This is a genomic window from Aromatoleum tolulyticum, assembly GCF_900156155.1.
Lineage (GTDB): Bacteria > Pseudomonadota > Gammaproteobacteria > Burkholderiales > Rhodocyclaceae > Aromatoleum > Aromatoleum tolulyticum.
Genome location: NZ_FTMD01000007.1, coordinates 1 through 57,671, shown reverse-complemented (window position 1 = coordinate 57,671; position 57,671 = coordinate 1). Strand labels below are relative to the sequence as shown.

Below are 57,671 nucleotides of genomic sequence, written 5' to 3'. Positions count from 1 at the left end.
CAACGCCGGCAATCCCTTCAAGCGCACCGGCACGCTGCTCGCGCAGGGGCGCAGCGAAGGGCGGCTGGAGTACGTCGTCGTCGATCCGGTGCTGACCAACGCCGACAACCGCGCGGCGGGCGAGCGCGGGCGCTGGGTGCCGATTCGCCCCGGCACCGACGGCGCGCTGGTGATGGGCATGATGCGCTGGATGTTCGAGCACGGCCGCGTGAACACCGCCTATCTCGCGTATCCGAACCTGCAGGCGGCGGAAGCCGCGGGCGAGCCGTCCTTCACCAACGCGAGCTGGCTGGTGGTCGCCGAGAAGGGGCATCCGCGCGAAGGGCGCTTCCTGCGCGGCTCGGACATCGGCATGACGGTGGCCGAGGAGGACAAGTACAAGGAAGCCGACCCCTACCTGGTGCTGGGTCCGGCCGGCCGGCCGGTGCCGGCCGAGACGGCGAGCGGTGCCGCGCCGCTCGAAGCGGGCGGGGCGGTGATGGTCGGAGACAAGGCGCTGGCGCTGAAGACTTCGTACGAACTGCTGCGCGAATCGGCGCTGAAGCAGAGTCTGGCAGAGTACGCGGCGATCTGCGGCGTGCCCGAGGCGGTGATCACGGGCCTCGCCGACGAATTCAGCCGCCACGGCCGCAAGGCCTGCGCGATCGCGCACGGCGGCATGATGGCGGGCAATGGCTTCTACAACGCCTACGCGGTCGTCACGCTCAATGCGTTGATCGGCAACCTCAACTGGAAGGGCGGCTTCGTCGTCAATGGCGGCGGCTTCAAGGACGCCGGCGCCGGCCCGCGCTACGACCTCGAGACCTTCCCCGGGATGGTCAAGCCCCGGGGCACGCCTCTCGGGCGCAACGTGCCGTACGAGAAATCCGCCGAGTTCGCGCGCCGCAAGGCCGAAGGCAAGCCCTACCCGGCGCGCGACGCGTGGTTCCCGAACGCGCCGGGCCTCGTCACCGAGTGGTTCCCGGCGATGCTGCGCGGCTACCCCTACGGGATCAAGGCGCTGGTGCTGTGGAGCGCGAACCCGGTGTACGGCCTGCCCGGCGTACGCCCGCTGATCGAGAAGGATCTCGCCGATCCGAAGAAGATCCCGCTGATCGTGTCGGTCGACCCGCTGATCAACGAGAGCAACGCCTTCGCCGACTACATCGTGCCGGATTCGCTGATGTACGAGAGCTGGGGCTGGAGTGCGCCGTGGAACGGGGTGCCGACGAAGGCGACGACCGCGCGCTGGCCGGTGGTCGAGCCGAAGGCGACCCATACCCCCGAGGGCGACGCGATCGGCATGGAGACCTTCTTCATCGCGCTGGCAAAGGCGATGGCGCTGCCGGGCTTCGGGCCGGAGGGGCTCGCCGACATGGACGGCCAGCGCCTGCCGCTGGAGCGCCCCGAGCACTGGTACCTGCGCGGCGGCGCGAACGTCGCCTTCCTCGGCAAGGCGCCGGTCGGGGATGCGAGCGACGAGGATCTCGAGTTCTCGGGCGTGGCGCGCCTGCGCCCGCTGCTGGAGGCGACGCTGAAGGAGGATGAGTGGCGCAAGGTCGCCTTCCTGTACACCCGTGGCGGCCGCTACCAGTCGGCCGGCGAGGCGCAGGACGCGGCGAATCCCGAGTGGCAGGCCAACCGCTTCAGCAATGCGCTGTGGTTGTGGAACGACAATGTCGGCGGGGCGAAGAACAGCCTCACCGGCCGGCGCTTCGCCGGCTGTGCGACGTGGCAGCCGCCGGCGTTTGCCGACGGCACGCCGATGCGTGCGCTGCACACGGAGGCCGACTGGCCGCTGCTCGCGGTGAGCTACAAGTCTGCGCTGCAGAACTCCTACAGCATCGCGACGCGCATCACGTCGCTGCACCCGGACAACCCGGTGATCGTGCATCCCGAGGACGCCGCGCGCCTGGGCCTCGCGACCGGAGACCTCGCGCGCATGCAGACGCCCGGCGGCGAGGCGACCTGCCGCGTGATCGTGCATGCGGGCGTGATGCGCGGCGTGCTGGCGGTCGAGCATGGCTACGGCCACCGCGAACTCGGCGCGCGCGCGCACAAGTTCGGCGACGCGCGTCAGCCGCAGCGGCCGGACCTCGGCGCGGGCATCAACCTCAACGATCTGGGCCTGGTCGATCCGACCCGCGGCGGCGAGGCGCTCTGGGTCGATGCGGTGTCCGGCACCTCGGTGCGCAACGGGCTGCCGGCGAGATTGCTGAAGATCTGAGCCTTCAGTCGAGCGCCGCGGGGTCGGCGCGCAGCATCAGGCGCGCGAGTTCCGCGGCGCTGCCGACCTCGGCCTTGTCCATCACGTGCTGGCGGTGCACGTGCACCGTCTTCTCGCTGATGTCGAGCTCGCGCGCGACGAGCTTGTTGGGCAGGCCCTGCGCGACCAGGCGCGCGACTTCCAGCTCGCGCGGCGACAGGCGGGCGAGGCGTGCCTTCGCCTCGTCGCGCTGCGCGTGGCGCGAGCGGTCTTCGGCGCCGCGCCGCACGGCCGTGGCGACCGCGTCGAGCAGCGCCTGATCCTTGAACGGCTTCTGCAGGAAGTCGAACGCGCCGTGCTTCATCGCCTGCACCGCGAGTTCGACGTCGCCGTGGCCGGTGATGAAGACGATCGGCGGCAGCGCGCCGCCCGCCCGCAGGCGCTCCTGCAGCTCCAGCCCGCTCATCGTCGGCATGCGGATGTCGAGCACGAGGCAGCCGGGCGCGTCCGGCGAGTTCGCCTGCGTCGCGAGGAAGTCCTCGGCCGAGGCGTGACTCGCGACGCGCCAGCCGACCGATTCGAGCAGGAAGACCAGCGAGCGGCGGAAGGCCGCATCGTCGTCCACGACATGGATCACGGCTTCATCGGTCGGCAGCATGGTCGCTTCGGCACTCCGGTGGTTCGCTGGCGGACGGCGCCAGCGGCAGGCTCAGGATGAATTCGCAGCCCGGCTCGCCGCCGGCGTCCTCGTCGACGGTCAGGCGGCCGCGGTGGGCCTCGGCGATCGTGCGGCAGATCGACAGGCCGAGGCCGAGGCCGTCCGCCTTGGTCGTGAAGAATGGCTCGAACAGGCGCTCGCGCGCCGTGGCGTCGAGGCCGCTGCCGTGGTCGCGCACGGCGATGCGCGCGTGGCCGGCGCTGTCGCCCTTGCCCTCGTCGATTCGCACCGTCAGGCGCTGGCGCTCGGGCGGCAGGCCGCGCGCCGCATCGTACCCGTTCTTGAGCAGGTTCAGCAGCACCTGCTGGATCTGCAGCGGATCGACCTCGACGATCGCGTCGGCGGGCAAGGTGTCGTCGACGGACACTTCCGGCGCGTTCGCGAGCATGCCGCGGAACAGCGCGACCGCTTCGACGACGAGTGCTCCGGGGGCGACGCGCTCGCGCACCGCCGCGCGTTTCTTGGCGAAGCCGCGGATGCGGCCGAGGATGCCGGCGGCGCGGTCGGCCTGGCCGGCGATCTCGCCCGAGGCCTCGCGCACGGCGTCGTCGGTGAGGCGGCCGTTGTCGCTGCGGCGGATGAGGCTGTGGGCGTAATTGGCGATCGTCGCGAGCGGCTGGTTGAGTTCGTGTGCGAGCGTGCCGGACAGCTCGCCCAGCACCGACAGGCGGGCGAGGTGATCGGCCTGTTCCTGGTTGGCGCGGATGCGCAGCTCGAGGGCCTCGCGCGCCGCGAGCGCCGCGCGCAATTCGGCGGTGCGCGCATGCACGAGGTGCTCGACGCGCACCGTGTACAGGATCCACGCGGCCAGCAGCAGCGCGAACGCGGCGATCCAGCGCCAGTAGCGCTCGGCCAGCACCATCAGCGTCGGTTCGCGCAGGTAGGCGTAGGGGCCGATCTGCAGCTCGCGGAACATCTCGTGCACGGCCTGGTAGTCGGCGGGGACGGCCCATTCCATGCCGTCGCGCGCGGCGGACATCGCCAGCAGCGCGAGCGTGACTTCCTTGGCGAGTGCGGGCGGGGTGTGGCGCAGGGTCGCGAGCGGCCAGTCGGGATAGAGCCGTGTCGAGGTCGCGCAGGGGAAATCCGGCTCGCTGCGCGCACCCAGCACCGTGAAGGCGGTGCGCCATTCGGCGCGGCTCTCGAGCAGGCAGCTGCGCACGATGCCGGCATCCGCCTCGCCGCGTGCGACGGCCTCGAACACGCCCGTCATCGGCAGGCCGACGACCTTCAGTTCGGCGAAGTCGCGCTGCGGGTCGATGCCCTGTGCGGCGAGTTCGCGCCAGATCGTCTGGAAGCCGCCGAATCCCTCGGTCGATACGACCGCGACGCGCCGCCCGCGCAGGTCCGCGAGCGTGCGCAGGGCACCGTTGCCGGCCTTCACGATCACCGCGGAGCCGATCGAGCGTTCGGGCGCGCGCGGCGGGCCGGGGTCCAGCGTCAGGATGCGGCTCGCGCCGAGTTCGGCTTCGAGTTCGACGTAGTGGCCGGGGTTGGTGATGAGGAAATCGATCTCGCCCGCGGCGGCGGCGTCGCGCAGGCCGCGGTGGTCGAGCTGCACGAGGCTGACCGTGTGCCCGGGCAGCGCGGCCTGCAGTCGGCGCAGCACCGGCGACCATTCCCCGATGGCGGCTTCCGTGCCGAGGAAGGCGAGCACGCCGATGCGCACCGCCGCGGCGTCGTCGGCCGGGGTCGCGCGGGCCGGCGCGAGGGCGGCGAGGAGGAACAGCACGGCGCCGAGCAGGCGCCGTACGCCGGGGTATGCAGGCATCGGGCAAGCATCCCGCGTTCGCTGCGGTCGGTCAAGCGGCCGTCATGGAGGCCGGTGCCGGCGGGTAGCGATGCACGGCTCGCGACGGGCGCGGTGTGACGCTTTTCACAGCTGGCTGTGCATAACCTGCGCGATTTCACCCACCCGCAACGCGTCTCCGTAGAATGCTCCGCGGGATTTCCCTGTCCGACCGCCATCGTCCGGATGGCAGCTGCGGGCCTTCGAAACGACATTTCCGGTGGAACTGAACTGATGAACAATAAGCATCCGGTGTTGGTGAATTCCATGGTCCGCGGCGCAGCGGCGGCCGCAGTTGCGGTACTGGCCCTGACGTCCGGTGCCGCGAGCGCCGAAGAACGTGCCTGCCAGGGGCGGCTCGCGCCCATCAGCGCGAAGATCACGACGAATGCCATCGGGCCGGGGGACACGCTGGGCGTCCTCGCCGGCAAGATCGATGGTCAGCTCAAGCTCAACTGCGGCATCCAGGGCAAGGCCTTCTTCAACCCGGACGGCACTTTCGGGGGCTTCACGCACACGCTGGTGTGCGGAGACACGATGTCGGAGTTCGGGCAGGCCGTGCACTCGCAGGTCGTCGCGCTCAGCCGCTACGACGGCATGCCGCAATTCACGAGCTGCGGCATTCCGGGCATGGACCTGCAGTACGGCAGCTTCCGCGAGATCACCGAGCCGCAGAGCGGACGCGGCATCTTCTCGCCGACCGGCGGGGGCCGCCTCGAAGTCGAGGGCACGGTCAATTGCGCCGGCGCCGTCGACATGAAGATCTCGGGCGAGGTCTGCGTCGTCTACTGAGGAGCCGGCGCTCGCCGTCTTATTTCGCGACCGGCGGCTCCGCGAATTTCGCGCCGCCGCTGTTCGCCAGGTAGGCCACCGCACGCTGCACCTCGGTATCGGTGAGATCGGCGCCGCCGCCGCGCGGCGGCATCTGGCGGATGCCGCCGATCGCGTTTTTCGTCAGCGTATCGAAGCCCTGTGCGATGCGCGGCGCCCACGCGGCGGCATCGCCCGTCTTCGGTGCGCCGAGTGCGCCCGCGGCGTGGCAGCCGGCGCAGGTGCCTTGGTAGATCTGTTCGCCGGTGCGGCTGCCCGGCGCGACCTTCTGCACTTTCAGCGAGATCTTTGCGACCGGTTCGATGCGGCTGGCGCGGGCTTCCGGGTCGCCCTGCTGCGGCTGGCTGCAGGCACCCAGCAGCGCGGCGATCAGCGCGAGGGCGGGCAGTGCGGCGCGGCGCGGGAGACTGTCGGGGGACCGGGTGGGCCGGTGGCGCAGGGCGGACATGCGGGCTCCTTGCTGATGTTGTTCGAGGAAGCCGGAAGTATAGCCGCCACGCCGGCCGCGGGCCGGGTGGCGGATGCGAGCCGGCGGCCCGGCCTACCCGCGGCGGGCAGTCCTGCCCGCAGGCTCGCACGCGGCGCCGCGCAAACAAAAAAGCCGGGACGTCGCCGGCTGATTCGTGTGCTGCGGAACAGTGCCCGCTTACTGCACGCGCGCCTCGACGCGACGCGCCTCGGCGGCGTCGCCGCCCCCCAGCGTCACCGCCGGACGGCGCAGCAGCACGCGCTCGGCCGGCACGCCCGCCTCGAGCAATGCGTCGCGCACGGCCAGCGCGCGGTTCTTCGACACCTCGGCATTCACCGCGGCGCCGCCGGTCTCGTCATGGAAACCCGACAGCAGCACCTTCTTCCCGGGCGCCGCATCCAACGCGACGACGATCGTCGCGATGTCCGGCGACGCATCGGCCGGCAGCGTTGCTTCGCCGACCGCGAAATAGAATTTCACCAGCGCCTCGCCCACCTCCGTGACGTCGGCGAACTCGCCCGCCGCCGCCGCAACCGGCGCCGGCACGTCGGCCGCACGCAGTTTCCAGGTCCCGAGGCCGATCACCAGCGCGATCACCAGCGCGATGACGCCGAAGAGCACACCGATGACAACGTTGAGTTCGCCGTCTTCCTGATCGAACATGTTCTACGCTCCAATCACAGGGTTATCCCGCGTATGCAGGGTCGGCGGGCAGTTTAGCCGAAACGTCGGCGACTCGTATCCAATCATTTCACGGACGATCGCTGCCACGGCGCGGAATTCGCCGCATCGGACGGCCGACCAGGCGGCAAGCCTGTTGCCTCGGGCGCGCCGTGGCGTTTGAATATGCAAAGTTCAAGTGGGTACGCACCGACCGCAGCGGTATCGGTGCCCGTGAACGGGTGCAGCAGCGAGGAGAGAAATGGACATACCGACGATCATCGAGAAGCCCACGGTCCTGGTGGTCGACGACACCCCGGACAACCTGTCGCTGATGTCCGGCCTGCTCAAGGACCGCTACAAGGTCAAGGTCGCCAACAATGGCGACAAGGCCCTGCGCGTCGCCCGCGGCGAACCGTCGCCCGACCTGATCCTGCTCGACATCATGATGCCCGGTCTCTCCGGCTACGACGTGTGCGAGGCGCTCAAGGCCGATGCGGTCACGCGCGACATTCCCATCATCTTCCTCACCGCGATGACCGCGACCGAGGACGAGACGAAAGGCCTCGCGATGGGCGCGGCCGACTTCATCACCAAGCCGGTCAATCCGCCGGTGGTGCTGGCGCGCGTCGCGACCCACCTGCACATCAAGGCCGCCGCCGACTTCCTGCGCGACAAGAACGCCTACCTCGAAGCCGAGGTCGCGCGGCGTACGCGCGAGCTCGCCGCGATCCAGGACGTCGCGATCCTCGCGATGGCCTCGCTCGCGGAGACGCGCGACAACGACACCGGCAACCACATCCGCCGCACCCAGTTCTACGTCAGGGTGCTGGCCGAGCACCTGCAGCCCCACCCGCGGTTCCGCGATTTTCTCAGCGACGGCACGATCGACATGCTGTTCAAGTCGGCCCCGCTGCACGACATCGGCAAGGTGGGCATCCCCGACCGCATCCTGCTCAAGCCCGGGCGCTTCGACGCCGCCGAATTCGAGACGATGAAGGCCCACACCACGCTCGGCCGCGACGCGATCATCCACGCCGAGCGCAAACTCGGCATGGACGTCGACTTCCTCCGCCTCGCCAAGGAGATCGCCTATTACCATCAGGAAAAGTGGGACGGCTCGGGCTACCCGGAAGGCATCGCCGGCGACGCGATCCCGATTTCGGCGCGCCTGATGGCGCTGGCCGACGTGTATGACGCGCTGATCAGCCGGCGCGTGTACAAGGACGGCATGTCGCACGAGGAGGCGGCCGCGATCATCCGCGCCGGCCGCGGCTCGCACTTCGACCCCGACATTGTCGATGCCTTCATCGAACTGCAGGACGAATTCCGCGTCATCGCCGCGCGCTTTGCCGATTAGATCGACACCGCCGCGCCCCACAGGAGCCGCTAGGATGAACCTCTCGATGACCGCGCTGGAGCGCCGCTCGCTCGCGGCCAAACTGATGCTGGGCTTCGCCGGCCTGCTGCTGGTCGTCGGCGGCATCAGCCTGAATTCGCTGTACAGCCAGCAGCGGCTGAACGACGAACTGCAGGCGCTGTACGAAAAGGAGCTGATGGGCGTCTCGCACGTCAAGGAGGCGCGCATCCAGTTCGCGCAGATGGGCCATGCCCTGCGTCAGGCCATCCTGCCGCAGACGCCCGGCGAACGCGACCAGGCCTTCCGCCAGCTCGCCGAATCGGAGAGCCGCCTGCTCCGCGAACTGGAAGCCGCCGCGAAGCTGTTCCACCGCCAGGACAACCGTGAACGGCTGGCGCGCTTCGAAGAGCGCTTCGCACAGTACAAGGCCAGCATCGCGCGGATCGTCGATCAGCAGAAAAGAGGCGATCTCATGGATGCGCTGGGCGCGGTCGCCTCGCCCGAATTCCAGCTCTCCGGCCAGGCCGCCGGCGACACGCTGGTCGACATCGCGCGGGCCATGGAGGAGGAGGCCTACGACGCCGCGCGGCGGGCCGATGGGCGCATGGTAGAGATCAAACGCACCACCTACGCCCTGATCGGCGGCGGCGGCGTCCTCGCGCTGCTGCTGGGTGCGCTCGTCGCGCTGTCCATCCGCCGGCCGACCGAACGCCTGCGCTCCGTCGTCGAGCAGATCGCTGCCGGCCGCTTCGACCAGCCCGTCCCGCACACCGAATTCCCCAACGAGATCGGCGATCTCGCGCGCGCGATCGAAGTGCTGCGCGTCGAAGCGCGCAAGGTCGAGACGCAGCGCTGGCTCAAGACCCACCTCGCGGCGATCTCGGGCGACCTGCAGACATCCGCCGACCTTGCCGAACTCGCGCAAAAATTCCTCTCCAACCTCGCGCCGGTCCTCAAGCTCGGCCATGCAGCGTTCTACTACCACGACGAAGCCGCATCCCGGCTCGTCCTGCTGGCGGGCTACGCCCTGCGCGGGCCGGCGCAACCCGTCCCGCAGTTCGCCCCCGGCGAAGGCCTGGTCGGGCAATGTGCGCTCGAGCGCGCGCCGATCATCTTCACCAACCCCCCCACCGACTACATCCACATCGGCTCCGGGCTGGGCGAAGCCGCCCCGCGCGCGATCGCCGTCTTCCCCGTGCAGCGCACCGAGCGCCTGCTGGCGGTGGTGGAGCTCGCCACTTTCGACGGGTTCGACGCCCCCCAGCTGGCCCTGCTCGACGGCGTGATGCCCATCCTCGCGATGAGCCTCGAGATCCTCGAGCGCAACGCGCGCACGCAGACGTTGCTCGAGGAGACGCAGCGCCAGGCCGAGAACATGGAACAACAGGCGCGCCAGCTCGAGGAGCAGACCGTCGAACTCGAAGCCCAGCAGGCCTCGCTGCGCGAAACCTCCGCCAACCTCGCGATCCTCGAAGAGCGCAGCCGGCTGATCCTCGGCTCGGTCAAGGACGGCATCATCGGCCTCGATCAGGACGGCGTGATGACCTTCGCCAATCCCGCCGCGTCCGCGATGCTCGGATACACCGAGGAGGAATTCGTCGGCCAGCCCGTGCATGCCCTCATCCACCACAGCTACCCGGATGGCCACCTTTTCCCGCGCGACGAATGCTCGATGTACCTCACCGGCCAGGACGGCCAGGCGCGCACCGTCGACAGCGAAGTCCTGTGGCGCAAGGACGGCACCCCGCTGCCGGTCGAATACTCCACCACCCCCATCCACAAGGACGGCGCGCTCGTCGGCACCGTCGTCGTGTACCGCGACATCACCGAACGCAGGGCGGCCGAAAAGGCCCTCGCCGACCAGCGCGCCTCGCTGCAGTACATCCTCGACCACAGCCCGGTCGGCACCGCCTTCACCACCGACGGCGTGTTCCGCTACACCAACCCCGAATTCACGCGCATGTTCGACAGCCGCCCGGGCGATCCCGCGCTGCACATCTACGCATCGCCCGAAGACCGCCTGCGCATGATCGAGGACCTGCGCCGCGACGGCTACATCCGCGACCGCGAAATGCGCCTGGTGGCTGCCGGCGGCGAGCTGCGCGACTTCTTCGTCACCTTCATGCCCTTCGCCCACGAGGGCGAGAAAGGCGTCATGGGCTGGCTGCTCGACATCACCGACCGCAAGCGCGCCGAGGCCGAAATCCTGCGCGCCAAGGAACTCGCCGAAGAGGCCACGCGCGCCAAGAGCGACTTCCTCGCCAACATGAGCCACGAAATCCGCACGCCGATGAACGCCATCATCGGCATGTCGCATCTTGCCCTGCAGGGGCCGCTCGACCGCAAGCAGCGCAACTACATCGAGAAAGTGCACCGCGCCGGCGAGAACCTCCTCGGCATCATCAACGACATCCTCGACTTCTCGAAGATCGAAGCCGGCAAGATGTCGATGGAAACGGTCGAATTCCGACTCGAAGACGTCATGGACCACCTCGCCAACCTCGTCGGCCTCAAGACCGAGGACAAGGGGCTGGAGCTGCTGTTCAACGCCGCCCCCGACGTCCCCACCGCCCTCATCGGCGATCCGCTGCGCCTCGGCCAGGTCCTGGTCAACCTCGGCAACAATGCGGTCAAGTTCACCGAATCGGGCGAGATCGTCGTCGGCATCGACACCGTCGCGCAGACCGCCGACGAGGTCGAACTGCACTTCTGGGTGCGCGACACCGGCATCGGCATGAGCCCCGAACAGTGCGAATCGCTGTTCCGCAGCTTCAGCCAGGCCGACGCCTCGACTACGCGCAAGTACGGCGGCACCGGCCTCGGTCTCGCGATCTCGAAAAACCTCGTCGAAATGATGAAGGGTCGCATCTGGGTCGAAAGCGCCGTCGGCCACGGCTCCACCTTCCACTTCACCGCCCGCTTCGGCCTGCAGGCCGAACCCATGAGCCGGCGCATGTTCCGCGCCGACGAACTGCAGGGCGTGCGCGTCCTCGTCGTCGACGACAACGCCTCCGCGCGCGAAATCCTCTCCGCGATCGTGCGGCACTTCGGCCTCACGGTCGATGTCGCATGGGACGGCAGCCAGGCGCTCGACATGATCGCCGCCGCCGACGGCCGCCGCACCCCCTACGACCTCGTGCTGATGGACTGGAAGATGCCCGTCATCGACGGCGTCGAAGCCGTGCGCCGCCTGCAGGCCAGCCACCCGGCGCGGCTGCCGGCCGTCATCATGGTCACCGCCTACGGCCGCGAAGAGGCGCTCGGCTCGGCCGAACTGCGCGGCGTCGCCGTCAAGTCCGCCCTCACCAAGCCGGTCACCGCATCCCGCCTGCTCGAAGCCATCGGCGAGGCCCTCGACAAGCGCGGCCTGGTCGATACCCGCGCGCATGAGAGCATCGACGGCTCCAGCGCCGCGATGGCGGCCCTCGCCGGTGCCCGCGTGCTGCTCGTCGAAGACAACGAAATGAACCAGGAACTCGCCACCGACCTGCTGCGCCAAGCCGGCATGGAGGTCGTCGTCGCCGGCAACGGCCAGGAAGCGCTCGACATCCTCGCCCGCGACGCGCGCTTCGACGGCATCCTCATGGACTGCCAGATGCCCGTCATGGACGGCTACACCGCCACGCGCGAAATCCGCCGCAACCCCGCGTGGGCGGGGCTCCCCGTGCTCGCGATGACCGCCAACACCATGGCCGGCGACCGCGACAAGGCCATCGCCGCGGGCATGGACGACCACATCGCCAAGCCGCTCGACGTCGCCGGCATGTTCGTCACCCTCGCCAAATGGATCCACCCAGCGGCCGCCGGCGGCGCCACCGCAACCGCCACGGCCGCACCGGCAGTGCCGGCCGCGACGGAACAAAGCGCAGCCGCCCTGCCCCCACTGCCCGGCATCGACGTCGCCGCCGGCCTCGCCACGACGATGGACAACTACAAGCTCTACCGGCGCATGCTCACGCGCTTCCGCGACACCCAGAGCCGCTTCGCCGAACAGTTCACCGCCGCCCAGTCCGACCCCGACCCGGATGCCCCCCTGCGCGCCGCCCACACCCTCAAGGGCAACGCCGGCAACATTGGCGCCCGCGGCGTCCAGGTCGCCGCCGAAGCCCTCGAGCACGCCTGCCGCGACAAGCTGCCGATGGCTCAGCTCACCCCGCTGCTCGATTGGACGCTCGCCGAACTCGCCCCCGTCATCGAAGGCCTGCAACAGCTCGGTTCGGCGGAAGCCACGCAACCGCCGGCGCAGGCAATCGTCGCGACCATCGACGCCGCGAGCCTGCAACAGGATCTGGAGCATCTCAAGGCCCTGCTGGAAGACAGCGACCCCGCCGCCGCCGAGGCCGCCGACGCCCTCACCGAACGCGCCGCCGGCACCGCGCTCGCGCCCGCCCTGAAACACGTCGCCGCCAGCGTCGCCGCCTACGACTTCGACAAGGCGCTGGAGGGCCTCGCCGGCCTGAGTGCGAGGGCGGAGTGAGAGGGCTCCCGGAGGCGACTGCCGCCGCGCCTACCGCCCTCCGAAGGCCGGATTCGTCATGCGCCGCAGATCAGGTATAATGCCGCGTTCCGTTGCCACGCCAGTGGCACAAGGCGCCCGTAGCTCAGCTGGATAGAGTACTGCCCTCCGAAGGCAGGGGTCGGACGTTCGAATCGTCTCGGGCGCGCCATACAATCAAGGAGTTAGGGCTTAGGCCTAGAGGCTGTACGGAATCCATACGGAAACCCGCTTCCAGATTTGACCCCTACAACCCTGCAGAAAAACCGGCCTCGTGCCGGTTTTTTTGTGCCTGCGCTGCCTGGGTCCCGGTGTCCCCTCGCCTGTTATCTTCCGTGTTCTCGGTCAACGAGGAGTCGCCCGCTGATGGAAGCAACGGTTGATAACCTGATCGCGCTCACACGCGATTTTTTTGCGAAGCACTGGAATACTGAGGCGGTCGGGTGTGAACCGCCAGAGTGGTCTGGGGAGTACCAGTTTGTCGGTTCGTTGCCGAACCACAACAAGCAGGGCGTCTACGCTTTCGTGAAGGCTGGCCGGGTTACCTATGTCGGTGTTGCCACTTCGAAAGGCGGCGGGCGGTACCGTGGGCACGGCCTTGGGAAGCGCTTCCAAGCCTACGCTAAGGTGATCGACGGTGCCCATACGCCTGTCGACCCGCGTCTCGTAGACGCAGGGGCGATGATGACGATTGGCTTCGGCGTCGATAATGCCTACCTCGCGAACGCGCTTGAGCTCTACCTGATCGGGCGCCTCCCTACTGAGCACAACGCGAATCGCCCTGGAAGCTGAGGGGGTGGTTCGGCAGCAAGGACAGCCTCTTTGCAAGGCCGCGCCTGACAGGTCACGTTCGCTCGATCACGATCACGCTATCCCGGTCAGTGTTTTCGCCGACATCCAGACCCCAGGCCTTGCGTTCCAGTTCGTGGACGATTTTCAGTGACTCCGCGACCGTTTTCGCCAGCTTCGCCTTCTCGATATCGCTCGTTTGGATTGCCTGATAGACCATCCTGCGTGGGCCGTCAGCCTCCTTCCGGTGGCGCGCCAGCACGGCTGCCCGTTGCTCGGTGGCCGAGTCAACGCCAGCTTCGCGACTTGAGGCAAGGCTTTTAGCGTCAAGACGTCCGTCAACTAGGTGGTCGGCGCGTGTCCGGGCGCGGGCATTTAACTCTGCCAAGGAGATGACACGCTGCCAGCTCTCTGCCTTGGCGCGTGCGTGGATTGCTTGCTTGGAAACCCCGAACTGCGAGGCCAGGTCGGCAAACGAGAGCCGCGGGTCGGTTTCGTATCCCTTGCGAACGATTGTCCATTGCTCGGCGGTGAGTCGCTGTGCCATGCCAGTGCTGCTCCATGAATTGAACAGGAACATTCTGGCGTCACGTTCTGATAACCGGCGTGGGGCGCGACGACCGATCGCACCAGACAGTCAGCGCAGCACCTCGACCAGGCAGTGCGCCTAGCTAGCGCGATCGGTGACCGACTGACATCCGTCTGAATCCTGGGGAGCGTGACAACAATAGTCCCGAGCGCTCGTAGGATCGATCGCGCAACACGTACCAGCTGCGGTCGTTGCGTCGACAAACGTCGGTAAAGCGACAATGCGTTGGCTCCTACGCATCCAAGGCGTCGCGGGGTAAGCTGGAACAACCGTTGGCCGCATACATGGACAAGACTGGATGGAGCTGAGTGCGATGCCCACCTCATCGAGACTGCAGGACCTGATCGAAGAGATCGACCGAACCGAGCTGACGATTCTCAGCCGTGCCGTAGAACGTCTTTCGGAGATAAAAGGCGACCCAGCCTCACAGGAGGAACAGCGAAGACTGGAAAAGGTCGTCCTACATGCAATTCGGGTGCTACTGCCGACTGATTCGTCTGTCTAATCGTCAGCGAAAAAACTGAGATTCTGCCAGGCGCCGCGGGCCAAACGAGAGCTCCCTACGTGGGTGGTGACAACCAGCGGCCATCTCAGCGTCGCCGCTTGACCAGCATACGGGCAAAGTCGAGCACCAGCCTACGCTCGTATTCGGTGAGATCGCGAAAGGTGCGGCGCAACTGTACGGCCTCGGGGGAGTAGTCCACGGTGGCATCCCCTTCCTCGAGACACGAATCTGTAGGAGGTTCGCGCCCTTCCGCCATGGCATACAACGCTGCAGGAGTGGTCCCCAGCGCTTTGGCTATGGCTTCGAGCTTGGTGGTGGGCAAGCGCCGCTGACCCCGCTCGAAGCGCGAAACTTCGCTCGTGTCCAGATCGGCCTCATGAGCGAGCCGCTCCTGAGACCACTCCATTTCTTGTCGTAGCGCGCGGATGATCTGCCCGATGTGCATGGGGCAGATTGTCGGGACGGGTTTGCCACCGGAGCAAAGCGCGTATGCCAAATTGCTTGCTCAAATTTGACACATAAGCAAATATTGGCGGCTTTCTGGCCTGACTGGCAAAGCCGAGAGTCCCCCCCATGTCCAAAGCCCCCGCCGCAGGAAGCGCCGCCACCAGCGCCGCCGAGTCTTATCTGCACGACACCACCGCTACGCTGCGCCCTGAAGTCGGACTGCAGCAGGAGTTCATGAAGTCGCGCCGCCCGGCCAGAGAGTACTGCTACGACTCCAGCCTGGATCCCGCCCTATCCTGGGACGAGAACCCGGGCCGGGAGCAGGCCGAATGGCTGCTGGGGCTGATCGAACGCTGCGCCATCGAAGGCGAGGCGGCGGTATTCGCCAGCGAACAGGCGAGTGCCGACGGACGCATCTGCGTCGGCAACCTGGCCGCCTGCGTGGCGCGACTGAAGGATCTGTCGAAGCCCTTCCTGAACTGGACGGGCAAGGCCGAGCGTGCCGAGATCAAGGTGCCGACGCTGCCGCTGTTCATCCACGAGCGCCATTCCACCAAGGCGATCATCGACGGACTTTCCAGCTACAAGTCCAAGGGCCGCACGCTGGAGCTCTTTGGCGACCCGCAACTGGACCTCACCGACAAGCTGCAGGCCTACGAGCACAAGGGGCCGTGGACCAATCGGATGATTCTCGGCGACAGCCTGGTGGTGATGAACTCGCTGCTGGAATACGAAGGGCTGGGAGGACAGGTGCAGATGATCTACATCGACCCGCCCTACGGCGTGAAATTCGGCAGCAACTTCCAGCCCTTCGTGCGCAAGCGCGACGTCAAGCACGGTGCTGACGAGCAGATGACCCGCGAGCCCGAGATGGTCAGGGCCTACCGGGACACGTGGGAGCTCGGGCTGCACTCCTACCTGACCTACCTGCGCGATCGCTTGCTGCTTGCGCGCGAACTGCTGACTGAGTCGGGTAGCGTGTTCGTGCAGATTTCCGACGACAACCTGCATCACGTTCGGGAACTGATGGATGAAGTTTACGGCGCATCCAACTTCGTGGCAGTAATCACGTTCTCGAAGACAAGCAGTGCAACTTCCCAGCTGATCGCCTCCACGGTCGATTACCTACTTTGGTTTGCGAAGGACAAGGAGAAGGTCAAGTACAGACCCCTGTACCTCAAGAAGGAACTCGGTGGTGACGGGGCGACCGCCTACACGAGGGTGCATTTATCCGATGGAACAAAGCGGGCGATGACCCTGGACGAGAAGTCGGAGCCGTCGCGACTACCTGAGGGCGCGCGAGTGTACTCGCTCGGCGACATGACCAGCCAACGCCCCCCAGGTACTTTCCCGGTCGAGTTGGCAGGCAGAACATTCGTACCCAAGCGAGGTTATTGGAAGACAGGTGAGGATGGGATGGCTTCGTTGAAGAAAGCGGGACGGCTTGAAATTGCCGGAGACACCTTACGGTACGTTCGCTATTTCAACGATTTTCCCTACTACCCATTTGCCAATTTGTGGGAAGACACGGGCATTGCCGGGTTTACGTCCGACAAGCTCTATGTTGTTCAGACCTCGCCAAAGGTAATTCAGCGTTGCGTTCTGATGACTACCGACCCGGGCGACCTGGTCCTCGACCCCACCTGCGGCAGCGGCACCACCGCCTACGTCGCCGAGCAGTGGGGCCGTCGCTGGATCACCGCAGACACCTCGCGCGTACCGCTGGCCCTGGCCCGGCAACGCCTGCTGACCGCTACCTTTCCCTATTACGATTTGCTGGACGTGAAGATCGGCCCGCGCGGCGGTTTCGTCTACAAGCGCAAGCGGAACAAGAAGGAGGAGGAAGTAGGCGGTCTGGTGCCTCATATCACACTGAAATCCATCGCCAACAATGAGGAGCCGGCGATGGAGGTGCTGGTGGATCGGCCCGAGGTGGCGAAGAACATCACCCGGGTCACGGGCCCCTTCACGGTGGAGGCGCTGATGCCGGCGGCGGTGGAGATCGCCACCCAGGGCGAGGCGACACCGGAAAACGCAGCAACCGAACCGGGCGCCGCCTACGGCGAAGGGAACGACAGCGGTAGCCACATCGACCGCATGCTGCGCGTGCTTAAACTCTCGCGCACGCTGCGCCTGCCGGAAAACCGTGTGCTGGTGTTCGATCAGGTTCGCGCCATCGACGGCTTCGAGACCCTGCATGCCGAGGCCGAGGAGCAGAACGGCAGCGACAAGCGGGTGGCGGTGGTGTTCGGCCCGGAAGATGGCGCCATCGGTTCGGAAACCGTCTATCTGGCCGCCGAGGAGGCGAAGGACGCGGGCTACGCCAAGCTCTACTTCTTCGGCTTCGCCATTCAGGCCAAGGCGCGAGAGATGCTGGAAGATCGCAGCAGGAAAAAGCTCCCGTGCAGCTTCATCACGGTCACGCCGGACGTGCTGATGTCCGACCTGCTGAAAACCACCCGCGCCTCGGAAATCTTCTCGGTCACCGGTCTGCCGGATGTGGACGTGATTGAACTGGCACAGCCGTCCCCCTCGGGAGCGAAGCTGTTCCGGGTGCGGCTGAAGGGGCTGGACATCTTCAACCCGGCCACGCTGGAAACTGAAGCGGTGGAGGGCGAAAACCTGCCCTGCTGGATGCTGGACACCGATTACGACGGCTTCAGCTTCTTCGCCACCCAGGTGTTCTTCCCCAAGACCAGCGCCTGGGACAACCTGCAGAAGTCGCTGAAGGCGCAGTTCGAGGCGGAGGTTTGGGCGCACCTGTCCGGTACCGAGAGCGAGCCCTTCGAACTGGGCAGCAAGCGGCGCATCGCGGTCAAGGTCATCGACGAGCGTGGCAATGAGTTGATGGTGGTGCGGGATCTGACACCGAGCAGGGCGGCCGGAGGCAAGGCATGACAGCGGCACTGCCCACGGTCGAAAACCCGATCATCAACTCTCCCTACGAGGAACCACGCTTTCACTGGCTGATCCGCAAGGGGGAACTGCCCCAAAAGAGCGAAGGGCGCCGACCAGCGGGTTACTTCTTCCGGGTGCCGGAAGGGGCCGGGCGTGGGCGGGGCAAGAAGGCGGCCCAAGTGGAGCTGTTCGAGAGCGACACTCCGGGCACGGAGGTGGAACTGCAGGTCCCCAACCAGATTCGCGAGCGGCTCAGACTCTGGCGCGAACGGGGTTATGAAGGCGCCACCTCCACCACCAAAGAATTGCTGAAGTGGTGGCGGCGGGACGACCGGGGGCAGCGTCTGTTCTTCGCCCAACTGGAAGCGGTAGAGGCGGTCATTCTGCTCACCGAGGGGCCGCAGGATCTGCTGCAGGGCCTGTCGGAGCAGATTCCCCTGGACGAACCGGGGCCGGCTGCGAAGGCCAAGGGCTACCGGGCCTTTCAGCGGTACGGCCTGAAGATGGCAACCGGCACCGGCAAGACCACAGTGATGGCGATGCTGGCCGCTTGGTCCATCCTCAACCGGCTGGAGCGGCCGGACGACGAGCGCTTTGCTGACACCGTGGTGGTGATCTGCCCCAACGTCACCATCCGCGACCGACTGCGGGAGTTGGACCCGTTGCTAGGAGATCTCTCCCTGTATGCCACCCGCGATCTGGTGCCAGCCCATCGTCGGGCCGATCTTCGGCGTGGGGATGTAATCGTCACCAACTGGCACGGGTTGGCGCTGCAGGAGCTGCGGGAGGTCAATGGCGTTTCGGCCAAAGTGGTGAAGCGTGGCGTACCGGTTACGCGGCGGGTCAGCAAGACCATCGACGGCGAAAAGGTGGAGGTCGAGGAAACCCAGTACTACGAGTCAGACAAGGCCTTCGCCGATCGCATTCTGAAGAACCGCCGCGGGCGCAGCCCTAGCGTGCTGGTGCTGAACGACGAGGCTCATCATGCGTATCGTCGTGGCGACAGCGGCGAGGATGGCGACGAGGTTGTTCTCGACCGGGAACTGGCGGCTCAGTTCGACCGGGAGGCCACCATCTGGATCGAAGGCCTGGACCGCATCAATAAGGTATTGGGGGCGCGCAGCCGCAATGGCATCCGTCTGTGCGTCGACCTGTCGGCCACCCCCTTCTACATCCAAGGCAGCGGTAACGAGGTGGGCAAGCCCTTCCCTTGGTTGGTGTCGGACTTCAGCCTGCTGGACGCCATCGAGGCCGGCATGGTGAAAATTCCCATGCTTACTTCGGCGGACATCAGCGGGGACGAGCGCCCGGCCTACTTCAACATTTGGCGGTGGGTGCAGGCGCAACTGGAAGCCGAAGGCGTGAGCGGCGAGCCCGCTCCCGCGGATCTCATGCGTTACGCAGTGGCCCCCATGAGCCTGCTGGCCAAGGACTGGGAAAACACCGCCGCCGAATGGCAGAGCGAATTCTCCGCCGGACGGCGGAAGTCGCCAGCGCCGCCGGTCTTCATCGTGGTGTGCCGCAATACCGCGCTGGCCAAAGAGGTGTATGCCTGGCTGGCGGAAGGCAAGGCGGACCACGGTACGGCCCCCGAGTGCTTCCGCAACCAGCCCGGCAGGCCGGTGACAGTACGCATCGACTCCAAGGTGGCGGAAGAGATTGAATCCGGTGCCGGTAGTGACGAGGCGCGGCGCCTGCGCTTCGTCATGGAAACCGTGGGCAAGAGCGTCTGGCCCGGCGGCAAGGTGCCGGAGGAATACGCGGCCCTGGTTGCAAAACACAACTCCAAGGCGGCAGATGATGACAGTGATCTAGTGTTCATCGACCCCACCATTCCGCCGGGGCGGGACGTGCGCTGCATCATCTCGGTGGCGATGCTCTCGGAAGGTTGGGACGCCACCACGGTGACGCACGTGGTGGGGCTTCGCCCCTTTGGCTCCCAACTTCTGTGCGAGCAGGTGGTGGGCCGTGCGCTGCGTCGCACTCGCTATGACATCGACGAAGACACGGGCCTGCTGATCGGCGAGAGTGCCAGCGTGCTGGGTGTGCCGTTCGAGTTGATCCCGCTGAAGTTGGGCAAGACTCAAGGCAACATGGTGGAGCGCAAGATCCATCACGTGTTTGCGGTGGATCCCAAGGCGCAATTCGAGATCCGTTTCCCGGTGGTGGAGGGGTACGATGATCCGGGGCTGGTGGATGTGACGATCGACTGGGAGAGCGTGCCTTCGCTGGTGCTCGATCCGCTGGAAGTACCCGATTCGGTGCTGATGCGTCCGATGGTGAGCCCCGAGGGAGAGCTGATGCCGTACGGGCCGGGACAATCCGAAGTGCTGGACTTGGCCGGTTGGCGAAGCGGCATCCGCGAGCAGAAGGTGGCCTTCGAACTCGCTGCAGTGGCAGTGCGGCGCTTCGTGGACGACCACGGCAACGCGGTGCCTGCACATCGGCTGTTTCCCAAGCTGCTGGGTTACACGCGGCGCTATCTGCAGGACAAGGTGAAGCTGCACGGTGACCGTCAGAGGGTCGATGTCGCCCTGAACCCCTATTTCGCCAAGGCGGTTGATGCGATCTGCCATTCCCTGCAGCCTGTGGGGCATGAACGCTCCGAAGGCGAGCGAGCACGCATCGCCCGCGACGCTGCCGGGGTCCGCTCAACCTCTCGGGTGGATTTCGACACCACACGCAGCGTCTGGAGTACCGTCAGCAAATGCCATCTGAACCTGTGCGTGGCCGACACTGGCCAGTGGGAACAGAGCGCCGCCTATTGCCTGGACGTACACCCCGCGGTGGAAGCATGGGTAAAGAACGACCACCTCGGCCTGCTGATTCCCTACCGCAAAGGCGGCCAGCCTCACCTCTACGTGCCCGACTTCATCGTCCGCCTCGCGGACCAGCGGATGCTGATCGTCGAAGTAAAGGGGAAGCTGGGGGATGCGGAGATCAAGCTGGCTGCCGCACTGCGTTGGGTAAACGCGGTGAATCGCGAACGGACATTTGGCCTGTGGCAGTATCACCTCGTCAAACACCCTGCCGATCTCATGAAGCTACTCACCGAACTGACCGGCCAGAACGCGGGACTCGGCATGCCGAACAATGCTTATGAAGCGACGTGCAATGACCCGTCTCCGCGTGCAGCGACGGCAAGCGACTGGAACGATCTCCAGCTCATGTCTCGATCCCACGAGCGCGTGGCGCTGGACCTCGCCTTCGACGAACACCAGATGCGCAACCTTCGGCTGGGCTTCATCCCGATCGACCAGGGCCAGAAATGGTTCATCTACTTCGACAACGATGTTCTGCACATCCACCGTAGCTGGACTGGCTTCAAGATGTTCGAGGTGGTGTTCGAGCCGGATGGCGATGGCGCGGTAGCTCGTTTCGCACGGGTGAATCTAGACCCGGAGTTCTGCTCCGGTACGGTGGCCGAGGCGCGGAAGATCTTGCTCGATGTGCTGCAGTATTACGCCACCGACGAGGCGCACGAACCCAATGAACCGGGCTTCGTGACCGCCCTGAAGGATGCGGCCCGGCCCAACTACTTGGGAGCGCCCGAGGTGGTCACGGAGCTGCTGACACCGTTTGTTTGGCGCTCCCTTTGCCGGGATCTCCCTCGATATGTCTCGGGGCTGGAGGCGATTCCCGAGTTCGAGGAGACCAGTTCCAACGACGTGATTGCCATCAATCAGCGCGTCTCTTCGGTCCTGTGCGGTGGGGACGCGGAATTTCACGGACTGGAAAACTGGCGTACCGAGCAGGGGCTGGGGCAGGCGATCGTCCGAAATCTGGAGCTCGATGCCGGCTGGTATGCCGACGAGAACCTGTCCTGCATCGTCAGCGAGGGCCTCGCGGGTCTGTCGCTGCAGATTTCCCGGATCGTCGCTGACTGGGCGAAGGAAGAACCGCCGCTGGATTTTGATGGCCTGATGAACTTCATCGGGATGCTGCAGCAGTTCATCGCCAGCATCGTGATGGGTACCCACTCGGTGCTCTTTCCCAACATCACACTGAGCAGCTTCACTTGGGAAAACCACTCGCGTTTCGCGAAGCTCGACGAGGAGGAAACGGAAGGGGACGCAGAAGAGGAAGAGATCCTTCTCCCCGGCCCACCCGTGCATCCCAGGCTGAACGATCAGGGCAAGCAGGTAAAACTGGCGAACCCAAGCACCCCCACTGCGTCCTGGACCTGGCTGGATGCCGGCAGTACGGCCGTCGTTATCCCGGACGGCACCATGCCGCCGGAACTGGCGGGGATTGGCTTCGATTCCTGGAGAAACGCCCCGGAAGACAATGCGGGCTGGGAACGGTTGACTGACCAGAGCGTGATTGAAGAACCTGCCTTCAATCCACCCAAGGGTAAGAAAGCGGCGGCTGGAGTGGTGGTGCTGGAAGACGACGGACGGGTATGGTCTGTGGCGCCCAGCAACGCTTTTGGCAACTACCCTGCCACTTTCCCCAAGGGGACCTGCGATGCCGGCGTGAGCCTGCAGGCCACTGCACTGCGCGAGGCGTTCGAAGAAGCTGGGCTGCGAGTTCAGCTGACTGAGTTCCTGGTGGACGTCCCCCGCTCCACAAGTTACACGCGCTACTACATGGCCCGGCGGGTCGGCGGCAACCCGGCCGACATGGGTTGGGAAAGCCAGGCAGTGATGCTGACGCCGATCTCACAGTTGCCCGTGCTGCTGACCAACAAGAACGACGAGCCCATCATCCAGGCCCTGCAGGCACTGGGGCTGTGACGACCACGGTAGTGAGGACACGCCCATGTGGATCTTTCTGGACGGAAGCTGTCTTAGCATCGTCGACAAGGCGACCCCAGCGGCAAAACCCTTGTCGTGCGTGCCAGACACCGCGGTGATATCGGGGTCGTGTTTCCCGACGCCCAAGTCATCGAAGGCGCCGGCACGGACTACCGGTACAGAGCCCGCATCGACCGCGAGCGAGTCGCGCTGGCGATGGCCGATCAGGTGCGCGCAGCGGCATATCCATGCCGACAGCGCAAGAGGGGCGCGGTCCGCAGTTGGCGGTCTCGATGAACCGGCTTCGGAGATTGGGAAGGGTTGGGAACCGAGTTCAGTTACTCCCTTACAAAGATCGTTGTTTCTTTTCGATAAACCGGAAAGGGTTCCCAACTCTTCCCAACATCGATTTTCGGCAACTATTCCAGTTAGCGAGGTTTCAGGACCGCGCCGACGTACCGGATTCCGTTTGCTGTGCATTTCTTGAACAGCTTCGCCATCGTCTCTCCCCACCGCGTTTGCGAGATAGGCTGTTCACCTCTGTCCTGCTTCCAGCTCTGGTAATCGTGAAAAAGGTCGCCTGCGCGCGGCCACTGTCTTGCCGCACGGCCATCCTCAGGAGTGGTGATAATGCGCTCCGAGACCCAGGCCTCGACGGTTGATTGCGAGGCGAAGTAGTCCTCGCTCTCCTCCTCTACCACCGCACAGTGAGGCAACTTTCGCCCGGACGCGATCCATGCTGCGTGTCCCTGCAGCAACCAATAGAGAACGAATCCGGCTTCGTCGCGCAGCCTTGCAGGTAGGGTCGGATCTTCGCGACCTTTGAACGACTGCCGGAACGGCACGATTTTGATGCGCGACTTCAGCGCGTCGGTGGTGGTGCGCAGTTGCGGCCGGTGGTTGCCGAAGATCAGGTGCTTGTGCGTGCGACGGAAGTCGAAAAAGTCGCCGCGCATGAATCTGGCACTCAGGGTCTCGTCGCCGGTGAGCTCGTTGATGCGGGCTTCATCCCAGTGGTCGCCATCCGCCACCTCGGAGCTCACGGCCAAGCGCGCGCCTTGAAGGTTGGCGATCTCGGTCGGGTGCGCCTCGTAGGACTTGGCCATCAATGTGCTTGATGGGATTTTCTTCGCATAGTCGCCCATGATGTACATCACCAGATCGCCGAGTGAGTTCTTCCCGTTGCGGCCCGTCCCCGTCCAGAAGAGCATCCAATGTGACTCGACGGCGCCGGAGAGGCACGCGCCGAGCGAGACCTGCAGGAATTTCGCAAGCGACGCGTCGCCGCCAGTGATTTCATGGAGAAAGCGCAGGAACCGCTCGCCGCCGGTCTCTATGGGCGACACCTCCGTTGACTTGGTGATGCGGTCGCGCTGATCGTGCGGGCGCATAGTGTTGGTCCGAAGATCGAAGATGCCAGCCGGTGTGTTGAGCAGGTAGTTGTCGGTATCAAATTCGGTGCCGGCAACAGCGAACGCGCGGTCGGCACGCGCAAACTGCTCCACGCCCTTGCAGAAAGATGCCGATCCAAGGGAGCTCTTGCCCTCTGTGTTCATGCGGCGCGCGATCTCGCGCGCGTAGTTGAATGCCTTGTCGGTTTCTTCGCGCGCCCACCGGGTGCCGTCCCATTCGAACCATTTACCGTGGGAGTGGGCATATAGCAACTGCCCCTCGAACTGCCGGCGGAACACGAGCGCGACGTTATCCTGCGTCGGATGCTGCAGCAGTGCATCGACAATCCCATCAGAATGCTGGGACAGTTCTTTGTCGTAGGTGACAACGGATGAGCGGAGTGACCGCTCGCCCTCATCCCGCACCGGCAAAGCGTCAGCGCGCTCAGCCTGTAGACGCTCGAACTCAGCGATCAGGGCATGGCTGTCAATCAGGACACCGCCGGATTCTGACTCGGCCGACTCGTTGTCCCGCACGAGCGTTGCCGGATCCACAGAAGACGCTTTGATGTGCGCGAGCAGCGAGAACCCGGCCGGCAGCGGATCCGCCAGATCCCATCCGTCCTCGACGCCTTCGGGCGGCAGGATCAGCTTCACTGACGCAACGTCGCGGATCGCCCGCCACACGTCGAGCATCGCGACCGTCCCGGGCTGCTCCAAGAACGGCATCACCAGCCCCGCGCGCTCGTGGCGATCGGGATACACCTGCTGGTCGGCGTCCGGCCACAACCCAACCGAGCGCCCCGCCAGCGGCGAGAAGTCGACGTGCTTCACCGCCTTGCCACCCCCCGGCCACGACACCACCACGAGCTTGTCGAGCGAGATGCCGAGATCCACGAAACGCTGCTGCGCCGCGTCGGCGGCTTTCTCGCCCTCTTTCGCGAGCACCTGCGCGTTCGGGTGCTTGGCGAGCTTGTCGAGCCCGTACATCGGTCGCGGTTTCGAGAACGACTGCCAGCGCCAGCGGCACTCACCGGTGTCCGACGAGGCGGCCCACACCTGCGGCATCACCTCCTTGCCGCCCCCGGGTAGATCGAAGCGACACACGTAGCCGATCACCTCGCCGGCCTGATTGCGGTAGGCCCAGCGGCGCGACACCACGAGCGCGTGCCACTCGCCCTTGATTTTGCGGTTGAGGATGTCCGGCCGGTTCGGCGCCGACGCCGGGACCGGGTAGATCGGCGTCCACACCTCCTCGGGCTCGGGAGGCGGCGCCTTCTGGTTCGAGGCCGGCGTCGGCGTGGCGCCCGAGGCCGGCAGTTCGCCGAGGATGCGCTTCACGGCATTACGGAACCCGACCCCCTCGTACTCCTGCACGAACTGGATCGGGTCGCCGTCTGCGCCGCAGCCCATGCAGTGGTAGCGCTGGCGGCCGGCGGACTTGCTGTAGACGGTGAAGGACGGTGACGACTCTGAGTGGAACGGGCACAGGCCGAAGAAGTCCTTACCTTGCCTGTGCATCTTGACGCCATAGGACTCCGCCAGCCAAACGAGGTCAGTGGCTCGCGCTTGATCGATGACGTCAGCGGTCGTCCGTTTGAACTGAGCGCCCATCACGTGGCCCTCACGCGAGTACCGGCGACTGCAACGAGTTCGTCGAGGTCGGCGACACTGACGACAAAAAGACCGCCCCAAGAGGTCCGCCAACGGACCGGAGGAATCGGATTCCACCTTCGGATCTTCTGAAGTGCGGCAGTCTTCGGAGCACGACCGCAAATTTCGAGTGCTGAACCATCGAACGATGTAACGAGGCAAACGCGGAGGTCCGGCGCCACCATGCGTAGGGCATTTCGGACGAGCCCGTAGTCGGCGAGGGCTGGTCTATGTTGCTCCGAAGCCGAGGAGACGTTACGCTTCGCCTGTTTGCTATTGAATCGGCTGCCAGCAGTCCCAAGAGAGCCCGCCATGGCCCGGCGGGCTTCTTCATTTTGGGCGGTCATCGTTCGCCCTCCTCAGCGTTTGCCACGGCGAGAGGGCATGACGGTGGCGCCTTCTTCCATCTGGCGGCGCCAGTCGGCGGCCGCCTCGACGCTGATGAGCGTGCGGGTGCCGACTTTCATGATCCGCGGACCATGCCCAGACTTCATGAGCTTGTAGAACAAGACTCGCGTGAAGTTGTGGGCCTCGCAGAATTGTTGGACAGTGTACGCGCTGCGGGGGGTAGAGGTGCTAGGTGTTTCCATCTGGGCTGGCTCCGTAAATTGAAGTCAGCCCGAATACTGTGCGCCGTCGCGGGGCCATTCCACCTAATTAAGTCGGCGCAGCACACCGGCTCGTCGAAGGCGATCAAGGTCTGCTGCCGGGAATATATCCTCTGGCATGTCCGGCACCGCTTCGGCGGTGACGCCCTTTGCGATCAGCTCCACAGACTTTACGCTGAGGCGAACACGGTCTGCTACTGTGGCGCAGGCCGCGCGCCAGCTTGGGCGCGCGTCCGATCGCATTTCCTCATGCACTTCCGTCTGGATTATCCAATTGCGCAGCGTCAAGTTGCCTCCGGGACGGTGCTTCTTGCCTGTCCATCCAAAGGCATCATTCGCTGGCGCGCCCTCCGCCAGAGCGCTAAGTACGTCCCGCAACCAATCGAGCGCGTCATCGTGCCCACGTGCGGTGGCGGCGATGCCCGCGAGAGCGTCGGCTGCGGTACCGGTCGACATGCCCCTGAAGGCCTTGCCCGGCTCGGCCTCGTTGCAGATTGCCTCAAGGCCGTCGGCGATCTGAGACAGGGCGGCGTGCTGGGCGTCGTCTGTCGGGAGCAGCACGCGCAGGCTCTCCAGCGCGATCGCCGCAATCTGGCGAACTGCGAGTTTGTTGCCCGCCTCCAGCAGCCCACCATCAACGAAGCCTTCATGGCTCATATCGCCTTCACCTTCGCGAGCTGGGCGACGACGCGCTCGCGGATCAGGTGGCCGTAGTGACGCGAGATCATCTCGATCGAGGTGCCGGCGATCTTGGCAACCGTCATCGGGTCCATGCCCGACACCAGCATTTCGCTGATCGCGACGTGGCGCAGCGAGTACATGACCACAGTCTCGGGTAGGCCTGCAGCCTTGCGCGCCTCTTGGAAGGCGTCACGCCACTCGAAGCGCGTCCAGGCCACGCCAGAGCGGGTCAGCAGCGGCTCGTCGACGTCGCCTTGCCCTGCGGCCAACTTCAGCAGCGCCAGCGCCTTCGGAGATAGCGGGATGGTGCGGCGCCCGGTCTTGCCGGTGACGGTCAGCATGCCGGCCGGATCGAGGTCGCCGACGGTGCAGCTCGCAAGCTCGCCCGGGCGGCAGCCGGTCAGAAGCATCGCCTGCATGAAGATCGTCAGATCCGGCGTGGCTGCGGCGATGAGCTTCTTGCGATCGGTCATCGTTAGCGACACGTCGCGGCGCTTGCTCACGCCCTTGTAGGCTTCCACCCGATCCCATTGCGCAGTGCTGGCGACCAGTCCCATGCGATAAGCGAGGTTGAGCGCCGCCTTCAGGGTGGCGAGGTTGCGGTTCGCACTGTCCTTCGCGCGGCGATCCGCATCGGGGTCGTCGTCCTCGTCGTCATCGTCCTCGCACTCGACCTGGGCGTTGCGCCAGTCGGTGATATGCGCGGTGCGCAGGGCCGACAGCTTGATGCGGCCGAACTTGATCCCATAAACCAGCCGCTTGAAGCGCCCTTCAGCGTCCTTGGCGGTGGACTCGCCCTTCTCGGTGCGCCGGTCGGTGACGTAGCGCTTGCAGGCTTCCTCGACGTCGACCACTTCGGTGCTGCCACCGCGGCACTGGTCGAACCAGTCTCGCGCCGCCTTGGCTGCGTCGTCGTAGCTGCCGAGACTGCCGAGCGCGTGATACTTCTGCGCGCCCTCCTCGTTGCGCCAGCGGGCGATCCATGTCCCGGTGCCATCCTCGAGCTTGCGGTAGCCGAGGAAGCAGCCGGCTTCGATGCGATCCCAGTAGGGCTCTCTGCGTGCCTGGAGTTTCTTGCGGTCGCCGACGGTCTTGATCGCGTTGCCCATGTTTTCTCCGCATACGGAATTTATACGGAAAATTAGCACGAACTTGGGTGAACTTCAACTTACAATACATGCAATAAAACAATGACTTAAATACGCGTGCTGATGCGTATTAACCAGTTACCCCGGCCCTCCGAAGGCAGGGGTCGGACGTTCGAATCGTCTCGGGCGCGCCAGAATTTGGAAAGGCGCTGATTTCTAAACGGAATCAGCGCCTTTTTTCATTTCGGCCGCCCGACGAGGCTGGGCACTCAAAGAGGGTTCGGTTCCAGGGTCTTCCTGGGAGTGGTGAGCGCAAAGCCTGCCAGCGATGAGAACTGAGAGGAGCAGCCGCTAATGCTCTAATCTCCTCAATCCCATTCATTTTCTTGTCAAAAATGAGTAGATTTACGTGATCTCCTCACTGTTGAGGAGATCACGAGGGTCTTCTCGATGACACAGAAAATACAGCCGGACGCCATTCTGGAAGCGGTCAAGGCGCTTGCCGCGGAGGACGCGCGTGGTGTTTCGTCCTCCGAAATCCATGCACGCGTCGGGGGCAGCTATGCCACCGTCGGGAGGCTTCTGGATAAACTCGTTCAAGCCCAAGCTCTCGTCCGGACCGGAAAAGCACGGGCCACCCGGTATTTCCTGCCATCGGGCGAAGCCGACGTACGGGAAACGGTGAACGTGACGGACGTTGTGACGGCGACAGTGTCGCCCGCTTGGTCCGGCAAGGCGCAGTCGTTGCTGAAGGTCCTCAACCGCCCCTTGGGCGCACGGAGCCTCGTGACCTATCAGCGCCGATTTCTGGATGAGTACGTTCCCAACCAATCCGCCTTGCTGCCCCCTGAGCTGGCGGACGCCCTCGCACAGGAAGGCCGGATGCAGGGGCAGCAGCCCGCGGGGACGTATGCCCGGAAGGTCCTTGAACAGCTCTTGATCGATCTGTCCTGGTCGTCGTCGCGGCTGGAGGGCAATACCTACAGCCTGCTGGCGACGGAAGAACTGTTCAAGAGCGGCGATCCGCCGGTGGATTGGGATGGCGTCATGCTGCTCAATCACAAGCGCGCCATTGAATTTCTGGTCGACGCGGTGCCGACCTACGGCCTCAGCGACCTCGTCATCCGTAACCTGCACGCGCTGCTGATGCAGGATTTGCTGGCCGACGTCGCCGGGTTGGGGGCCATCCGAAGCAAGGTGGTCAATATCTCGGGCACGACGTATGTCCCCTCCCAAGTGCCGCAGCTTCTGGAGGAAATGCTCGCGCAGGTCGTGGCCAAAGCCCAGCTCGTCAAGAATCCTGCGGAGGCGGCGTTCTTCCTGTGGGTGAACCTCGCCTACTTGCAGCCCTTCGAGGACGGCAACAAGCGTACGAGCAGGCTCGCTGCGAACATCCCGTTGATGCTCTATAACTGCGCCCCGCTCGCCTTTCTCGATGTCGATCCGCATGACTACGCGAAGGCCATGATGGGCGTCTACGAGTTGCTCGATGTTTCGCTGGCAGTCGAACTCTTCGCGTGGACGTACCGACGGTCGATCCGCAAATACAAGGTCATCCTGGAGGCGATGGGATCGCCCGATCCTTTCAGGGTGCGCCACCGCGAACACCTGAGCGAAGCGGTGCAGCACGTTGTGAGAAGCGGCCGGCGTCTCGATCAGGCGGTGGAGGAACTGGGCCTACCCGTCGAGGACGTGGGACAGTTCGGTGAGACGCTGAAAGCGGAGCTCGAAATGCTGACGGCGCACAACTGTGCGCGATACAGGTTGACCATCGGGGAGGTGCAGGCCTGGATCGAACGCGGCAAGCCGATCTGATTCTCTTGGCATCGCCAGGCAAACGTGAGCAGTGAAAGATGCCCGGGGGCCGCATGCATACACGCATACTCGGGCCCATCGATCAGACGCTCGGGCGGTATTTCGCCAGCCAGTGCGCGTAGGGGGCCGGCAGCACCCAGGACGGCTTCTCTTCCTTCAGCTGCAAGGCGGCGTGGTAGCTCCAGTGCGGATTGGCGAGATGTGCGCGGCCGATCATCACGAGATCCATCTGCTGGTCGGCGACGACGCGGTTGGCCGTGGCCGGCGCGTCGATGCCCCAGGACGAGGCGACGGGTAGTTCGGCCTCGCGGCGGACCCGCTCGGCAATCGGTGCGAGAAAGGCCGGGCCCCACGGGATCTGCGCGTCGGGTGTGGAAAAGCCGACGCTGACGTTGATCAGGTCGACGCCGCTGCGGCGGAAGGCGCGGGTCAGTTCGATGGATTCTGTCAGCGTCTCTTCGTCCCGGCCATCGTATTCGATGACACCGAAGCGGACCGTCAGGGGTAGGCGTTCCGGCCACACTTCGCGGACGGCGGCGAGGGTTTCGAGCAGGAAGCGGCTGCGTCCGGCATAGTCGCCGCCGTATTGATCGGTCCGCTGATTGGCATGGACGGAGAAAAAGCTTTGCGCCAGGTAGCCGTGGGCAAAGTGCAGTTCGAGCCATTCGAAGCCGGCGTCCCGCGCGCGGCGCGCGGCTGCGACGAAATCGTTTCTGACGCGGGCGATGTCGTCCACGGTCATCGCGCGCGGCACTTTCGGCAGGTGGGCGCCGAATGCCACCGCGGACGGGGCCAGGGGCGTCCACGCCCGGGCGTCGCCATCGGGGATGTGGTCGTCACCTTCCCACGGGCGATTCGCGCTCGCCTTGCGCCCCGCGTGTCCGATCTGGATGCCGGGAACGGCGCCGCCGGCCTTGATCGCGGCCGCGATGCGGGCGAGGCCCTGCGCCTGCTCGTCGTTCCACAGACCGAGGCAGGCCGGGGTGATGCGCCCTTCCGGCGCCACCGCGGTCGCCTCGACGATGACGAGGCCGGCGCCGCCGCGTCCCAGGCTCGCGTAATGGCCCCAGTGCCAGTCGTTGCTGACGCCGTCCACGGCGCTGTATTGGCACATGGGGGGGATGGCGATGCGATTGCGCAGGGTGATGTCTTTCAGTTTGAAGCTGCTGAACAGTGCGGACAAGGTGCTGACCTCCGGAAATGGCGAACCGCATGCACGGCAATGCATGTCGGCGGTGGAATCGAACTGGATGGAAGCGTAAATCATTGGCCGACGAGGGTGACGGCTTCCCGGTTCGCTGCCGTCCGCTCCGTGCGCTCGGCGGCGTACTCCTGCTTCGGGATGCGTTGCACGTCATTCGTCCTGCCGTTGCGTCGATCGTACGACGATTACGGCGGAGGACGAAATTCTTGGGGCAGTTCAGCAAGCGGTGCCGTCTGGCGCCGGCCCTTCACCGGCGCCGTGAATAGTCATTTATTTCTGTCTTGACAGAAATAAATGTAATAATATACTTGGTGCATAGGCGGGCTTGGCCCGCCGCGAGCTCGTCCTGCATTGCACCGCAAAAGGGGCAGCAGAGACGGTGCGAGGGGTGTGAGGTGAAGCCCTGCGGTCGGCAGTTTTTTTACGCGATAATTTCTGTATTTACGGAAATAACAGTCAATAAAGGAGATGAAAATGGATGACGCATGCTATCCGCTCGAGTTCCTGTACGACGGTCACTGCCGGATCTGCCTGTTCGATGTCGCCTGGCTGCGCAAGGGCGATACCCGCGGGCGTCTCGTTTTCATCGACATCACCGCGCCGACCTTCGACCCGGCGTCCTATGGCCGCACTGTCGATGCGTTGCTGGAGCGCATCCATGCGCGCCGCGCCGACGGCACCGTGGTCGAGGGGCCGGAGGCGTTTCGCCTCGCCTTGACCGCGAATGGCTGGGGCTGGGCCGTGGCGCCGACGCGCTGGCCGGTGGCGGCCTGGATTACCGAGCGTGCCTACCGGTGGTTCGCACGCCATCGGGTCGAACTGTCGCAACGCTACGGCAACGTGTTCGCGCGGATGACGCCGAGCTGCGACGCGGACGGCAGCTGCCGCGTGTACCGCCGCTAGGCCGGAGGGACTCGACATGCGCATCCTCCTCATCAACCCGCCTTACCGCGCTGCCGTGCTCCGCCGACTTTGTCGGCATATGCCGTCGATCTCGTTACATCCGGATAGAATCGATGGGATCGATTCCTGCCAAATCATTTGCTCATGGCCGTTCCGCCCGCTGCGCCCCGTGCGCGGTGCCTGTGCCTCGACATTGAAACCGCCCGCCAGGACCGCTTGGTCCTGCGCGAGCTTGGCGTTTTTCGCCCCGATCTCGATGCGCGGCTGAGGCTCGCGGGCAAGGCGCCGGATCTGGTGCCGCGGCTGAATGCGTTGACTGAAGGGGCCGCCTTCGTCCTCGGCCACAACGTCGTCGCCTTCGATCAGCCGGCGCTGGCGGCGCTGCATCCCGAGCTCGCGCTGCACCACCTGCCGCTGATCGACACGCTCGAACTCTCGCCCGTCGCCTTCCCCCAGAACCCGTATCACCGGCTGGTGAAGGACTACAAGCTGTGCACGACGACGCGCAACGATCCGGTGCGCGATGCGGAGCTCGCCTACGAGCTGTTCGTCGATCAGAGCGAAGCCTTGCAGTTGCGCGTCGCCGAGCATCCCGACGAGGCGCTGTGCCTGCATTACCTGCTCGCACCGGAGAACGGCAAGGGCGTCGCGAACTTCTTCGCCACTTTACGCCGATCCCTGAAACCCTCGCTCGCGGAGGCCGCTGCCGCGTGGCAGCGCGCGACTGCCAGCAAAGGCTGCATCACCGGGCAGCGCTGGGTGCTCGATCACTGCCTGCCCGATCCCGCGTGGCACAAACCGTTGGCGTATGCGCTGGCGTGGCTGCGCGTCGCGGGCGGCAATTCGGTGTTGCCGCCGTGGGTCAGCCTGAGCTTCCCCAAGACGCGCGAGGTGATTGCGGCCTTGCGCGACGTGCCCTGCCCGGACCGAGCCTGCGCGTGGTGCCGCAACCAGCACGACCTCGACACCCTGCTGCCGCGTTACTTCCCCGGCATCACGCGCTTCCGCAGCACGCCGACCACCGCGGACGGCCGCTCGCTGCAGCAGGCCATCGTCGAGAACGGTTTCGCGGGCCGCCCGACGCTCGCGATCCTGCCGACCGGCGGCGGCAAGTCGCTGTGCTTCCAGCTTCCCGCGCTGGCGCGCTACTACCGCAACGGCAGCCTGACGGTGGTGATCTCGCCGCTGCAGTCGCTGATGAAGGACCAGGTCGATAACCTGGAGGCGCGCGGCATCACCTGCGCGGGCTACCTCAACAGCCTGCTCAACCCGATGGAGCGGCGCGTGATGCTCGACAAGCTGCGCCTGGGCGACCTCGGGCTGATCTTCGTCGCGCCCGAGCAGTTCCGCAGCACCGCCTTCGCCAATGCGCTGATGCACCGCGAGATCGGCGCCTGGGTGTTCGACGAGGCGCACTGCCTGTCGAAGTGGGGGCACGACTTCCGGCCGGACTATCTCTACGTGTCGCGCTTCATCAAGGCGCGCCAGAAGGACAAGCCCTCGCCGGTGTTCGGTTTCACCGCGACCGCCAAGCCGGACGTCGTCGACGACATCTGCGCGCACTTCGAGAAGCGCCTCGGCGTCGTGCTCGAACGGCTCGAAGGCGGAGTGAGCCGCGAGAATCTCAGCTACGAGGTCAGGACGGTGCCGGCGCAGGCGAAGTACGCCGAGACCTTGCACCTGCTGCAGGACGCCCTGCGCGAGGAAGGCGGCGCGATCGTGTTCTGCGCGCGGCAGAAGACGGTCGAGGAGGTCGCGGAATTCCTGAAGAATGCCGGCCTCGATTGCGGCTATTTCCACGGCGGCATGCTCCCCGCGAACAAGCGCGCAGTGCAGGAAGCCTTCCTCGCCGGCACGCTGCGCGTTATCGCTGCGACCAACGCCTTCGGCATGGGCGTCGACAAGCCCGACGTGCGCCTCGTGATCCACCTCGATACGCCCGGTTCGCTGGAGAACTATCTTCAGGAGGCCGGCCGCGCCGGGCGCGACCAGGCGCCGGCGCGCTGCATCCTGCTCTACGACGACGCCGATCTCGACGTCCAGTTCCGCCTGCTGAAGAACTCCCGCCTCACGCAGCACGACATCGGCGCCATCCTCAAGGCGCTGCGCGCGATCGAGCGCAAGGACCGCAGCGAGGGCCAGGTCGTCGTCACCAGCGGCGAAATCCTACTCGAAATCCCCGACGCGCACCGCATCGACCCGGATGCGAGCGACGCCGACACCAAGGTGCGCATCGCCGTCGCCTGGCTCGAGGAAGCGCGTCTGCTCGAACGTCATGAGAACCACACGCGCGTCTTCCCCGGCAGCCTGCTGGTCGCGACCGAGGAAGAGGCGCGCGCGATCCTGCAGAAGAAGCTCGGCGCGGATGCCGACATCGAGCCCTACGTGCGCATCCTCTCCATCCTGATCCAGGCCGAGGACGACGAGGGCCTGTCGACCGACGAGCTGATGCTCGCCACCGGCAAGGATTCGCGCACGCTGCAGCATATGCTGCGCGAGCTCGACCGCTGGAAGCTGCTGTCGAACGACACCGAGATCGGCGTCACCTTCTACCGCGAGCCCGACACCGCGCAACGCCTGGAAGAGCTCGCGCGCATCGAGGACGCGCTGCTGAAGAACCTGCGCGAGGAAGCCCCCGATGCCGACCAGGAAGGCTGGCAGACCCTCAACATGCGCCGCCTGTGCGACACGCTGCGGCGCGACGCGGAGGTCGACTTCGACCCGGACAAGCTCACGCGGCTCCTGAAATCCTTCGCCGAGCCCTTCGGCACGGGCGCGACGAATCGCGGCTTCTTCGCGCTGCGCCCGCAGACCGCGGACAGCCGCTACCTGAAGCTGCTGCGCAACTGGCAGGACATCGAGACCATCCGCGAACGCCGCATGCGCCTTGCCCGCGCGCTGGTGCAGGAGTTCCAGCGCCGTCGGCAGGGCAACACGCTGCTCGTCACCTGCAAGCAGGGCGAACTCGAAGCCGCGCTGCAGGCCGACACCACGCTTGCCGACCTCGACATCGACAAGTGGGACGTCGCCCTCTCCGCGGCGCTGCTCTACCTCGACGCCAACGAGGTACTGCATCTGGCGCGCGGCAAGGCGGTGTTCCGTTCGGCGATGAGCATCGAGCTCAACGCCGAGGCGCGCCGCCGCCAGTTCAAGAAGTCCGACTACGCCGAGCTCGCGCTGCACTACAAGGACAAGATCGTCCAGGTGCACGTGATGGCCGAGTACGCCAAGCTCGCGGTGCGCAAGATCCAGGCGGCGATGGCCTTCATCGTCGATTACTTCAGCCTCGACCGCGCCGAGTTCGTGCGCCGCTACTTCGCCGGGCGCAAGGACGTGCTCGAAATGGCGACCACCGAGGCCGCGCACCGCCGCATCCTCACCGATCTCGCCAACCCGGAACAGCAGGCTATCGTCGCCGCCCCCCTCGAAGGCAACCACCTCGTGCTCGCCGGCCCCGGCGCGGGCAAGACCAAGGTCATCGTGCATCGCGTCGCGTGGCTGCTGCGCGAATGCATGGTGCTGCCCGAAGCGATCATGGTCCTCGCCTACAACCGCTCCGCCGCCAACGAGATCCGCCGCCGCCTGTGGGCGCTGGTCGGCGCGGACGCGGCCGGCGTCGCGGTGCAGACGCTGCACGGGTTGGCGATGCGCCTCACCGGCACCAGCTACGCCGTCGCCATCGAACGCGGCGAGGCGGTCGACTTCGGCGACGTCATCCGCCAGGCCACCAGCCGCCTGCGCGCCGCCGAGCAGGACACTAGCGCAAGCGACGGGGTGGGCCCCTCCATCCTGCGCGACCGCCTGCTCTCCGGCCTGCGCTTCCTGCTCGTCGATGAATACCAGGATATCAACGGCGACCACTACGAACTGATCAGCGCAGTTGCCGGCCGTACGCTGCAAACCGAGGAAGACCGCGTCTCGCTGATGGTGGTCGGCGACGACGACCAGAACATCTACGCCTTCGACGGCGCGAGCGTGCGCTACATCCGCCAGTTCGAAACCGACTACGCCGCGCGCCGCTATGCGTTGATCGAGAACTACCGCTCGACGAAGCACATCATCCACTGCGCCAACCGCGTCATCGAACGCGCCCGCGAGCGCATGAAGGCGGGACAGGCGATCCGCGTGAACCACGCCCGCCGCGACCGGCCCGACGGCGGCGAGCACGCGGCGCTCGACCCGCTCACCGAAGGCCGTGTGCATTTCCTCGAAGTGCCGCGCAACCCGCATCAGGAAGTCCAGGTCGCGCTCGACGAACTGCAGCGCCTCCACGAGCTGCTGACGCATGGTGCAGAAGGCGCGCCAGGCCAATGGGGACGCTTTGCCGTTATCGCCCGCCGCTGGGAAGACCTCGAACCAATGGCCGCGCTGTGCCGCCTGCGTGGCATCCCGGTGCGTATGCAACGCGACGTGGGCCAAATCAGCCTGCATCAGACGCGCGAAGGCAACGCCCTCATCACCTTGCTGCGCGGCCCACGCAGCAACGCCCGGCGCCGCCGCGTGCTGGTCCGCGCCGGCGTCCTGTCACGCTGGTTCCGTCGCCGCTTCCACACCCCGCCCGACGGCCTCATCGAACACCCTTACCGCGCCGCGCTCGCTCAATTCATCGTCGATGCCGAATCCGCCGCCCCCGGCCGCGAGCTCGTCGTCGATGACCTCATCGAATCGCTATACGACTTCGGTGCCGTCGGCAAACCGACCGCCGACGCCCGCCCCAACGCCCCCCTGGTCCTGATGACCGCCCACCGCGCCAAGGGGCTCGAATTCGACCACGTGCTGATCCTCGACGGCGGCGGCTGGCAGGGGCGCAGCGACGACGAGCGGCGGCTGTTCTACGTCGCGATGACGCGAGCGCGGAAGTCGCTGACGCTGTGTGAGGCGGTGGGTGGGTCGCACCCATTCGTGCGTGATCTGGAGGAATTGGTGTTGCGTTCGCGGCCGGAGGCCTTGCCGCCGGAGCCGGGCGTTGCGCATCGGATCTGGTGCGCCGATCCGGAGAAGGTCGTGCTGTCGTGGCCGGGGCGGTTCGTGCCCTCGGCGCCGATTCACTGTGCGCTGGCGGCGCTCGACGTGGGTAGTCCGCTGGTGTTGCGGCCGCGGAGCAATGGCGGTGCGGGGTGGGAGATCACGGATGCCTCCGGGGTGGTGGTTGGCCGGATGTCGTCGAAGTTCCAGCCGCCGGAGGGCGAGGTCGTTGCGGTACGGGTCGCGGCGATGCTCGTGCGTCATGCACGGGAGGACGAGCAGGGGTTGAAGTGTCGATCGTGGGAGCTGGCGCTGCCGGAGATCGAATACATGCCGGTCAAACTCGCGTAACTAAGAGGGCCAGGGGCGAGCGGGCAGAGCTGCCCCTGTTCTCGACTGTTTACAGCATGTTCTTGAAGCGCGGGTCGGATACGACCTGTTTCAGCGTTTCCTGAACTGCCGCGGGGAATGCGTCGGTGACGTTCTTGCACGCCGAAATGGCGTCGAAGCTGGTGCTGAAGGAATAGTGCGATTTCGTTTGGTAGGAATATCCATTGCTTGATGTCAATGTGAGCGTGATTTCCCAAGCTGCGGGAGTGATGGAACTGAATTTCGCCTCATCCAGATGCCCCGAAAGTGCCACGGGCGCTCCCGACGAGTAGATGCCCGCCATGAAGAGTTCTTCCTGCAGCGCATCACCCACGAACTGAGCCAGCGTCCTGCCTGAGCCGATCGACACTGGACCGACTGCGCGGCACCATGATCCATCGATACCGTCGGCAGACGTAAAGTCGGCCAGCTTCACCTTCTTGTCTGAGTTACCGAGCTGATCTTTGATCGTGATGACATTTCGCGTGGACGCCTTGTACTGCGCAACCGAACTCACCGTTGAGCATCCCGACGCGAGCAGCGTGAGCCCGGCAAGGACGGACAAGGTAACGAATTTGTTCATTTTTTACTCCCTTGGATGACAGCTTCGACCAGCCGATTTACTTGAGCACGCTTCGCTCGCGATGTCAGCCGGATATGGGGTTCCGGGCAAGGGGACGAATGCGTCGCACGAGGCGGCCACAAGAGCGTCCGGTCGCGCGGCTCCGTTGCCAGGTTCGCGGACGATAGCAATGTGTTACAAAACGTAAATTGATCTGGCGCAATATTAATTTGGAATCAGGACGCAGGGGGCGCCGGCGGCATCGGCTCGAAGTCGACGTAACCGACTGCCACGCCGGCCGCTCTCGGGGCGGGACTCAGATCGTTGCGCAGCAAGCTTGTCTTGCCGGTGCGGAGCGGTGCGGCGAGGTACAGAGCGTTGTGCGCATCGCTGACGTGGGCCTTGCCCTGCAGGGCGGTGACCAGTTCACTGGCTAGCTCGGCTCGGGAGAAGGAGATCACGACCTTTATCGTCGATTATCCGCTCGTAGATAAATTATCAACGGATGGATAAAAGACGATAAATATATTTCAAACCGTAAAAGTGCGGCGTCCATCTAAAGCGGTCCGGCATGAGGCAGAAACAGCGGCCGGCTTCGGATTCACGCCCGCAAGACGCTGTAGCGCCTGAACAACGCCACCGGCAACGCCCGCTCCAGCCGCCACGTGATCGACAGCGGCCGATCTCCCTCCCAGCGTTCCAGCGTCACCGGCCCCAAGGCCCGGTACGCCTGCCCGCGCGCTTCCCGCACGAAGAGCTGGAACTGCCAGCCATTGCCCGGCGATTCGCAGTAGCGGCGTCCGGCGGGCGTGTCCGGCCCGGCCGAGTTCTGCGACTGCCAGTGGAAGAACTCCGGGCTGATCGCGTAGTCGTGGTAGGCGATGCGCTCGTTGAAGCCGTCGCGCTTGTCGAGGGTGACGAACAGGAGTTCGGTTTGGTGTTCAGGTAGCGCCAGCACGCCGGCCTGGAAGGGGGCGCGGCGTTCCGGGGTGAGCCAGCCGACGGCGGTGAGGATTTCGCGGATCTCGTAGGCGGCGTGCAGGCTCAGCGGCCAGTCGGCGGGGGCACCGGGGAGAGGTTGCGGGTCGAGGTCGGCGCGCTCGTCGAGGCAGGCGGCGAGTTGGGCGAGTTCGCGGCACATCGCGGGATTGGCGGCCATGCGGGCGAGGAAGGCGGGGACGTCCATCAGGGCGTTGCGGTCGCTGAAGACCTGGTAGGCGAGCATCTGGATGCGGCGCTGCACGGTGGGCGTGAGTTGCGCGCACTGCGCGAGGAGCGCCGCGGGGTCTTCGGCGACGCGGCGCAGGATCTGCAGGTGCTCGGGGTCGTCGACGTGCAGCAGTGCGCCGAGGTGTTTGCCGAGGTAGGTTTCGTCGGGGGCGGGCGCGGCGTTTTCGAGGCCGGCGGCGCGGCAGAGTGCGGTCCAGCCGGGTTTGCCGTCGTAGAGGTCTTCGAGGTCCAGGCACTGGTCGCGCACGAAGTCGGCGAGCGTCAGCGGCGCGCCGCGACGGGTCGTCGCGTAGTAGCGCAGTTCCGCGGTGAGGCGGCGCCAGTTCTGGTTGCTGATCTGGCGCAGGCCGCTCAGCACGCGCTCGCGAGCGACCCGGTCGAACTGGATGTGGCAGCCGGGCGGCAATGTCGTGAAGCCCTGTTCGACGGCCTCGATGAGCTGCTGGCGGTTGAGGCCGGTGATCGCGCGGTAGAGGAGGTCGAAGCGGAAGTCGTTCTGCAGCCGCCCGACGAAGTCGAGGACGAGGCAGCTGTCCTTGCCGTCCGCAAGGCGCAGGCCGCGGCCGAGCTGCTGCTGGAACACGACCGGGCTCTGCGTCGGGCGCAGGAGCAGCAGGGTGTTGGCTTCCGGGATGTCGACGCCTTCGTTGTAGAGATCGACGGTGCACAGCACTTTCAGCGAGCCGGCGGCGAGCTCCTGCGGGGCGCGTTCGCGCACGTCACGCGGCGTCGCGCTGGTGATCGCGAGCGCGGGGAGGCCGGCCTTGGTGAATCGCTCGGCCATGAAGTTCGCGTGGGCGATGTCGACGCAGAACGCGATCGCGCGCATCGCGCCATGGTCGGCGACGTATTGCTCGATCGCGTGGATCACCAGACGGGCGCGCGCGTCGTTGCCGCTGATGACGTTGGCGAGCTGGGCGAGTTCGCCGGGCTGGTTCCAGCGGATGCCGCTGAGGTCCGTGCTGTCGGTGCTCGCGTAGTATTCGAAGGGGGCGAGGAGTTGCTGGTCGAGCGCGTCCCACAGGCGCAGTTCGACGGCCGGGCTGCCGTCGGGGCGCGCGTCGAAGTATTGCAGCACCGAGCGCCCGTCCGCGCGCTCGGGCGTCGCGGTGAGGCCCAGCAGGAAGCGCGGGCGGATCGCCGTGGCGAAGGCGTCGAACTGGCTCGCCGGCAGGTGGTGGCATTCGTCGATGACGACGGTGTTCCAGTAGTCGGCGCCGTGGATCGCGAGTAGATCACGCGCGGCGACCGACATGATGGTCGCGAAGAGGTGTTCGCTGCTGTCGGGCTGGCTGCCGTCGGCCAGCAGTTCGCCGAAGGCCGGTGCACGCAGCACTTGGCGGTAGGTTTCGATCGCCTGCCGCAGCAGCTCGATGCGATGCGCGACGAACAAGAGGCGCGGCTTGCCGCCCTGCTGCTCGCACAGGCGCTTGTAGTCGAACGCGGCGACGACCGTTTTGCCGGTGCCGGTGGCCGCGACGACGAGGTTGCGCGTGCGGCCGTGGCGGCGTTCGGCTCCGAGGCGGTCGAGCATCGCCTGCTGGTAGCTCTTGGGCTGCAGGTCGAACCAGGTCGGCGTCGCGATTGGTTCGAGGCTTGTGCCCCGGGCCTGCTGCAGTGCGCGGCGCAGTTCCAGGCGGTGCTGGTCGTTATGCGGGTCGAAGCGCTGGAATTCGGGGTCGTTCCACAGCGTCTCGAAATGCGCCTCCGCGGCGGCGAAGAGGTCGGTCTGTCCGGCCTGCGTGAATTTCACCGTCCATTCCACACCGCCCAGCAGTGCCGCGGCAGACAGGTTGGCGCTGCCGACGAAGGCGGTGCCGAAGCCGGTCGCGCGGTGGAAAAGCCACGCCTTTGCGTGCAGGCGACTGCGACGCCCGTCTAGCGAGACGCGCAGTTCGACGCCGGGGAGTGCCGCGAGCGTTTCGACGGCGCGCGCTTCGGTCGCGCCGGTGTAGGTTGTCGTGATAACGCGTAGCAGCGTACGAGGTTGGCCGTTGGCGCCGATCGCGGTGACCGATTCGAGCATGTCGAGGAGTTTCCGCAGCCCACTCCAGGTGATGAAGCTGACGACGATGTCGACGCGGTCGGCCGAGCCGAGCTCGGCGCGCAGTTCCGCGAACAGCGAGGGGTCGGCGCGGCCGGCGGTGAACAGCCAGGGCGCGAGCAGGCCGGTGGGTGGCTGAGTCGGGCGCGGCTGGCCGCGATGGATCGCGCGCAGCGCGAGCACCGGCGCGGTCCACTGGGCGGTGGCCGCGTCGCCCTGCCGCAGTTGGGTCAGCAGGCCGTTGATGAGCGCGAGTTCGAGCTGCTCACGCGCGGCGTCATCCTCGGCATCGGCGGCCTCGTCGAGCAGTTCCGGCAGCAGTCGCGCGAGCACTTCGGCGAGGCGCCGCCGCCGGGCGGCACCGGTGAGGGGCTCGACCTCGGCCTGGCCGGCATCGCGCAGCTGCAGGGCGAGCTCGCGTAGGCGGGCGTCGAGAAGCAGGTCGTAGAGGCCGTCGGGCAGGCTGGTCATGGGCGCGGGCCTGCTGCAGGGGCGTGCAGCTCACAGTTGGTATCGCCGAAGCATACTCCAGCGGCCTGGTGCGACGCGGCGGAATCCGCCCGTCGGACGCGAATTCCGCAAGGCTGGGAGGAACGCGGTGCTCCGGGTACCAGAACTCGTCCGGGCGCCGCGTGGCGGGGCGTGCCGCGCGCCTCCCGCCCTCCGTGCGGAGAAAGGGGTGCCTCAGCCCTTACGCAGCAGCCAGACGCTCTCCGTGGCCGGGCACTTGCCCTTGAGGCCGCCGGCGACGTCGACCTGGGTAAGCCGTGTCAGGTCAAAGCGGTCGGCATAGTGCTGCCGTACCTCGTCTGCGTCGATCGAGAACGGGGGCCCGGCGTGCTGGCTCTGGTCGTATTCGAAGCAGACGAGCAGTTGCGGCGCTTCGTGCGTGATCGCGGTGAGATGGACCGTGTAGCGCGGGCGCATGGTGGGCGGCAGCGCGACGAGTGCGGCGCGGTCGTAGACCGCGTCGACCGGGCCGAGGGTTTCCGCGGTGAGATCGAAGATGTCGCCCACATAGACATCGAGGTCCTCGACGGCATAGTGGTCGAGCGCGCCGACGCGAGACACCGTCGGTTCGACGCCGAGCTCGGCGAAGAGCTGCTGCACGGCGAGCGGGCTCAGTTCCGCGCCGACGACGCGATAGCCCTGGGCGAGCAGCCAGTGGATGTCCAGTGTCTTGCCGCACAGCGGCAGGAAGATGCGGCTGCCCGGTGCGAGCGCGAGCGCGTCGAGGTGTTCGCGCAGCAGCGGATGGGCTTCACTGCCGTGGAAGCCGATCTCGTTGCGTTCCCATTTTGCGTGCCAGAAGTTGGCGTCCATGAGCAGAGCTCCTGCGGTGATGGTGCGGCGGAGCGGATAGTCTAACGGAGGCGCGGACGGGACTGAATTCCCGGACGAGTCAGCGGAGCAGTTCCGTTGCCAGCGTGCGGATCATGCGTTCGGCCTGGCCGAGGTAGGCGCGGCCGAAGAGGTTGAGGTGGTTGAGGATGTGGTACAGGTTGTAGAGCGTCTTGCGCAGTTCGTAGCCTTCGGCGGGCGGCCAGGCGCTGCGGTAGGTGGCGTAGAAGGACGCGGGGAAGCCGCCGAAGAGTTCGCTCATCGCGAGATCGGCATCGCGGTCGCCGCGGTAGACGGCGGGGTCGAAGATGACGGGTTTGCCGTCCGCGGCGATGGCGGCGTTGCCGTTCCACAGGTCGCCGTGCAGCAGGCTGGGGCGGGGCCGGTAGTCGAGGAACAGGGCCGGGATGCGTTCGAGGAGCTTGTCGGCGTCGCGGCCGAGGGCGCCGCCGTGGCCCTTCGCCCGCGCCATCTGCAGCTGCGGCAGGAGGCGGCATTCGACGAGGAACTTGGCCCAGCCGTCGTGGGGCGTGTTGTGCTGGGGTGTGGCGCCGATGTAGTTGTCGCGCGTCCAGCCGAACCGCTCGCCGGTGTCGCGGTGCAGTTCGACGAGCGCCTCGGCGAAGCGTCGGCCGTCGTCGGCGCTCGCGAGCGGGCGCAGCGGCAGGTGTTCGAGCAGCAGGAAGGCCTCGTCATCGGTCGCGCCGTAGGCGAGCGGGCGCGGCACGCGGAAGGCGTCGCAGGCGGCGAGCGCCGCGAGGCCGTCGACCTCGGCCTCGAACATCGGCAGCGCGGCGGCGGCGTTGAGCTTGAGGAAATATGTCCGGTCGCCCGCGTGCACTTCCAGCGTGCGATTGATGCAGCCGCCGCCGACCGGATTCAGCCGTGCGCCGGCGACGTCGATGCCGCTGGCGGCCTTGAGGGCGCGGGCGAGCCGCTCGTCCGGAGTGTGCGGAGGTGGTGTCAACGGCAGAGGCTCCGATCGAGGCCGTTGCGCGTCAGGGGGCGGGGGTGGCGTTGTGTGCGGCGATGCTGTCGACGAGCTTCTTGTCGGCGACGGTCGTGTGCATCGCGAACCAGTCGAACATGAAGTGCGCGAGTTCCTGGAGGGGGGCGCTGTCGGTGTAGTAGAGGTTGCATTCGTGCTCCAGCCGGCGCAGCAGCCACTCGTGTTCCTCGCGGTGCTCTTCGTAGTGCGGATAGCCGACGTCGAGCATGATGTTCTCTTCGCTGACGAAGTGGAATTCCGCGTACTTGCGCACCTCGAGCAGCAGGCGCATGGCCTTTTCCTTCGGGCAGTTCCGGTCTGCCTCGACGGATACCGCGCGGATCAGGTCGACGAAGGCGCGGTGCTCGGCGTCGATGCGCGGGTGTCCGACCTCGAATTTGCTGTCCCACTTGATGTCAATCACGTCCGTCTCCGCCTGGCGAGTCGGGGCGGTGCCTCGCTGTGCGGCAGGATCCGCGCGGAGGGGGCCCCCGCGCATATCCTAACCGAATATGAACGCGGGGGCAGCCGGGGGCGCGATCGGGTGTGCTACGAGGGGTTTCAGGCCCCCGGGCGCGGCGCGCTTACCGCGAAGGACGGGGCGGGTGCGGCCGGTTCCGCTGCCGGTTCGGCGCGGACTTGCCTGTGCAGCCCCGGGATGTGGCGCTTGACGACGGCCAGCGCGAGGAAGGTGAGCACCATGGCGCCGCCGAGCAGCGACAGGTAGCTGTCCGCACCGCCGGAGGTGATGACGGCGGCGCCGGCGAAGGAGCTCAGGATCGCGCCGAGGCGGCCGAAGGACAGGGCCGAGGCGGTGCCGGTGGCGCGCATCATGGTCGGGTAGACGAAGGCGCACAGCGCATACATGGTCGCCTGGACGGCGATCACGAACATGCCGTGCACGCCGAGTCCGATCATCAGCCAGGTGGTGTTCGTGGCGAAGTCGACGCCTTGCAGCACGAAGGCGCTGGCCGCGGCGCCGATGCTGCACAGGATCAGCGGCCAGCGCGAGCCGTAGCGCGTGATGGCCAGTGCGCAGCCGAGCGACCCGATCACGCCGCCGAGGTTGTACGCGGTGAGGCCGGAGCCTGCCAGGGCGGCGGGCAGGCCTTCGGCGGCGAGCATCGTCGGCAGCCAGCTGAAGGCGGTGTAGGTGGCGAGCATGACGAGGAAGAAGCCGACCCAGATCGCCAGCGTGTCGCGCGCGCGGCCGCTCTGGAACAGCGCGGCGAAGCCGGCGCGCTGCTCGCTGCCGGTTTCGGCCACGTCGACGAATACCGTGCCGGGGTCGGCGGGGCGTTCCATGCGCGCGAGCAGGCGGCGCAGTTCGGGCCAGCGGGCGGTCTTGCGCGCGAGGTAGCGGGCCGATTCGGGCAGCAGCGCGAGCAGCACCAGGCTGTAGACGACGGGCAGCGCACCGCCGATCCAGAACAGGCCGCGCCAGCCGAGCACGGGCAGGACGGCGCCGGCGAACAGGCCGGCGAGCATGCCGCCGAGCGGATAGCACACGATGGTCGCGGTGACCGCGAGGGTGCGGCGGCGCGCCGGCGTGAACTCGGCGGTCATCGTCGAGGCGCTCGGCAGCGCGCCGCCGATGCCGAGGCCGGCGAGGAAGCGCAGCGCGGCGATCGCCGTGACGTCGGGCGCGAAGCCGATCGCAATCGTCGCGGCGCCGAACAGGAACACGCTGGCGACGAGCACCAGCCGCCGGCCGATGCGGTCGGCGACGATGCCGGCACAGGCGCTGCCGACGGCCATGCCGACCAGGCCCGCGGCCACGGCGGGCGCGAAGGCGGCCTTGGTGATGCCCCATTCCTTGATCAGCGCCGGGATGGCGAAGCCGATGAGCTGCCCGTCGAAGCCGTCCATGACGATTGCAAGGGCGGCGAGCATCACGACGAGCCTTTGCATCGATGTGAACGGGCCGTAGTCGAGTATCCCGCCGATATCGACGGGGGCGGACGAGGACTTCTGCTGCATCGGTGTGTCTCCGGTGATTGGCGGGTTCGCTCCGGGTTCGGGCGATCCTCTTCGTGGAAAACGATACTATCTTGATTGATGGACGGCAAGCAATTTGTATCACATTAGTAACGCGATTCCCGGTAGGCATGAGGTCGGTGCCGAAACGGCCTTGGGCGGGCGGATGACAAAATACGTCACACTCGCGCGGGAATTCCTCGGCCGGATTGTGGTCTTTTGCATGAGTTCGCACGTTGAATGGACGTGTCATCCTGCCGACGGGAGGTCACCATGAAATGGTTCAGACTTGCGCTTGCGGCGATCCTGGTGCTGGGCGTCGCGTTGCCGGACGTCGCGTCTGCGGATCGCGGCCGCATCGGCCGGCATCACGGCCACTCGAGCCTGGGCGTGCACATCGGGATCCCGCTGTTCTGGGGCTGGCCGGGCCCGTATTACGGCTCCCCTTACCGCTATTACGAGCCCTACCCCTACTACGCCTACCCGCCGTATTACGCCTATCCGCCGGTCGTCACCGTGCCGTCGTCGCCGCCCGTGTATATCGAGCGCGACGACGCGGATGGCGGCGGGAAGTCCGCCGGCAATTACTGGTATTACTGCGACCGCCCCGAGGGCTACTACCCCTACGTCAAGGAATGCCCCGGCGGGTGGGAACGCGTCGCGCCGCGGCCGTCGCGCTGAGGGAGGATCCGTACATGAACATCCGTATCTGTCTTGTGCCGCTCGCGGCGGCGCTCGTGACCGCGGGCTGCGTGTCGATGCCGTCCGGGCCGAACGTGCTCGTGCTCCCGGGCACCGGCGCGAGCTTCAATGAGTTCCGCGCCGACGACTCGGCCTGCCGCCAGTACGCGTACGAATACATCGGCGGCCGCTCCGCCGGGCAGGCTGCGGCCGATGCCGGCGTGCGCAGCGCAGTGGTCGGCACGGCGATCGGCGCGGCGGTCGGTGCCGCCGTCGATGGCGGGCGTGGCGCGGGCGTGGGTGCCGGCACCGGCCTGCTGATCGGCAGCGCCGCGGGCAGCGGTGCGGCCGAGGTGTCCGGTTACGACGCGCAGCGGCGCTACGACCACGCCTACGTGCAGTGCATGTACGCGAGCGGCCATCGCGTACCGGTGTCGGGCCGCTACTCGCCGAGCCGCTCGGATCGCTACCGCAGCACGCCGCCGCCCCCGCCCGCCGGCATGCCCCCTCCGCCGCCGCCCGGCGTGCGCTGACGCGCGTCGCGACGGTGATCGTCACGCCTGCGTTCAATACTTCACGCCAGGCCGGCGCGACGGATCGCTATGCTGGATCTCCGCGACGCTGGACAGCGAGCGCGTCGGGGCGAGCAGCGCTGTACGGGCGGCCATGCCGGGTGCCGCCGCGCCGATCGGCGATTCCGTGCCGTAACCCCGCGGTGCGACCGTAGTGGAGGACCGCCATGTCAGATGAGTCGAATTCCCGCACTGCCGGGCCGGCCGGTCCCTGGCACAGGCTGAGGAAGTCCGCCGGCCGGCTGCAGGACTGGTTCGCGATCCAGTCCTCGCTGGTCAAAGTCCTGGTCGTGGCGATCGCGCTGCTGATCCCCCTCACCGGCCTCTATTCCCTGATGCTGGCGCAGAAGCGCGCCGTGCTGGCCGAGGAGGTCAAGGCGATGGCGGTCGCCGGCGGGGCGGGGGTGTGGACCTTCGACGAGAGCGTGCCGGTGGTGCTCGGCAGCGGCTCGGTACTCGGCTTCCTCGATGCGAACCCCGTCGAGCGCGTCACGGTGATCTACGAGCCGCTGATGTGGAACCTGTCCGAGCGCATCATCCTCGTGCAGTCGCAGGGTCAGCAGCACGCCTATTATCCGAGCGACCTGGAAACGAAGATCTTCGCCGACAGGGCGGTCTCCGCGCCATGGTCCGGCCGGCTCGCCTTCATTCCCCGCGCCGAACTCGGCGAGGGGGCGCTCAAGGTGTTCGAGCGTCTCGACCAGCGCTTCGCCAACGGGCGCCCGCGTTCGGCCGACGACGGCTGGCGCTCCGCGGCCAGCGGCGTGCTGTCGGGCGCGCTGATGCTGGGCTTGCTGGCCTTCCTGTTCATGCAGCTGCGCGGTCAGTTCAAGTCGCTGAAGTTCATCGAGCCCGGGCAGGTGAGCGGCTCCATCGACGAACTGGTCGGCATGGACGATATCAAGGCCGAGGTCGCGCAGATCAAGGACCAGTACGAGCGGCGCGCGCTGTACGCCGAATACGGCATCCGCAAGCCGTTCAACGTGATGTTCAGCGGCCCCGCGGGCACCGGCAAGACCAAGCTCGCGAGCTACCTCGCGAAGGAGCTCAAGCTGCCCATCCTGTTCCACTCGGCGGCGAACCTGGAGACCGGCTTCGTCGCGGGCGGCGCGAACACCCTCAACCGCATCGTGTCGATGGCGAAGCGGCGCAAGCGCTGCATCGTCTTCCTCGACGAGGCGCAGGACCTCTTCATGAAGCGCGGCGGACGGCGCAAGTTCGACGACGATACCGCCAACACGCTGCTCGCCGTGCTCGACGGCGTGCGCAGCAAGGACGAGGCCGAGATCATCTGGATCGTGGCGAGCAATTTCAACAGCCAGACGATGCAGATGGACGAGGCGATGCTGCGCCGCTTCCAGATGAAGGTGGATTTCCGCCTGCCCAACCGCGAGGAGCGGCTCGCGATCATCCAGCACTACCTCGCACAACGCGCCGACAAGGTGCTGTCCGACCCCGATCTGAGCCACCTCGTCGGCGTCACCGAAGGACGCAGCCCCGCCGACCTCGAGACGATCGTCAACCAGGCCGGCATCACCGCGGTGCAGGCGGGCGAGATGATCGGCGCCGACACCCTGATGCAGGCCGCCGAGCGGGTGCTGGTCGGTAACGTCAATTCCAACACCACCGACGAACGCGAGCGCGACCGCCGCATCATCGCCGTGCACGAGTGGGGCCACTTCCTCGTCGACCTGCAGCGCGAGCGCGAGCTCACCAACGACGACTGGGACCGCATCCTCGCCGACATGAAGACGATCAAGATCTCGCTGAAGGCCATCCCGCGCAGCAACGCGCTGGGCTTCGTGTTCCACAAGCAGGGCACCAACCTGCTCAAGACCAAGGGCGACATCGAGCACGACGTGCGCGTGCTGCTCGGCGGCATGGCCAACGAGGAGCTCTTCTTCGGCGAGGACGGCACGACCAACGGCGCCCACAACGACATCACCCGCGTCACCCAGCTCCTGCATCACGCCGTCGGCGAGATGGGCATGTATCGCAAGACGCGCCTCAACTTCGGCGCGCTCACGAACGACGGGCAGGGCGGCAGCCGTGCCCTCGACGAGGAAACCCGCGCCATCATGGAGGTGCAGAGCGAACGCCTGTATGGCGAGACCAAGGCGTTGCTGGTGGAGCTCAAGCCGCTGACGGAATTCCTGGCGAACAAGCTGCTGGAGGCCGGCGAGATGAACCTGGACGAGGCGCTGGCGCAGATCCGCCGCTTCGAGGAAGGGCGTGTGGCAGCGGCAGCGGGACGGGGGACGATGCTGAGCGCTGCGGGATGATTGGGGCCATCATCCCGCGATGCGGGTAGGGCGCGCCGCTCAGGGCGCGAGGCGCAGCTCCCAGATCCCCGCCGGCGGCGTGTTGCGCCAGACCACCGCGGTGCGTTTCCAGCGCAGGTGGCGTGGCGCCGCGAAGGGCGCGCGCGGGTGGTAGGTGAACTGCACGAGCTTGCGTTCCGGATTGTGCGCGAGAAAGCGGCACAGGCTGTGCGCGGTCTCGTGCGCGACGTGTTCGGGAAGCGAGCGGAAAGGCAGGCTGGAGACGAGGACGATCCGCCCCGGGCGGTCGAACAGCGAATCGACCACGTGCCGTGCCGTCGCCTGGCGCACGTCCGCGGCCGGGTAACGATGGCGCAGGCGCTGCGCGAGGGCGGCCTGCAGTTCGACCGCGATCAGTGGCACGTCGGGGAGCTTCGTCAGCAGCGCGTCGGTGACCGGGCCGGTGCCTGCGCCCAGCTCGACGACGAGGTCCGCGCCTTCCGCGGCAGTCGCCAGTGCGTTTGCGAGTGTGCGCGATGACGGCAGCAGCGTGCCGGTCGAGCCCGGATTGCGCAGCATCGCGACCAGCAGCTGCAGGTGTGCGGACGGGGTGACGAGGCGGAACATGGATGCCATCTTAATCAGGCCCTCCGGTCCGTGGGCGGATGCTTGCGTGTGGAGATGTAACGGAGAGTGGCGGCGAGGGGCCGCGGGGAGGCATTTTCGCGGGCCGGGCCACAGCGTTGCCACTCGTCGCCACTCATTTCGGCGGCAGCGAAGCGTTGAAGCGCAAGGCCCGACTGACCCAGCGCGACAGGTCGGCGTCAGACTCGAAGCCGGGCGGTGCGACCATCACGAAACCGGTCAGGGGGCGCCCGGTGAAGTCCATCGGCCGCGCGTGGGCTCTGCGCAGGGCTTCCTCGTAGCGTTCGGCGCCGACGCGCACGACCAGCGTGTCGTCGACGATGCCGACGCACATGTGGCCGTGCAGCATGAAGGCGAGGCCGCCGAACATGCGCTTCTCGGCGATATCGTGGCGCTCCCTGAATTCATCCCGCAGCCGCTCGGCGAGCCCTTCGTCGAATGCCATCCTGCGCGTCTCCCGCGAATCGGGGGCGACCCCCATGCTGCAGTGTAGTACCGCAGCAAGGTCGAGGCGGGCGAATGTTCGGGCGATGCGGGCGCAGTCGCTCACCGCTGCGTGTCGCAGCGGAAGTCATGCTGCCCGCGATGGGGTGTGTTGCCCCTGAAGGTGTCAGCGGCTTGCCGGTTCAGCGGGCGTCTTCGGCTCTTCCGCCACGTCCAGCCCCCAGTCGCCGTATTCATACCAGTCTTCGCCGAGCATCTCGGCGGGATGCAGGGTGCGGCCGGAGCCGTTGCCGCAGGCGAGGGAATCGGCCGGGCAGTACTTGTCGCAACCCCAGCAGATGCGTTCAGGGTGCTTGGGATGCAGGGGAAACTTCTTGGCCATGTCGGGGAGCCTCGTGACCGCTTGGGATGCGGGTTCTGGAAATATCCGACAAGTTTACTCGGTCATCGTTGGCGGGCTTTGATGCCCGTCAAGACTGTCCGCCGCGGCGGCGGCTGCATCGCAGGCGCGGGCGGCGTATAGTCGCGTCTCCGCAGATTGCCCCCGTTCGCCGCTTCCGTTTCACGCGCGACGCAGGGCGCCACCGCCGCCGACCCGAGATGTCACTGCCCCGCTTCGATCCCGCCGAATATTCCAGCCAGCTTGCCGAGAAGGCAGCCCGCTTCGCGGGCGATTTCGCACCGCTGGGCGTACCCGCGCCGGAGGTGTTCGCCTCCGAGCCGCTGCACTATCGCCTGCGCGCCGAATTCCGCATGTGGCACCACGGCGACGGTCTCGTCGACTACGCGATGTTCGCTTCCGACGACCCCAAGACGCCGGTGCTGCTCGACGATTTCCCCGCCGCCGCGGCGCCGATCTGCGCGCTGATGCCGCGCCTGCGCGACGCCCTGCGGGCGAACGAGGTGCTGCGGAAGAAGATCTTCCAGGTCGAATTCCTCGCGACGCTGAGCGGCGAGCTGATGGTGAGCCTGGTCTACCACCGTGCGCTCGATACGGACTGGGAAGCGTCGGCGCGTGCGCTCGCGGCCGGACTGGGCGTGCAGGTCATCGGCCGCAGCCGCAAGCAGAAGATCGTGCTCGACCGCGACTGGCTGCTGGAAGAGTTCGACGTGGATGGCCGGCGCCTGCGCTACCAGCAGATCGAAGGCAGCTTCACGCAGCCCAACGGCGGCGTGAATCGCCAGATGCTGGGCTGGGCGCGGCGCCAGGTTGCGGGCGTGGGTGGCGATCTGCTGGAGCTCTACTGCGGCAACGGCAACTTCACCATGGCGCTGGCGCCGCTGTTCGAGCGCGTGCTGGCGACCGAGGTCAGCAAGTCCTCGGTGCGCGCCGCGCACTACAACATCGAGGCGAACGGCGTCCACAACATCACCATGGTGCGCATGTCGAGCGACGAGATCAGCGACGCCTTCGCCGGCGGGCGCGAATACCGGCGCATGAAGGAAGTCGATCTCGCCGGCTACCGCTTCTCGACGCTGTTCGTCGACCCACCGCGCAGCGGCCTCGACGATGCGACCGTCAAGCTCGCGCGCGGCTTCGACCGCATCCTCTACATCTCCTGCAACCCGAACACCCTGCGCGACAACGTCGCAGCGCTCGCCGACACGCACGAAATTTCCGCTGCGGCGGTCTTCGACCAGTTCCCCTACACCCATCACCTCGAGGCCGGCCTGCTGCTGACGCGGCGCGGCTGATCGCCGTAGCCGGCGTCGCACAGCCGTCTTCCGGCACCAACGCGATTCACGGTCTACGATGAATAGCCGCCCGGCATGATGCCGGGTGGCAGTCCATCCCCGACGCCGCCGCGGGGATGCGTCCGTCCCGTGTCGGGCCGGGCGCACCTGAGCGGCGACATGGACGGCAGGACCATAAGAATCACAAGACGAGGGCGAACGTCATGGAATGGTTCGACAACATCAGTCTTCGCGCCAAGCTGCTCATCAGCCTGGGTGTCTCCTGCGGTTCGCTGATCCTCGCGATCGCCTTCTGCCTCTACCAGCTCGACAAGATCATCCGCACTTCGGACGAGATTGCCGATACCTGGCTGCCCTCGGTCCAGCTCGTCGGCCGCATCAGCCAGGAGCGGCTGCGCTACCGCGTGCGCAGCCTCGAGTTCATGCTGCCCGGCAGCCCCGAGGAGAAGGCGAAGATCGAACAATCCCTGTCCGAACTCGATGCCGCGCTCGGCAAGGCGATTGACGAGTACGAGCGCCAGGATATGTCCGATGCGGAACAGCGGCTCCTCGGCGAGATCCGTGGCGCGGTTGCGAACTACCGCGAAGCGGTGCGGAAGGCCGTCGCGCTCGCCAAGGAGGGGCGGGAGAACGAGGCGCAGGCGCTGCGCCGCGACGAGTGGGTAAAACGCGCGAACGAGCTGCGCGACAGGACCGATGCGCTGGTGAAGTTCAACCGCGATGGTGCGGCGGCGTCGAAGGCGCGAATCGCCGCTTACGCGCAGGACGCCCACGTGTGGACGCTGGCGGCGACGGCGATCGCCCTCGTGATCGCGGCCGTGGTGTCCTACCTGATCTCCCGCCGCATCATCGAACGGGTCCAGTCGGTGGCCGAGACGTCGCGGCGCATCGCGGGCGGCGACCTGACCGGAGCGATTCCCGGCGGCGGCCGCGACGAGCTCGGCCAGCTGATCCGGTCGATGCGCGAGATGCAGGAGTCCCTGCGCAGCGCGCTCGGGGAAACCCGCCGCAACGCCGACCGCATCACCGATACGTCGCGAGAGCTCGCCGGCAACGTCGAGCAGCTCGAACGCAGTGCCGGGCTGCAGGCCGAGGCGTCGACGTCGATCGCTGCGAACATCGAGCAGCTCACCGTGTCGATCAACCACATCTCGGAGGCGACGACCGACGCGAGCCGGCTCGCGGGCGACTCGGACCGCCTCGCCGAGACCGGCAGGACGAACATCGAGCGGCTCGTCGGCGAGATCCAGGGCGTGGCCGTGACCGTCGAGCAGGCGGCCGACGAGGTCCGGAAGCTCGCCGAGCAGTCGCAGAAGATCTCGCTGCTGGTGGCGGTGATCAAGGACATTGCCGACCAGACCAACCTCCTCGCCCTCAACGCCGCGATCGAGGCGGCGCGCGCGGGCGATCAGGGGCGCGGCTTCGCCGTGGTCGCCGACGAGGTTCGCAAGCTCTCGGAGCGCACGGCCCACTCGACGACGGAAATCACCACCACCGTCGATTCCATCCTTGCGGCCACGCGCCAGGTCGTCGACGGCATCCATTCGGGCGTCCATGCCGTGAACACCAGCGTCGGGCACGCGCGCGACACCGGTGCGGCGATGGCGCTGATTCAGGACAAGGCGAAAGAGGTCGCGACGGTCGTCGCCGGCGTCGCCGACGGCCTCAAGGAACAGACCGCGGCGGCCACCGACGTGGCCCAGCGCGTCGAGCAGATCGCGACGAATGCCGAGGCGTCGAGCAGCGCGACGTCGAGCACCGCGGCCTCGGCACGCACGCTGAGCGGCATCGCGGAGGAGATGCAGGGAATGGTCGGCCGCTTCCGCGTGTGACGCGGACGACCGCGGACCTCAGTGCCGGCGGGGCCCCGTGCGCCGCGCCGGCGCGGGCGGATCGGGAAGGTCGGCATCCTGCAGCGGATAGGAATCGGCGAAGTAGGCCGGTCCCTTCATGATCAGCACGATCACGGCCCCGATCGCGAGCACCGCGACGCTGCTGAAGGTCAGGCCCAGGATGCTGATGCCGATGATGTCGGCAGTGGTGATGCTCGCCGTGGGATCCGGACCGATGCCGGCCCAGGCCATCAGGCGGGCGAGTGCCGGTGCCAGCGCGGCGACCAGCATGCCGCCCGCCAGCACGAAGGGAAGCCGTACGAGCAGGCTGCGTTCGAACGCCGTCGAGACCGCGTTCCTGTCGGGGGAAATGGGGGAGTTCATGGCGACTCCTTTCGTTCTGGTCGGAGTTTGACGCAGGGGGGAGCGGATGATTCCGTGCGAACCGTTTCGTTCTGTGACGACGCCGGGCTACTCGACGCTCGACAGCATGCGCCTGAGTCTCCTCAGGGTTGTGCTCCAGCATTTTCTAATTTCGCTACATCCTGCTTCTCCAAGCAAGAAATTGAATTCAACCGTCTTGTCTGGTGATGATAGAACAGCCGAATAGCATTGTCCGCCATAAGGGGAATACTCGCCATTCGTGGGGCTCCATCCACAAAGCCAAAAGGTCTCGTAGACGACCCACTTGCCCATATTCCTCTTTGAAACCGGAGCAGTCGGGTCGGAAATCTTCACCACGCCTTCTGAGCTGACCCAGTAGTTCTGACCGCCGCGAATGTTGCTGCAGACAGTAATTGAGTCAAGGCAGGAAGATGCCGAGTCGAACTGAGTCCCTCCGATGGGGTGAAGTTTGCGCAATTTGATGTGGTAATAACTTGGGCATGCCGAGTCATCAGCCGGGCATGCTATCTCCGGCGCGTGATACGTTATGCGCGAATAATCAGAGGTCGGGTAGTGCAATAAGATCCCGCCGCCGCTGAAGGTTAATGAAGAATCATTCGCCTTTGCATTAATCGAAATGCATAATGAGAGAATGATAGACAGCCATATATATGGTTTATACGGCATCACATAATATCCCGTGTATTCTTAATGTGTGGTGTGTTCTGTTGTCGAGACCATTCGTTCCACCATTTATTCCGCGTGTTACGGTTTCGACGCTGGCATCATCAGGACTATCTTCGCCCACCAACGCATTGATGGAGCTTCTTTCATGAGGGGTTCCTCTGTGTGGCGATGCTGTCCAATACCAACCACCGGTATCAATCGTTGTGTAAGGATCTGCCAATACTCTTTCCGGGTCGTCTATGCGAGGGCGCATTACATTTCTTGCGGCACTCCACCATGACGCGGTGTAGGATCGGCGGTCAATCCAGCCTCGATATACCCAATATTCTGAGTAATTGTACTTGCCGGTGATCTGTTTCATGCCTCTTCCGCGAAAGAGGTATCCATCTCCGGGTTGATCGTTTCCCATTCTTCCGCCATAGAGCTGATTGCAACTGGACTCGCTACGCCGTTCACTCATCATCGTTAATGTTCTTGATTCTTCGGCGCCTTGCCCAAAGAAATGGCTAAGTCGTGAGGGGTGTTGATGAACGAGATATTTTCTAATGCAGAGATTTATTGCGTGTCGGAATCTTTCTCTCGTTGCGTCGTCCAGCGCATTCGGTGCGGTATTTATCACTCTGCCTGATTTTTGTTCGTAGTTGTTCGGATAAATTCGCTCTAATTCGGTTCGGCTTAGCCAGCCACTCATTCTCATAACCGAAATGAATTCAGCGGGGTGAAGTCGCCAAGCCGCGGCAGTGTATTCCGTCGGTAGATCGGGGAAGCTGATAGCGCGCAGGTGCTGTTCGAAGTTGGTCCAAGCGTCAGCGTTCTCGGCGAAAGGTTGGAGTTCGCGGACGAAGGCGTAGCGCGAATTGATCGTGGTCTGGTCCAGTTCGCTGGGGAATCGGCATACGAGGCGGCGCAGTTTTAGGGCGACATTGACGTCGCCCAGCCTAGGGGCTAGATTGGCCGTTTCCAGGCGACCGGTACGCTGGGTGTCGGAGTCCGCGATCAGATTCTTCAGGTTGTTGGAGTCGCAACGCTGATCGTCAGGGCTGGGGTCGTCATCTATGAAATTCCAGCCGCAGATCGGCAGGAAATCGGCATCGCTGAATTTGTACGTCCCCTCGGCATTCAGGTCGGCCCAAATGGATTGCCCGTTCGGCCCCGGGATCTCGCGCCAATGTGCGACGTCGGTGGGTAATGGATCCTTGTCGGCCTGGGCGGCGCCGCGCCCGAGGTTGCGCCCGAAGCGCAGCAGCTCGTACCAGCCGCTCGGACTGCTCCGCGCACGCACGGCTTGCGGCAGGGTGTTGTGCCGCCGATGTGCTTCGCTGTAAAGGTCATATTCGACATTATCTTGCCGGGGCTGCGGAAACCTGCGCCCGATAGCGCTGTGACTCGTGAAACTACAGTGACCCCGGTCATAGGTCATCTGCAGCCACAGTGGTTCGCCCAAGGTGGACTGAGTGATTGTGCGCTGATGGGTCTGAGGCCGGGTGGCGCTCGTCGGTGTGCTCGCAGGCAGGTAGAACCAGATTGAGCCAAAGACTGCGTCGATGCGTCCGTCCGCGGTGGGGGCCGGGATGTTGTCAGGAGCGACCCAGGCAGGGCGACGCCCGATGAGGCGCGTCAGGTTGGCATCGTCCAGGCAAATCTCGAAATGAATTTGTCCCGAATGGCCATATATCTGCCCCGCGCGCCCGATCTCGTCCTTGCGCCAGACTCGATCGCCGGCCTGCAATATCCGCGGCGAGGTTTGGCCGGTCGGAGTGATGCGTGCTATTTGGCAGAGATGTGTGACGAGGCTGAAATAGACGATTTCAGTCGGTTGGCCGCCGTTGGCGCCGATCTCGGTAGTGTGTCGGATGATGATGCAGCCGTTGTCCGTCCAGGCGGGGGTATCTTCGAACGGGTTGTAGTTCTGAGGATCAGCGGGGGACGTGTTGCCTTCTCTCGGCTGAGCGACGTAGATCACCACCCCGTCGGCGATGGCCCGCACAACGGTATGACCGTCGGTTCCCTGCTGACCTTGCAGGTGTAGGCCGTTGTGCCAGGCGAATTGGTTGCTCACGGGATAGGAGCCTTCCGGAGCACCCGTGTTGGCCAGTTGCCCGGTAGGTTGCGTCATCGCCGCGCCGAGCCACGCTTCGTCGCTCTGGTTGGCATTGCGCTGGGGAAGGAATGGGGGGCTGATGAGCATACCGAGGCCTCAGATCGAGACGGGATATTTCGCGGTCCGCTTGCTCTCAATAGCGAGTTCAGATCGCGGGAAGTTGTGGGATAGCGGAGCTGCGCTTCGGGGCCCTGTTAGATTCTTTCGACTCGCCTTCAGCTTTACGGCGCCGGGCGCATGCAGCTGGATGTTGCCGCCCTCGATCCTGAGATACGCCCCCTGTGCGGTGGCGAGGATGTGCTTGCGGGCGCTGGCCGATAGCGCGGCGGTGGTGCTGGCGACGGTCACCCGCTTGTCGGCGGCGGCGTTGAGCTTGCCGCTCTGGCTTTGCACGCTGACTTCGCCGCTGGCGGCATGCAGGTGGATGCCGGTTTCGGTGATCGGCTGCGATCCGGTGCCCGCCTTGCCGGCCGTGAACAGGGCCAGGCCGCGGGCGACGGCCATGCTGTGGTTGCCCTGGCTGACGAGCTGGGTGTCGCGGCTTGTGCTGACGAGGTTCGTGCCGGCGGCGAGGATCAGGTCCTGCGGGGTGAGCTGGGCGATGCCGGCGGGGGCGCTGTATTGCACGCGCGGTTCGGACCAGGCGGTGACGGTGCCGGTGCCGCCGCCGGCGGCGAGGAAGCTGCCGGGGTTCGTCGCATGGCGGTCCGCGGCCTGCCGGTCTGCAGTGCTGCGCAAGACTTCCAGGGCGCGATCGAGCGAGGTGCCGGCCGGCAGTTTGTCGGGCGTGTCGTCGGCGCCCAGGCCGGCGTGGTGCTTGTGTGCGATCGCGGCGAGTCCCTTGACGAGGTCGTGGGCCTCTTCGCTGCGTTCGATCGCTTCGCGGCTGTCGAGGTGGTGGCCGCGGCTGGCTTCGCGGGCGTTGCCGCTCTGCTGCTTGAGGTGGCCCAGTTGCAGGCGGGTGTCGTGGGCGGTGCTCGACAGTTCGATGCGCGATTCATTCGCGGTGTCGTCGAACACGAGCTGGTTGTAGCCGCCCTGGCCGCTGCGGGTGGCGGCGAGTTCCTGCGTCTTGATGC

The 57,671-nt window shown here is 66.0% G+C and carries 39 protein-coding genes and 1 tRNA gene (1 of these 40 running past the window's edge); 16 read left to right on the top strand and 24 right to left on the bottom strand.

From position 1 onward, the window contains the following. A protein-coding gene (locus BW991_RS11905) for a molybdopterin dinucleotide binding domain-containing protein (RefSeq protein ID WP_076602335.1) crosses the window boundary here: on the top strand, nucleotides 1–2,206 show its 3' portion. Its footprint begins 878 nt before the window's first position; 2,206 of the gene's 3,084 nt are visible here — the last part of the coding sequence; the start codon falls outside the window, past its left edge; the stop codon is at nucleotides 2,204–2,206. A gap of 4 nt (nucleotides 2,207–2,210) precedes the next feature. Here the strand turns inward: BW991_RS11905 and BW991_RS11900 are convergent, their stop codons facing one another. Together BW991_RS11900 and BW991_RS11895 are read right to left on the bottom strand one after the other, a co-directional pair. Beyond that, nucleotides 2,211–2,843: a response regulator transcription factor gene (locus BW991_RS11900; protein ID WP_076602334.1), complete on the bottom strand. Its 633-nt coding sequence runs from the start codon at nucleotides 2,841–2,843 to the stop codon at nucleotides 2,211–2,213. After that, a complete protein-coding gene (locus BW991_RS11895; protein ID WP_076602333.1) occupies nucleotides 2,827–4,674 on the bottom strand; it encodes a sensor histidine kinase in 1,848 nt (615 codons plus the stop codon). Before BW991_RS11895 ends, BW991_RS11900 begins: the two co-directional genes overlap by 17 nt. Before the next feature lie 252 nt (nucleotides 4,675–4,926). On the opposite strand from BW991_RS11895, the gene BW991_RS11890 reads away from it, so the two are divergent. Continuing rightward, entirely contained in the window at nucleotides 4,927–5,484 is a 558-nt protein-coding gene (locus tag BW991_RS11890; RefSeq protein ID WP_076602332.1) for a hypothetical protein, read from the top strand. 19 nt (nucleotides 5,485–5,503) lie between these two features. Here BW991_RS11890 and BW991_RS11885 read toward each other — a convergent pair whose 3' ends face one another. Then, complete coding sequence (locus BW991_RS11885; RefSeq protein ID WP_076602331.1) at nucleotides 5,504–5,971, bottom strand: c-type cytochrome; 468 nt, start codon at nucleotides 5,969–5,971, stop codon at nucleotides 5,504–5,506. Between the two features lie 198 nt (nucleotides 5,972–6,169). Then, nucleotides 6,170–6,655 carry an OmpA family protein gene (locus BW991_RS11880; protein ID WP_076602330.1) on the bottom strand — a complete coding sequence of 162 codons (486 nt, stop codon included), beginning with the start codon at nucleotides 6,653–6,655 and terminating at the stop codon, nucleotides 6,170–6,172. A gap of 259 nt (nucleotides 6,656–6,914) precedes the next feature. Here BW991_RS11880 and BW991_RS11875 point away from each other — a divergent pair, with 259 nt between their 5' ends. From BW991_RS11875 to BW991_RS11860, 4 genes are all read left to right on the top strand, one after another. Beyond that, nucleotides 6,915–8,012, top strand: coding sequence for a response regulator (locus tag BW991_RS11875; protein WP_076602329.1), 1,098 nt, complete (start codon nucleotides 6,915–6,917; stop codon nucleotides 8,010–8,012). A 34-nt stretch (nucleotides 8,013–8,046) separates the two neighbouring features. Then, nucleotides 8,047–12,489: a response regulator gene (locus BW991_RS11870; RefSeq protein WP_076602328.1), complete on the top strand. Its 4,443-nt coding sequence runs from the start codon at nucleotides 8,047–8,049 to the stop codon at nucleotides 12,487–12,489. A gap of 113 nt (nucleotides 12,490–12,602) precedes the next feature. Next, nucleotides 12,603–12,679, top strand: a tRNA-Arg gene (locus BW991_RS11865). 194 nt (nucleotides 12,680–12,873) lie between these two features. Next, the gene (locus tag BW991_RS11860; RefSeq protein ID WP_084205066.1) at nucleotides 12,874–13,299 is read left to right on the top strand and encodes a GIY-YIG nuclease family protein; all 426 of its coding nucleotides are present in this window, start codon (nucleotides 12,874–12,876) and stop codon (nucleotides 13,297–13,299) included. Nucleotides 13,300–13,351: 52 nt separating this feature from the next. Here BW991_RS11860 and BW991_RS11855 read toward each other — a convergent pair whose 3' ends face one another. Then, a complete protein-coding gene (locus BW991_RS11855) occupies nucleotides 13,352–13,876 on the bottom strand; it encodes a hypothetical protein (protein WP_139335928.1) in 525 nt (174 codons plus the stop codon). Nucleotides 13,877–14,475: 599 nt separating this feature from the next. Then, nucleotides 14,476–14,835, bottom strand: a complete 360-nt coding sequence (locus BW991_RS11845; protein WP_076602325.1) for a helix-turn-helix domain-containing protein — start codon at nucleotides 14,833–14,835, stop codon at nucleotides 14,476–14,478. Nucleotides 14,836–14,963: 128 nt separating this feature from the next. On the opposite strand from BW991_RS11845, the gene BW991_RS11840 reads away from it, so the two are divergent. Both BW991_RS11840 and BW991_RS24015 read left to right on the top strand, forming a co-directional pair. Further along, nucleotides 14,964–17,735, top strand: coding sequence for a site-specific DNA-methyltransferase (locus BW991_RS11840; protein ID WP_076602324.1), 2,772 nt, complete (start codon nucleotides 14,964–14,966; stop codon nucleotides 17,733–17,735). Then, complete coding sequence (locus BW991_RS24015; protein ID WP_076602323.1) at nucleotides 17,732–22,471, top strand: BPTD_3080 family restriction endonuclease; 4,740 nt, start codon at nucleotides 17,732–17,734, stop codon at nucleotides 22,469–22,471. The genes BW991_RS11840 and BW991_RS24015 overlap by 4 nt, the downstream gene beginning before the upstream one ends. Before the next feature lie 428 nt (nucleotides 22,472–22,899). Here the strand turns inward: BW991_RS24015 and BW991_RS11830 are convergent, their stop codons facing one another. The 4 genes from BW991_RS11830 to BW991_RS11815 form a co-directional block, all read right to left on the bottom strand. Beyond that, a complete protein-coding gene (locus BW991_RS11830) occupies nucleotides 22,900–25,476 on the bottom strand; it encodes a phage/plasmid primase, P4 family (protein ID WP_076602322.1) in 2,577 nt (858 codons plus the stop codon). A 398-nt stretch (nucleotides 25,477–25,874) separates the two neighbouring features. After that, nucleotides 25,875–26,024: a hypothetical protein gene (locus BW991_RS24010; protein WP_212566890.1), complete on the bottom strand. Its 150-nt coding sequence runs from the start codon at nucleotides 26,022–26,024 to the stop codon at nucleotides 25,875–25,877. A gap of 144 nt (nucleotides 26,025–26,168) precedes the next feature. Next, the gene (locus tag BW991_RS11820) at nucleotides 26,169–26,780 is read right to left on the bottom strand and encodes a hypothetical protein (RefSeq protein WP_076602320.1); all 612 of its coding nucleotides are present in this window, start codon (nucleotides 26,778–26,780) and stop codon (nucleotides 26,169–26,171) included. Continuing rightward, nucleotides 26,777–27,913 (bottom strand): tyrosine-type recombinase/integrase, encoded by a 1,137-nt coding sequence (locus tag BW991_RS11815; protein WP_076602319.1) that lies wholly within the window; start codon nucleotides 27,911–27,913, stop codon nucleotides 26,777–26,779. Before BW991_RS11815 ends, BW991_RS11820 begins: the two co-directional genes overlap by 4 nt. A 429-nt stretch (nucleotides 27,914–28,342) precedes the next feature. On the opposite strand from BW991_RS11815, the gene BW991_RS11810 reads away from it, so the two are divergent. Beyond that, nucleotides 28,343–29,707: a Fic family protein gene (locus BW991_RS11810; RefSeq protein WP_076602318.1), complete on the top strand. Its 1,365-nt coding sequence runs from the start codon at nucleotides 28,343–28,345 to the stop codon at nucleotides 29,705–29,707. An 82-nt stretch (nucleotides 29,708–29,789) separates the two neighbouring features. On the opposite strand, the gene BW991_RS11805 is transcribed toward BW991_RS11810, so the two are convergent. Beyond that, nucleotides 29,790–30,890, bottom strand: coding sequence for an NADH:flavin oxidoreductase/NADH oxidase (locus BW991_RS11805; protein WP_076602503.1), 1,101 nt, complete (start codon nucleotides 30,888–30,890; stop codon nucleotides 29,790–29,792). Between the two features lie 495 nt (nucleotides 30,891–31,385). Between BW991_RS11805 and BW991_RS11800 the strand changes: the two genes are divergently transcribed. Together BW991_RS11800 and BW991_RS11795 are read left to right on the top strand one after the other, a co-directional pair. Then, a complete protein-coding gene (locus BW991_RS11800; protein ID WP_076602317.1) occupies nucleotides 31,386–31,814 on the top strand; it encodes a thiol-disulfide oxidoreductase DCC family protein in 429 nt (142 codons plus the stop codon). A 144-nt stretch (nucleotides 31,815–31,958) separates the two neighbouring features. Continuing rightward, complete coding sequence (locus BW991_RS11795; RefSeq protein WP_076602316.1) at nucleotides 31,959–37,130, top strand: RecQ family ATP-dependent DNA helicase; 5,172 nt, start codon at nucleotides 31,959–31,961, stop codon at nucleotides 37,128–37,130. Nucleotides 37,131–37,179: 49 nt separating this feature from the next. Here the strand turns inward: BW991_RS11795 and BW991_RS11790 are convergent, their stop codons facing one another. The 7 genes from BW991_RS11790 to BW991_RS11760 all read right to left on the bottom strand — a co-directional run bounded on the left by BW991_RS11790 (nucleotide 37,180) and on the right by BW991_RS11760 (nucleotide 45,293). Further along, nucleotides 37,180–37,731 carry a hypothetical protein gene (locus tag BW991_RS11790; RefSeq protein ID WP_076602315.1) on the bottom strand — a complete coding sequence of 184 codons (552 nt, stop codon included), beginning with the start codon at nucleotides 37,729–37,731 and terminating at the stop codon, nucleotides 37,180–37,182. A gap of 215 nt (nucleotides 37,732–37,946) precedes the next feature. Continuing rightward, a complete protein-coding gene (locus tag BW991_RS11785; protein ID WP_076602314.1) occupies nucleotides 37,947–38,171 on the bottom strand; it encodes a hypothetical protein in 225 nt (74 codons plus the stop codon). A gap of 140 nt (nucleotides 38,172–38,311) precedes the next feature. After that, nucleotides 38,312–41,455: a DEAD/DEAH box helicase gene (locus tag BW991_RS11780; protein ID WP_076602313.1), complete on the bottom strand. Its 3,144-nt coding sequence runs from the start codon at nucleotides 41,453–41,455 to the stop codon at nucleotides 38,312–38,314. Between the two features lie 213 nt (nucleotides 41,456–41,668). After that, on the bottom strand, nucleotides 41,669–42,307 hold the full coding sequence (tmpT, locus tag BW991_RS11775) for a thiopurine S-methyltransferase (RefSeq protein ID WP_076602312.1): 639 nt from the start codon (nucleotides 42,305–42,307) through the stop codon (nucleotides 41,669–41,671). Between the two features lie 79 nt (nucleotides 42,308–42,386). Next, nucleotides 42,387–43,292 (bottom strand): fructosamine kinase family protein, encoded by a 906-nt coding sequence (locus tag BW991_RS11770; protein ID WP_076602311.1) that lies wholly within the window; start codon nucleotides 43,290–43,292, stop codon nucleotides 42,387–42,389. Nucleotides 43,293–43,323: 31 nt separating this feature from the next. Then, nucleotides 43,324–43,737, bottom strand: a complete 414-nt coding sequence (locus BW991_RS11765; protein ID WP_076602310.1) for a bacteriohemerythrin — start codon at nucleotides 43,735–43,737, stop codon at nucleotides 43,324–43,326. Nucleotides 43,738–43,874: 137 nt separating this feature from the next. Beyond that, nucleotides 43,875–45,293, bottom strand: coding sequence for an MFS transporter (locus BW991_RS11760; RefSeq protein ID WP_076602309.1), 1,419 nt, complete (start codon nucleotides 45,291–45,293; stop codon nucleotides 43,875–43,877). 270 nt (nucleotides 45,294–45,563) lie between these two features. Here BW991_RS11760 and BW991_RS11755 point away from each other — a divergent pair, with 270 nt between their 5' ends. The 3 genes from BW991_RS11755 to BW991_RS11745 all read left to right on the top strand — a co-directional run bounded on the left by BW991_RS11755 (nucleotide 45,564) and on the right by BW991_RS11745 (nucleotide 48,825). Further along, nucleotides 45,564–45,971, top strand: coding sequence for a hypothetical protein (locus tag BW991_RS11755; RefSeq protein ID WP_076602308.1), 408 nt, complete (start codon nucleotides 45,564–45,566; stop codon nucleotides 45,969–45,971). Between the two features lie 14 nt (nucleotides 45,972–45,985). Then, nucleotides 45,986–46,504: a glycine zipper family protein gene (locus BW991_RS11750; RefSeq protein ID WP_076602502.1), complete on the top strand. Its 519-nt coding sequence runs from the start codon at nucleotides 45,986–45,988 to the stop codon at nucleotides 46,502–46,504. Between the two features lie 206 nt (nucleotides 46,505–46,710). Further along, nucleotides 46,711–48,825: an AAA family ATPase gene (locus tag BW991_RS11745; RefSeq protein ID WP_076602307.1), complete on the top strand. Its 2,115-nt coding sequence runs from the start codon at nucleotides 46,711–46,713 to the stop codon at nucleotides 48,823–48,825. A gap of 39 nt (nucleotides 48,826–48,864) precedes the next feature. On the opposite strand, the gene BW991_RS11740 is transcribed toward BW991_RS11745, so the two are convergent. The 3 genes from BW991_RS11740 to BW991_RS11730 form a co-directional block, all read right to left on the bottom strand. Then, nucleotides 48,865–49,440 carry a class I SAM-dependent methyltransferase gene (locus BW991_RS11740; RefSeq protein WP_084205064.1) on the bottom strand — a complete coding sequence of 192 codons (576 nt, stop codon included), beginning with the start codon at nucleotides 49,438–49,440 and terminating at the stop codon, nucleotides 48,865–48,867. A gap of 124 nt (nucleotides 49,441–49,564) precedes the next feature. Further along, nucleotides 49,565–49,894 carry a TfoX/Sxy family protein gene (locus tag BW991_RS11735; protein WP_076602305.1) on the bottom strand — a complete coding sequence of 110 codons (330 nt, stop codon included), beginning with the start codon at nucleotides 49,892–49,894 and terminating at the stop codon, nucleotides 49,565–49,567. Nucleotides 49,895–50,059: 165 nt separating this feature from the next. After that, nucleotides 50,060–50,275 (bottom strand): DUF3079 domain-containing protein, encoded by a 216-nt coding sequence (locus tag BW991_RS11730; RefSeq protein ID WP_076602304.1) that lies wholly within the window; start codon nucleotides 50,273–50,275, stop codon nucleotides 50,060–50,062. Nucleotides 50,276–50,493: 218 nt separating this feature from the next. Here BW991_RS11730 and trmA point away from each other — a divergent pair, with 218 nt between their 5' ends. Continuing rightward, nucleotides 50,494–51,588, top strand: coding sequence for a tRNA (uridine(54)-C5)-methyltransferase TrmA (gene trmA / locus BW991_RS11725; protein ID WP_076602303.1), 1,095 nt, complete (start codon nucleotides 50,494–50,496; stop codon nucleotides 51,586–51,588). Nucleotides 51,589–51,791: 203 nt separating this feature from the next. Then, the gene (locus BW991_RS11720) at nucleotides 51,792–53,420 is read left to right on the top strand and encodes a methyl-accepting chemotaxis protein (RefSeq protein WP_076602302.1); all 1,629 of its coding nucleotides are present in this window, start codon (nucleotides 51,792–51,794) and stop codon (nucleotides 53,418–53,420) included. 18 nt (nucleotides 53,421–53,438) lie between these two features. On the opposite strand, the gene BW991_RS11715 is transcribed toward BW991_RS11720, so the two are convergent. The 3 genes from BW991_RS11715 to BW991_RS11705 all read right to left on the bottom strand — a co-directional run. Further along, on the bottom strand, nucleotides 53,439–53,804 hold the full coding sequence (locus BW991_RS11715) for a hypothetical protein (RefSeq protein WP_076602301.1): 366 nt from the start codon (nucleotides 53,802–53,804) through the stop codon (nucleotides 53,439–53,441). Nucleotides 53,805–54,480: 676 nt separating this feature from the next. Beyond that, on the bottom strand, nucleotides 54,481–56,679 hold the full coding sequence (locus BW991_RS23675; RefSeq protein ID WP_076602300.1) for a M23 family metallopeptidase: 2,199 nt from the start codon (nucleotides 56,677–56,679) through the stop codon (nucleotides 54,481–54,483). A gap of 9 nt (nucleotides 56,680–56,688) precedes the next feature. Further along, a partial coding sequence (locus tag BW991_RS11705; protein WP_139335927.1) for a DUF2345 domain-containing protein occupies nucleotides 56,689–57,671 on the bottom strand: 983 nt, incomplete at its 5' end.

Bases quoted from the DNA above. Each gene is read 5' to 3' on its own strand.
- BW991_RS11740 (WP_084205064.1), bottom strand. From the start codon at position 49,440: ATGGCATCCATGTTCCGCCTCGTCACCCCGTCCGCACACCTGCAGCTG.
- BW991_RS11720 (WP_076602302.1), top strand. From the start codon at position 51,792: ATGGAATGGTTCGACAACATCAGTCTTCGCGCCAAGCTGCTCATCAGC.
- BW991_RS11790 (WP_076602315.1), bottom strand. From the start codon at position 37,731: ATGAACAAATTCGTTACCTTGTCCGTCCTTGCCGGGCTCACGCTGCTC.
- BW991_RS11890 (WP_076602332.1), top strand. From the start codon at position 4,927: ATGAACAATAAGCATCCGGTGTTGGTGAATTCCATGGTCCGCGGCGCA.
- BW991_RS11900 (WP_076602334.1), bottom strand. From the start codon at position 2,843: ATGCTGCCGACCGATGAAGCCGTGATCCATGTCGTGGACGACGATGCG.
- BW991_RS24015 (WP_076602323.1), top strand. From the start codon at position 17,732: ATGACAGCGGCACTGCCCACGGTCGAAAACCCGATCATCAACTCTCCC.
- BW991_RS11875 (WP_076602329.1), top strand. From the start codon at position 6,915: ATGGACATACCGACGATCATCGAGAAGCCCACGGTCCTGGTGGTCGAC.
- BW991_RS11735 (WP_076602305.1), bottom strand. From the start codon at position 49,894: ATGGCATTCGACGAAGGGCTCGCCGAGCGGCTGCGGGATGAATTCAGG.
- BW991_RS11820 (WP_076602320.1), bottom strand. From the start codon at position 26,780: ATGAGCCATGAAGGCTTCGTTGATGGTGGGCTGCTGGAGGCGGGCAAC.
- BW991_RS11760 (WP_076602309.1), bottom strand. From the start codon at position 45,293: ATGCAGCAGAAGTCCTCGTCCGCCCCCGTCGATATCGGCGGGATACTC.
- BW991_RS11860 (WP_084205066.1), top strand. From the start codon at position 12,874: ATGGAAGCAACGGTTGATAACCTGATCGCGCTCACACGCGATTTTTTT.
- BW991_RS11780 (WP_076602313.1), bottom strand. From the start codon at position 41,455: ATGACCAGCCTGCCCGACGGCCTCTACGACCTGCTTCTCGACGCCCGC.
- BW991_RS11840 (WP_076602324.1), top strand. From the start codon at position 14,964: ATGTCCAAAGCCCCCGCCGCAGGAAGCGCCGCCACCAGCGCCGCCGAG.
- BW991_RS11750 (WP_076602502.1), top strand. From the start codon at position 45,986: ATGAACATCCGTATCTGTCTTGTGCCGCTCGCGGCGGCGCTCGTGACC.
- BW991_RS11745 (WP_076602307.1), top strand. From the start codon at position 46,711: ATGTCAGATGAGTCGAATTCCCGCACTGCCGGGCCGGCCGGTCCCTGG.
- trmA (WP_076602303.1), top strand. From the start codon at position 50,494: ATGTCACTGCCCCGCTTCGATCCCGCCGAATATTCCAGCCAGCTTGCC.
- BW991_RS11870 (WP_076602328.1), top strand. From the start codon at position 8,047: ATGAACCTCTCGATGACCGCGCTGGAGCGCCGCTCGCTCGCGGCCAAA.
- BW991_RS11895 (WP_076602333.1), bottom strand. From the start codon at position 4,674: ATGCCTGCATACCCCGGCGTACGGCGCCTGCTCGGCGCCGTGCTGTTC.
- BW991_RS11815 (WP_076602319.1), bottom strand. From the start codon at position 27,913: ATGGGCAACGCGATCAAGACCGTCGGCGACCGCAAGAAACTCCAGGCA.
- BW991_RS11795 (WP_076602316.1), top strand. From the start codon at position 31,959: ATGGCCGTTCCGCCCGCTGCGCCCCGTGCGCGGTGCCTGTGCCTCGAC.
- BW991_RS11845 (WP_076602325.1), bottom strand. From the start codon at position 14,835: ATGCACATCGGGCAGATCATCCGCGCGCTACGACAAGAAATGGAGTGG.
- BW991_RS11880 (WP_076602330.1), bottom strand. From the start codon at position 6,655: ATGTTCGATCAGGAAGACGGCGAACTCAACGTTGTCATCGGTGTGCTC.
- BW991_RS11800 (WP_076602317.1), top strand. From the start codon at position 31,386: ATGGATGACGCATGCTATCCGCTCGAGTTCCTGTACGACGGTCACTGC.
- BW991_RS11810 (WP_076602318.1), top strand. From the start codon at position 28,343: ATGACACAGAAAATACAGCCGGACGCCATTCTGGAAGCGGTCAAGGCG.
- BW991_RS11730 (WP_076602304.1), bottom strand. From the start codon at position 50,275: ATGGCCAAGAAGTTTCCCCTGCATCCCAAGCACCCTGAACGCATCTGC.
- BW991_RS11855 (WP_139335928.1), bottom strand. From the start codon at position 13,876: ATGTTCCTGTTCAATTCATGGAGCAGCACTGGCATGGCACAGCGACTC.
- BW991_RS23675 (WP_076602300.1), bottom strand. From the start codon at position 56,679: ATGCTCATCAGCCCCCCATTCCTTCCCCAGCGCAATGCCAACCAGAGC.
- tmpT (WP_076602312.1), bottom strand. From the start codon at position 42,307: ATGGACGCCAACTTCTGGCACGCAAAATGGGAACGCAACGAGATCGGC.
- BW991_RS11830 (WP_076602322.1), bottom strand. From the start codon at position 25,476: ATGGGCGCTCAGTTCAAACGGACGACCGCTGACGTCATCGATCAAGCG.
- BW991_RS11755 (WP_076602308.1), top strand. From the start codon at position 45,564: ATGAAATGGTTCAGACTTGCGCTTGCGGCGATCCTGGTGCTGGGCGTC.
- BW991_RS11885 (WP_076602331.1), bottom strand. From the start codon at position 5,971: ATGTCCGCCCTGCGCCACCGGCCCACCCGGTCCCCCGACAGTCTCCCG.
- BW991_RS11715 (WP_076602301.1), bottom strand. From the start codon at position 53,804: ATGAACTCCCCCATTTCCCCCGACAGGAACGCGGTCTCGACGGCGTTC.